Raw genomic sequence first — 56,497 nt, 5'->3', positions numbered from 1 at the left:
CCTACGGTCCCTGGTTCTGGCCGCCCACCACCAACGTGGAGTACCCACCGATCGACAACCCGTACTACGACCCGCTGTGCGACGCCGAGGCCGGGTGGTGCGAGCCGCCGCTCATGCCGAGCACGCCGTACAACTCCATGGGCATGGAGGCGTTCATGGACACCCCGGTCGTCAACGGCAAGGCGTACCCGACGGTGACGCTCGACCCCAAGCCCTACCGGCTGCGGATCCTCAACGCCGCGAACGACCGCTTCATGAACCTCTCGCTCTACCAGGCCGTCGATGCGAACGGCACGGTCTGTGACCTCAACAACCCCACGCCGGTGGCCGAGTCCACGGGCGTCGCCTGCACCGAGGTGGCGCTGAACCCGACCGAGGTCGCGGCGGCGCTTGACGACCCGACGGTGTTCCCGACGCCGGCCGCCGGCACCGAGGGCCCAGACTGGATCGTCATGGGGAACGAGGGCGGCTTCCTGCCCGCTCCCGCCGTCGTTCCTGCCCACCCCACCACATGGGTCAACGACCCCACCGTGTTCAACGCCGGCAACGTCGACCAGCACTCGCTGCTCGTCGCCCCGGCCGAACGCTTCGACGTCGTCGTCGACCTGTCGCAGTACGCGGGCCAGACGCTCATCGTCTACAACGACGCCCCGGCCGCCTTCCCGGCACGCGACCCGCGCTACGACTACTACACCGGCAACGGCGACTACCGCGACTCCGGCGGCGCCCCGTCGACCCTGGCCGGGTACGGACCCAACACGCGCACCATGATGCAGATCAAGGTCGCCGACGCCCCGGCTGCCGAACCTTTCGACCTGGCGGCACTGGAGGCAGCCTTCGCGCACCAGAGCGACGGGTCCGGCGTGTTCGAGTCCGGGCAGAAGCCCATCGTCGTGGGCCAGGGTGAGTACAACACCGCCTACGGCACCTCGTTCCCCACCAACGGGGCCGGCAACGGCACCGTGCAGATCTACGACACCTCGCTGACCTTCGGCCGGCTGGTCGAGGACACCACCGTCAACGACACCCCGGGTGCACCCTTCCGCACGTCGGTCACGAGCACCGACGCGACCTTGGACGAACGGCTGACCGTCAACCTCAAGCCCAAGATGATCCAGGACGAGATGGGTGAGGCGTTCGAGAGCGAGTACGGCCGCATGAGCGGCTTCCTGGGCGTGGAAACACCGAACGCCCAGGCAGGTCTGCAGAACATGATCCTGTACGGGTTCTCGATGCCACCCACAGAGGTGCTCGACGGCATTGAGCTGCCACCGGGCATGGAGGCCACACCGATCGCGCAGGCGGACGACGGCACCCAGATCTGGAAGTTCACCCACAACGGGGTGGACACCCACCCCATGCACTTCCACCTGTACGACGTCCAGCTGCTCAACCGCGTCGGCTGGGACGGCATCGTCCGCAAGCCGGAGGCGACCGAGCTCGGCTGGAAGGACACGGTCCGCATCAGCCCGCTGGAGGACACGATCGTCGCGGTGCGGCCGATCATCCCGCCGATCCCCGAGGCGTGGGGCGGCCTGCCCAACAGCGTCCGCCTGCTCGACCCGTCGATGCCGGCGGGGGCCTACATCGCCAACACCACCCAGCAGGAGGCGATGGGGCTGCCCCTCATGGCCTTCAACCCCGACGGCGAGCCGATCGACGTCCGAAACCACTACGTCAACTACGGGTGGGAGTACGTGCTCCACTGCCACATCCTCAGCCATGAGGAGATGGACATGATGCGCACCCAGGCGGTGGCGGTGAACCCGTCGGCCCCGACGGACATCGTTGCCACGCGGTCCGGCTCCGGCCGGAACCAGCAGTACCTCGTGACGTGGAACGACACGTCGAAGAACGAGACTGCCTTCGTGATCGAGCGCCGACTTGCGGGCTCCACCGGTCCGTGGACCGAGGTCGCCATGGTCCAGACCGAGGACCGGGTCAACCTGACGACCCTGCCCACCGCGAAGACGGAGACAGGTGCGGCCACCGGACCCGCCTCTTACGTCGACGCCATCGGCAACACCAGGGACAACTACGAGTACCAGGTGTACGCGATCAACACGGTCGGGGACACGTGGGACTACTCCGACCCGGCGTTCAACGAGATCCCGCCGGGTGGCGGCTTCCCGACGATCACAGTCGACAGCAGGAACACCCCACAGACCGTGGGCGACCCCGTCTCGGCACCGACCAACCTGACCGGGACCCTCACCGTGAAGAACAAGAAGACCTCCACGGTGAACCTCAGCTGGACCGACAACGCGGACAACGAGACCGGGTTCCTCATCCAGCGCACCAACAGCGACGGCAGCAACGTCGTGAACGCCACGGTCGGGGCGAACATCAGCACCTTCACCCAGACCGTCACGTCGGGGGTGGCCTACCTCTACCGGGTCCACGCCTTCAGTGACACGACCCAGTCGGGCTGGTCCAACACCCTCGCGCTGCCCTAGCACCCATCCACCCGGCCCGGTGCCGCAGGGTTTACCGGGCCGGGTGCACCCCGGCAGGACGGCGAGACGTTCGCCGCAGACCCCTTCACCAGCCGCGCCGCACCTGCCGGCGGCGTGAAGCGACCGGCGGTGGCCTCATGGCCGCCGCCGGTCGTCCGTGTCCGCCCGCGGGGGTCCCGTCGTCCATCGCGACCGAGCGGCCGGACGCGGCGGGACGTGTGGTCCACCGCTCCCCTGTGAGACGGTGTCCGCACCGAGCCCAGGAGGCCCCGATGGCGACGACGGACACCACCACCGCTGACCCGCGCCCGCTCCCGGCCGAGCCGCCCTTCGTCGGCTCCGAGGTCGGGCGCCTGCGGGAGGTCATCGTCCACCGGCCCGGGCTCGAGCTGCTGCGCCTGACCCCGGAGAACATGGCCGAGCTGCTCTTCGACGACCTCCTGTGGGTCCGCCGCGCCCAGGAGGAGCACGACGTCTTCAGCGAGGTCCTCGCCGGCGCCGGCGTGAAGGTCCTCGAGCTCACCGACCTCCTGCGCGAGACCCTGGCTGTCCCGCAGGCCCGCACGTGGATCGTCGAGCAGACCTTCGACGACCGTGTCCAGGGCCCGGTCGCCGCCCCGGTCCTGCGCGACCTCGCCGCCGCGATGGGCGACGAGGAGCTCGCCGAGCTCCTCGTCGGTGGCCTGACCCGGCGCGAGCTGGGCGAGCGCACCGACGAGCCGTCCTCCCTCGTCCTGCACGGCTCGGGCGCGGACTCCCTCGTGCTGGCGCCCCTGCCGAACCACCTCTTCACCCGTGACACCTCGTGCTGGGTGTACGACGGCGTCGCCGTCAACGCCATGCGGATGGCTGCCCGGGCGCGCGAGACGGTCAACTACGAGGCGATCTACCGCTGGCACCCCCGTTTCGCGCCGACGACGTTCCACCACTGGTCCGCCGGCATCGCCGGCGAGGCCTCGGTCGAGGGTGGGGACGTCCTCGTCCTCGGCGACGGCGCCGTCCTGGTCGGGATGAGCGAGCGCACCACGGCCCAGGGCGTCGAGCGGCTCGCGACCCGCCTGTTCGACGCCGGCGTCGCGGACCGGATCGTCGCCGTCGAGCTGCCCAGGGCGCGCTCGTTCATGCACCTGGACACCGTGATGACCATGGTCGACGAGCGCAGCTTCATCAAGTACGCCGGCCTGGGGATGCTGCCGTCCTACACCGTCACCCCGGGCCCCGGGCCCGGCGGCCTGAACATCACCGACCACGAGCCCGAGCGGATGCACGACGCGCTCGCCGACGCCATGGGCGTGACCGGGCTGCGCATCCTCGCCGCGGAGCAGGACGTGCACGCCGCGGCCCGCGAGCAGTGGGACGACGGGTGCAACTCCCTCGCGCTCGCCCCCGGCGTCGTCGTCACCTACGACCGGAACGTCACGTCCAACTCCTACCTGCGCGAGAGCGGCATCGAGGTCCTCGAGGTCCCCGGCTCCGAGCTCGGCCGCGGACGCGGCGGCCCGCGCTGCATGAGCTGTCCTACGATCCGCGAGGGCCTGTGACGCGTGCCGGCCGGGCACGCGCAGGCAGGGCGCACGCGCGGTCGTGACGCCGACGACGAGAAGGGACCGGGCGTGAACCTGCGCGGACGCAGCTTCCTCAAGGAGCTGGACCTCACCACGGAGGAGTGGCGCTCGCTGCTCGACCTCGCCGCCGACCTCAAGGCGGCCAAGCGCGCGGGCACCGAGGAGCGCCGCCTCATCGGGAGGAACATCGCGCTGATCTTCGAGAAGACCTCCACCCGCACGCGGGCCGCGTTCGAGGTCGCCGCCCACGACCAGGGCGCCCACGTCACCTACCTCGACCCCAGCGGGTCGCAGGTCGGGCACAAGGAGTCCGTCAAGGACACCGCTCGCGTCCTGGGCCGGATGTTCGACGCCATCGAGTACCGCGGCGCCCGCCAGGCCGACGTCGAGACCCTCGCCGCGTTCGCCGGGGTGCCCGTCTACAACGGGCTCACCGACGAGTGGCACCCCACCCAGATGCTCGCCGACCATCTCACCATGCGCGAGCACGCGCCGGTCGTCGACGGGCGGCGCAAGGCCGACGGCGAGCTCGTGCTGGCCTACACCGGCGACGCGCGCAACAACACCGCCCACTCGCTCCTCGTCTCGGGTGCGCTGCTCGGCATGGACGTGCGGCTCGTCGCCCCGGCGGCGCTGCAGCCCGCGCCCGAGGTGGTCGCCCTTGCGGAGGAGCTCGCCGGGCGCACCGGGGCGCGCCTCCTCGTCACCGACGACGTCCGGTCGGGCGTGGCGGGGGCGGACTTCGTCTACACCGACGTCTGGGTCTCGATGGGCGAGCCCAAGGAGGTCTGGGACGAGCGCATCGCGCTGCTGAGCCCCTACCGGGTCGACGCCGAGCTCATGGCCGCGACGGGCAACCCGGACGTCAAGCTCCTGCACTGCCTGCCGGCGTTCCACGACCTCGGCACCGCCGTGGGCCGGGAGGTGCACGCCCGCACCGGGCTCGAGTCCCTGGAGGTGACGGACGAGGTGTTCGAGTCGCCCGCGTCGGTGGTGTTCGACCAGGCGGAGAACCGCATGCACACGATCAAGGCGGTCCTCGTCGCGACACTGGGCTGAGGGCGGTGCGCCCTCGCCCGACGGACGAGCACCGCGCGGCAGGTCGCCCCACCGCGCGGTGCGCCCAGCCGCTCAGGCCTTGATCGTCGGCACGGTGGACAGGTCGACACCGTTGCCGAAGGAGACGTCGCGGGCGGCGGAGAGCTTCGACGTCATGCCGTAGATCTCGATGAAGCCCTTGGCGTGGGACTGGTCGAAGGCGTCGCCGGTGTCGTAGGTGGCGAGGTTGAAGTCGTACAGGGACGACTCCGAGCGCCGCCCGGTGACCGTGGCCCGCCCACCGTGCATGACCATCCGGATGTCACCCGAGACGTAGCGCTGGGTGTCGTCGATGAAGACGTCGAGGGAGTTCTTCAGCGGCGAGAACCACTGGCCGTCGTAGACCAGCTCGGTCCACCGCTGGCCCACGCCCTTCTTGAACCGGGCCTGCTCGCGCTCGACCGTGACGTTCTCCAGCTCGCGGTGCGCGGCGATGAGCGCCATGGCACCGGGGGCCTCGTACACCTCGCGGGACTTGATGCCCACGAGCCGGTCCTCGACGATGTCGATCCGGCCCACGCCCTGGGCGCCGGCGCGGCGGTTCATCTCCTGGATGGCCTGGAGCGGGGTCACGGCCTGGCCGTCGATCGCCACCGGGACGCCCTCGCGGAAGGTGATGGTCACCTCGTCGGGCAGGGGCGGGTACGTGGGGTCGTCGGTGTAGCTGTAGACGTCCTTGGTGGGCTCGTTCCAGATGTCCTCGAGGAAGCCCGTCTCGATGGCCCGGCCCCACACGTTCTGGTCGATCGAGAACGGGTTGTTCTTGGTCGTGGCGATGGGCAGGTCGTGCTTGTTCGCGTAGTCGATGGCGACGTCGCGGGTCAGCGCGAGGTCGCGCACCGGGGCGATGCACCGCAGGTCAGGAGCGATGGAGGTGATGCCGACCTCGAAGCGGACCTGGTCGTTGCCCTTGCCCGTGGAGCCGTGCGAGACGGTGGTGGCGCCGAACTGGCGAGCGGCCCGCACGAGGTGCTTGACGATGACCGGCCGGGACAGGGCGGAGACCAGCGGGTAGGCGTCCATGTACATCGCGTTGGCCTTGAGGGCCGGCATGCAGTACTCGGTCGCGAACTCCTCGCGAGCGTCGGCGACGTAGGCCTCGACCGCGCCGCAGTCCAGCGCGCGCTGGCGGATGACCTCGAGGTCCTCCCCGCCCTGACCGACGTCGACCGCCATCGCGATGACCTCGGCGCCGGTGCGCTCGGCGATCCAGCCGATCGCGACGGAGGTGTCCAGGCCGCCGGAGTAGGCCAGGACGACCCGCTCCTTCTTGCTCGTGCTCTCACTCATCGGGGGTCTCTCCTGGGTCGTTCGTGCCCGCTCGGCCGGCGCCGGCGGGGTCGGTCTGATCGGTGGTCGGGCGGGGTCTGCCTCCGACCGGGTCGGTCTGATCGGTGGACGGGCGGGGTCTGCCCCCGGCGAGCTCGAGGAGCCGCCGGGTCAGCGCCTCGGCGCCGGCGCGGTCCCGCGCGACGACGAGGACGGTGTCGTCCCCGGCGATGCAGCCGAGGACCTGCGGGAAGACGGAGTGGTCGATCGCCGAGGCGAGCAGCTGCGCCGCCCCGGGCGGGGTGCGCAGCACCACCTGGTTGGCGGTGCTGTCCGCGGTGAGGAGGACCTCGGCGCACCAGCGCTGGAGCCTCGCGGCGATCTGGTCCTCGCCGCCCTGACCCGACCGGGCGACGCCGCCGGCCCCCTCGCCCGGCAGGGCGTAGACGGCCTGCCCGTCCGGTCCGCGGACCTTGATCGCACGCAGCTCGTCGAGGTCCCGGGACAAGGTGGCCTGGGTCACGCGGATGCCCCGGGCGGTCAGCGCCTCACCGAGCTCGGTCTGCGAGCGCACCGGCGCCGAGGTGAGGATGTGCTCGATGACGGCGTGCCGCCCCGCCTTGGTGGCGGCGACGCCGACGTCGCTCACGCCGCCACCTCCCGCGTGTTCACGACGCCGCCCCGGCCGTCGCGGCGTCCAACGCGGCGGGCAGGGCGTCGACGAACGACGCCGCCTCCTCGCCCGTGAGGATCAGCGGGGGCGCGAGGCGCAGGGCGTCCTCGCGGACGGGGTTGACGATGAACCCCGCCTCGAGCAGGTGCTCGGTCGCCGCCGCGGCCACCGGCGCGGTGAGACCGACGGCGAGGAGCAGGCCCTCGCCGCGCACCTCGGCGACACCGTGGTTGCCCAGGCCCGCCAGCTTCGCGCGCAGGAGGTCCCCCACCTCCACGACGTGCTCGAGGAGGCCGTCGGAGAGCGCGTCGAGGACGGTCAGGGCGGCCGCGGCGGAGACGGGGTTACCGCCGAAGGTGGTGCCGTGCTGACCGGGACCGAGGAGGCCCGCGGCGTGCTCGCCGAGGGCGACCGTCGCACCGATCGGCAGGCCGCCGCCGAGACCCTTGGCGAGGGTGACGACGTCGGGGACGGCCCCGCCGCCCACGTGGGGCAGGTGGTGGGCCATCCACGTCCCGGTCCGGCCCGTGCCGGACTGGACCTCGTCGAGCACGAGCAGCGCGCCGGCGGCCGTGGTCAGCTCACGCGCGGCGGGCAGGTAGCCCGGCGGGAGGGGCCGCACGCCGGCCTCGCCCTGGACGGGCTCGACGAACAGCGCGGCGACGTCGTCGCCGAGCGCCCGCTCCAGCGCGGCGAGGTCGCCGAACGGCAGGAACTCCACGCCGCCGGGCAGGGGCTCGAACGGTTCCCGGTAGGCGGCCTTGTGCGTGAGGGACAGCGCACCCATCGTGCGGCCGTGGAAGGCGCCCTCGAGGGCGAGCACCCGCCCGCCGGGACGGTGGCGGCGCGTCATCTTCAGGGCCGCCTCGTTGGCCTCGGCGCCGGAGTTGGCGAGGAAGACCCGCGAGCCCGCCGGCGCCCCGCCCGGGGTGACGACCTCGAGGAGCCGCTCGGCGAGCGTGACCTGGGCCGGGGTGGCGAAGAAGTTCGAGACGTGACCGAGCGTGGCCAGCTGCTCCGTGACGGCGGCGACGAGGCCGGGGTGGGCGTGGCCGAGCGCGTTGACGGCGATGCCGCCGAGGAGGTCGAGGTAGCGGCGCCCCTCGGCGTCCCACACGTACGAGCCCTCCCCGCGCACGAGCACCCGCTTGGGGGTGCCGAAGGTGTTCATCACGGCGCCGGTGTAGCGCTCGGTCCAGCTCGCGGCGGACGCCGGGGCGCCGACGGTCCGTGCGGGCGCAGGTGCGGCGGGGTCGTGGGCGGTCATGGCTGCTCCAGGTCGGTGGGCTCGCTGGTGTGGGCCGGCGCCGGGTGCTCGGGCGCCAGGCCGTCGGCGGCCGCGGGGCCGTCGGCGGCCGCGCCGTCGGGCTCGACGAGGGTGCCCACACCGGCGTCGGTGAAGATCTCCAGGAGCATCGAGTGCTCCTGCCGGCCGTCGATGACGTGGGCCTGCGGCACCCCGCCGTGCACGGCGCGCAGGCAGGCCTCCATCTTCGGCACCATCCCGGACTGCAGCGACGGCAGCATCTCCTCCAGCTCGGCAGCGGCGAGGCGGCTGATGAGGGAGGCGGTGTCCGGCCACCGGGCGTAGAGACCCTCGACGTCGGTGAGGATGACGAGCTTGGTGGCGCCGAGGGCGACGGCGAGCGCCGCGGCGGCGGTGTCGGCGTTGACGTTGAGGACCTGGCCGGGCTCGTCGACGTCGAGCGCGACGGTGGAGACCACGGGGATCCGCCCGGCGGCGAGGAGGTCCTCGACCGCCTGGGGGTCGACCTCGACGACGTCGCCGACCAGGCCGACGTCGACGCTCTCGCCACCGACGGTGGCCGGCCGGCGGCGGGCGCGCAGGAGTCGCCCGTCCTCCCCCGAGAGCCCGACGGCGTGGGCGACGTCGGCGTTGAGCAGGCCGACCAGCTCACGCTGGACCTGACCGGTCAGGACCATCCGCACGACGTCCATGACCTCCGGCGTCGTCACGCGCAGGCCGCCGCGGAACTCGCTCTCGAGGCCCACCCGCTCGAGCATGGTCGAGATCTGGGGTCCACCGCCGTGGACGACGACGGGCCGCAGGCCGACCTGGTGGAGGAAGAGGATGTCCTGGGCGAAGGTGCGCTTGAGGTTCTCGGCCACCATGGCGTTGCCGCCGTACTTGATGACCACCCGTGCACCGGAGAACCGCTGGAGCCACGGCAGCGCCTGGACGAGGACCTCGGCCTTCTGGTGCGGGAAGAGGTCGCGCTCGGTGTCGAAGTAGAACTCCTCGGTCGTCGAGCTCACGTCTGCCTCGCTCATGTGGAGTACGCGCTGTTCTCGTGGACGTAGTCGTGCGTGAGGTCGTTGGTCCAGACCGTCGCCTCGGCGGCCCCGGCGTGAAGGTCGACCTCCACCCGGACCTCACGGGCGGCCGCGAGGTCGACCCGGGAGCGGTCCTCCCCCACGCCGCCCCCGCGGCACACGGTCACGCCGTTGATCGCCACGTCCACCGCGTCGGCCTCGAAGGGGGCGACGTCGGCCGGCACCGTGCCGACGGCGGCGAGCACCCGGCCCCAGTTGGGGTCGTTGCCGAAGACCGCGGCCTTGAACAGGTTCGACCGGGTCACGGCCCGGGCCACGGCCACGGCGGCGTCCTCGTTCGTCGCACCGCGCACGGTGACGGCGATGTCGTGGGTCGCGCCCTCGGCGTCGGCGACGAGCTGGCGGGCCAGCGAGGCGCACGCCGCGGTGACCGCCTCGGTGAGCTCCTCCGCGCCCACCGGCACCCCGGACGCACCCGAGGCGAGCAGGACGACGGTGTCGTTGGTGGACATGCACCCGTCGGAGTCGACCCGGTCCAGGGTGACGGCGGTGGCGGCGCGCAGGGCGGCGTCGGCGTCCTCGGCGGTGACCACGGCGTCGGTGGTGAGCACGCAGAGCATGGTGGCCAGCCCCGGGGCCAGCATGCCCGCGCCCTTGGCCATGCCCCCGACGATCCAGCTGATCCCGTCGTCGGTGCTCGTGGCGCCGGCGGGGCCGAGCGGGCGCTGGACGAGCACCTGCTTGGTCACGGTGTCGGTGGTCATGATCGCGGTCGCGGCCGCCTCGCCGCCGTCGGCACCCAGCGCCGCGGCAGCGGCGTCGACCCCGCCGAGCAGGGCGGGCATGTCGAGACGCTCGCCGATGAGGCCGGTGGAGCACACGACGACGTCGCCGGCGGAGACCCCCAGCACCTCGCCGACGTGCTCGGCGGTGCGGTGGGTGTCGCCGAACCCCTCCGGGCCGGTGCAGGCGTTGGCCCCGCCGGAGTTGAGGACGACGGCGCGGGCGACGCCGTCGCCGACGACGGTGCGCGACCACACCACCGGGGCGGCGACGACGCGGTTGGAGGTGAAGACCCCGGCGACGACGTGGTCAGGGCCGTCGTTGACGACCAGGGCCAGGTCGGGCCGGCCGGAGGACTTCAGGCCGGCGGTGACGCCCGCAGCGCGGAAGCCCAGGGGTGCGGTGACGCTCACGGGGCGACTCCCACGGTGCTCAGGCCCGCCGTCTCGGGCAGGCCGAGGGCGAGGTTCATGGACTGCACCGCGGCGCCCGCGGTGCCCTTGACGAGGTTGTCGATCGCGCAGACGGCGACCACGCGCCCGGCCCGCTCGTCCACGGCGACCTGGACGAGGGCGGTGTTCGCCCCGGTGACCATCGCGGTGGTGGGCCAGGAGCCCTCGGGCAGGAGGTGGACGAACGGTTCGCCGTCGTAGGCCTGCGCCCAGGCGGCGCGGACCGATCCGGCGTCGGCGCCCGGCGCGAGCGGCGCGGTGACCGTGGCGAGGATGCCGCGCGCGACGGGGGCGAGCACGGGGGTGAAGGACAGCCGCACCTGCCCCGCTCCCGCGGCGCGGAGGTTCTGCTCGATCTCGGGGATGTGGCGGTGGGTGCCGCCGACGGCGTAGGGCGCCAGGGAGCCGAGGCCCTCGGCGGCGAGCAGGTGCGGCTTGGCGGCCTTGCCCGCCCCGGAGTACCCGACGGCCAGGACGGCGACGACGTCACCCGGGTCGACGACGCCCGCGGCCACACCCGGCTGGAGCGCCAGGGTCACGGCGGTGACGTTGCAGCCCGGCACGGCGATCTGCCGGGCGCCGCGCAGCACGTCGCGCTGACGGGTGGTGCCGCCGGTCAGGATCAGTTCGGGCATCCCGTAGGGCCAGGCACCGGCGTGCGCGGAGCCGTAGAAGGCCTCCCACGCGGCGGCGTCGGTGAGCCGGTGGTCGGCGCCGAGGTCGAGGACGAGGGCCTCGCTGCCGGCGGCCTCCAGGGCGGCGGTGAGCTCACCGGACGCGCCGTGCGGCAGCGCGAGGACGACGACGTCGTGCCCGGCGAGGCTCTCCACGCTCGTGGGCTCGAGGACCCGGTCCGCGAGCGGCACGAGGTGCGCGTGCTGGGTTCCCAGGCGCTGGCCGGCGTTGCCGTGCGCGGTGACGGCGCCGACGACGGCGTCGGGATGGGCCAGGAGGAGGCGGAGCATCTCGCCGCCGGCGTAGCCGGAGGCGCCCGCCACCGCTGCAGAGAAAGTCACCTGCATAACCATACAGGATGCTGTATGGACTGCCTTCCCTAGCCGAGTTGCTCACCTGGTTGCCGACGACGACCAGATGAGCGAACTGGTTGTCGCGCCGCGCGGTCGGACCAGGGCGGGCATGCTGGAGCCATGCGCGCGATCCACGCCACCGAGCCCGGTGGACCCGAGGTCCTGACCGTCGTCGACCTGCCGGACCCCGAGCCAGGTCCCGGGCAGCTCGTCGTCGAGGTGGCCGCCGCCGGCGTGAACTTCATCGACACCTACCAGCGCGGCGGCGTCTACCCCATGCCGTTCCCACACGTCCCGGGCGCCGAGGGAGCCGGAACCGTGGTCGCGGTCGGTGACGGGGTCACCGGTGTCTCCGCCGGCGACGCCGTCGCCTGGGCCGACGCGCCCGGCTCCTACGCCGAGAGGGTCGTCGTCGAGGCCGGCAGGGCGGTCCCGGTGCCCGACGGCGTGAGCATGGACGTCGCGGCCGCCCTCCCCCTGCAGGGCATGACCGCGCACTACCTCGTGGCGTCGACGTTCCCGGTCCAGGCCGGCCAGACGGTCCTCGTGACCGCGGCCGCCGGCGGGGTCGGGCTCCTGCTCACCCAGCTCGCGGTGGCGCGCGGCGCCCGGGTCATCGGCCTGGTGGGGTCGGCGGAGAAGGAGTCGCTGGCCCGCGCGGCGGACGCGGCCGACGTCGTGCGGTACACCGAGATGACGGACCTGGCGACCGAGCTGCCGGCCCTGGTGCGTGGGCTCACCGGGGGCGTCGGTGTCGACGTGGCCTACGACGGCGTCGGCAAGGACACGTTCGACGCCACCCTGGCCTGCGTCCGTCGCCGCGGCTCGCTCGTCCTCTTCGGCGGCGCCAGCGGCCAGGTGCCGCCGTTCGACCTCCAGCGGCTCAACCGGGCGGGCTCGCTGTTCGTGACCCGGCCCAAGCTGGCCGACCACGTCGTCACCCGCGACGAGCTGACCTGGCGCGCGGGCGAGCTCTTCGAGGCCGTGCGCACCGGCGGGCTGGACGTGCGGATCGGCGAGCGGTTCCCCCTCACCGAGGCGCGCGCCGCCCACGAGGCGCTCGAGGGGCGGGCCACCACGGGGAAGGTGCTGCTGGTGCCCTGACAGACGGAGCCCGCAGTGCCGTCGCGAGGTCACGGCAGGGCGCGGGTCGACGGGGACGGAGGGCCCTTCCCGTGAGCTCAGCCGGTGTGGGCGAGCCCCTCGGTACGGGTGACGTGCTCGTCGAGCTCGGCCGCGACGCCGCGCGCCCACGCCCGGATCGTGTCCCACTCGCGGTAGTCGCCCTCGGGGGCGCTGCCCAGCCGGGTGACCGAGCGCTCCCGCAGGCCCAGGACCGCGGGGTCGAGCCGGCCCTTGAACGTCACGTGCCCCAGCGGGTCCACCTGGCGCACGACGGCGGCGGCGCGGGCCGGCTCCTGGACCTCACCGCCGGGCACGCCGGCCAGGCCGACGGAGAACGCCCACACCGGCAGGTGCCGCAGCTCCTCGGCCCGGCGGGCGACGAGGTCGCGCATCGGCTCCATCCACTGCGTCATGTACACGGCCGAGCCGAGGACGACCGCGCCGACCCCCTCGAACGAGCGGACCTCGGCGGGGGCGACCCGCCGCGCGCCGTGTCCGGCGGCGCGGAGCTCCTCGACGATGACGTCACCGATCTCTTCGGTGGCGTGGTGCTTCGAGGCGACGACGACGAGGATCTTCATGACCCCAGCGTGGCCCACGACTGCTGCGGCCTTGCTGGGACTTATGTCCCCAACGTCCGGTTACGGCGCGGCGAGAAGCTCCGCGCGACCCGGGACTCAGGTGCGTAGCACGGCGCCCACCCGCTCACCCGCCACGGCGACGATCCGCTCGCGCACGGCAGCGGTCTCCTCCGCGGTGAGCGTGCGGTCCGGGGCCCGCAGGCGCAGCGCGAACGCCAGGGACCTGCGGCCCGCACCCAGCTGGTCGCCGGTGTAGACGTCGAAGAGGCGCACCTCCTCGGCGAGCTCGCCGGCGCCCGCCACGACGGCGGCGCGGACCTCCTCGGCCGGGACCGCCGCGTCGACGACGAGGGCCACGTCCTCCTTCGCCAGGGGGAAGGTGGAGACCGGGGTGACCTGCACCGGCTCGCCGGGGACGGCGGCGAGCAGCGCGTCGAGGTCGAGCTCAACGGCGACCGTCCGGGCGGGCAGCTCGAGCGCGGCGGTGACGTGGGGGTGCAGCTCGCCGGCATGGCCGAGCACCTCGCCGCCGACGACGAGCTCGGCGCAGCGGCCGGGGTGCCAGGGCGCGGTCTCGCCCTGGCGCACGGCCAGCTCCACGCCGACCGTGCGCGCGGCGACCCGGGCCGTCTCGACGGCGTCGGCCCAGTCCACGGGGCGGTTGCCGCCCCAGACGCCGTCGGGCAGGAGCGGGCCGGCCAGGACCGCGGCGAGGTGGCGTGGCTGGTGCGGCACCGCTGCGTCGAGGGCGGCCAGGGCGTCGGCATCCGGTCGGCGGTCCACCCCGGGGACCGGGCCCGAGCGGACCCCGGCCGGGCGGGTGACGAGGCCGATCTCGAACACGCCGAGCTCGCCGGCGCCGCGCCCGACGTTGCGCCGGGCGACGTCGAGGAGGCTGTCGAGCAGGGACGTCCGCAGCGCCGGGGCGTCCTCGGCGAGGGGGTTGACCAGACGCAGGACCCGGCGCCGCTCGTCGTCGGCGGGCAGGCCGAGGCGGTCGTGGACGTCGCCGACGAACGGGTAGGACAGGACCTGGACGAGGCCGTGCTCGGCCAGCGCCCGGGCGACGTCGCGGCGGCGGCGCTGGTCCGGGGTGAGGCCGCGGCCGGCGGGCGCGGGCGGCAGCACCGAGGGGATGGCGTCGTAGCCCGACAGGCGCGCAACCTCCTCGACGAGGTCCGCCGGGACGGTGAGGTCCGGGCGCCAGGTGGGCGGGGTGACGACGACGGTGCCCACCGCGTCGTCGGCCCCGTCGTCCTCGGCCGTGGTGGGCCCGGCGGCGGTCGGCCGGACGGTGCAGCCGATCCGCTCGAGGATCCCCAGCACCTGCTCGCGGGGGTAGTCCACCCCGACGAGCCGGGCGGGCAGGGTCGGGTCGAGGACGATCGGCGCCGGCGGCGTGGTGGTGTCGAGGTCGCTCACGGCCGGGTCGGCGGTGCCGCCGCCGTGCTCGACGAGCAGGTCGACGACCCGCTGGGCGGCCACGGCCTGCAGGGCGGTGTCCACCCCGCGCTCGAACCGCTTGGCCGCCTCCGAGGGCAGCTTGTGCCGGCGGGCGCTCCGGGCCACCGAGACGGGGTCGAAGTGGGCGGCCTCGACGAGCACGTCGGTCGTGGTGGGCGAGACCTCGGTCTCCGCGCCACCCATGACCCCGGCGAGGCCGAGCACGCGGGAGGCGCGCCCGCGGGGGGAGTCCGTGATGAGGAGGTCCTCGGGGTCGAGGCGCCGCTCGACGTCGTCGAGGGTGGTCAGCCGCTCGCCGGCCGTCGCCCGGCGGACGACGATCGGGGCGTGCACGGTGGCGAGGTCGTAGGCGTGCAGGGGCTGGCCGAGGTCGAGCATGACGTAGTTGGTCACGTCGACGGCGAGGGAGATGGGCCGCATGCCGGCCTGGGTCAGCCGCTCGGTCATCCACGCGGGACTGGGGGCGGCCGGGTCGATGCCGCGGACGATCCGGGTGACGAACCGGTCGCAGCCGGCGGCGCCGTCGAGCCCGGCGTCATCGACCTCGACGGCGAAGCCGTCATCGGTCGGGGCGGGGACCGCCCCGCCGGGGAGGTTCTCGGCCAGGCCGTGGTCGGTGAAGGCGGCGCCGGTGGAGTGGGAGTACTCCCGGGCCACCCCGCGCATGGCGAAGCAGTAGCCGCGGTCCGGGGTGACGTTGATCTCGAGGACCTCCTCACCCAGCCCCAGCAGGGCGACGGCGTCCGCGCCCGGTGCGGGGACGGCGTCGGCACCGAGGAGCTGACCGAGGACGATGATGCCGCTGTGGTCCTGCCCGAGGCCGAGCTCGCGGGCGGAGCAGATCATCCCGTCGGAGACGTGCCCGTAGGTCTTGCGGGCGGCGATGGGGAACGGCCCGGGCAGCACGGCGCCGGGCAGCGCGACGACGACGTCGTCGCCGGCGTCGAAGTTGTGCGCGCCGCAGATGATGCCGCGGGACGCGACGTCGGCCGGCTCCGCGCCCTCGCCGGGGGCGTCGTTGTGCGCCGGGCCGACGTCGACCCGGCAGTAGCTGATCGTCTTGCCGTTCTTCTGCTCCTCCCTGACCACCGAGAGGACCCGGCCGACGACGAGCGGGCCGGTGACGGCGGGGGGCTTGATGGCCTCCTCCTCGAGACCGACGCGCACGAGGGCGGCGGCCAGGGCCGCGGCGGTGGTGCCGGCGGGAACCTCGGTGTGGTCGGCGAGCCAGGTCAGCGGGACGTACGGCATCTCAGTTACCCCTTCCGGTGGTGCCGAACTGGAGCGAGAAGCGCACGTCGCCCTCGACCATGTCGCGCATGTCGGCGATGCCGTGCCGGAGCATGAGCGTGCGCTCGATGCCCATGCCGAACGCGAAGCCGGAGTAGACCTCCGGGTCGATCCCGTTGGCGACGAGGACGGCCGGGTTGACCATCCCGCAGCCGCCCCACTCGATCCAGCCGGGGCCGCCCTTCTTCTGCGGGAACCACAGGTCCATCTCGGCGCTGGGCTCGGTGAAGGGGAAGTAGCTCGGGCGCAGGCGGGTGCGCGCCTCGGGCCCGAACATCGCTCGGGCGAAGTGGTCGAGGGTCCCCTTGAGGTGGGCCATCGTCAGGCCCTTGTCGACGGCGAGCCCCTCCACCTGGTGGAAGACCGGGGTGTGGGTGGCGTCGAGGGCGTCGGTGCGGAAGACCTTGCCCGGCACGGCGATGTAGATGGGCAGGTCACGGGAGAGCATCGTGCGCGACTGCACCGGGGAGGTGTGGGTGCGCAGGACGAGGTGCGGGTCTCCGCCGGCGTCCGCGGGGGGCTCGACGTAGAACGTGTCCTGCATCTGCCGGGCCGGGTGGTCCGGGCCGAAGTTCAGCGCGTCGAAGTTGAACCACTCGTGCTCGACCTCGGGGCCCTCGGCGATCTCCCAGCCCATCGCGACGAAGAAGTCCGAGACGTCCTCCATGAGGGTCTCCAGCGGGTGCCGCGCCCCGGTGCGCGCCCGGGTGGTGGGCAGGGTGACGTCGACCCGCTCGGTGCGCAGCACCTCGGCGTCGTGGGCGGCCTCGAGCTCGCTCTGCCGGGCGGCGACGGCGTTGACGACACGGCCGCGGGCCTGTCCGAGGAGCTTGCCGGCGGCGGCCTTGTCCTTGTTCTCCAGGCCGCCGATGGCCCGGTTGGCCAACGCGAGGGCGCTGCGGTCGCCGGTGTGCGCGAGGCGGGCGGCCTTGAGCTCCTCCAGGTTCGAGGCGGCGGCGACGGCCGCGAGGGCGGCGTCGACCGCGCCGCCGACCGCGCCGGCGTCGAGCGGGGAGATGGGCGCGGGGTCAGAGGAGGACATGCGTACCTTCCGGGCGGGACGGGGCCGGCAGGGCAGGCGCCGTGGAGGCGAGGCCGCTGCCAGCAGTGGAGTCTAGTGGTCCGGAAAGCCGGCGGCAGGGGCGGGTCCGCCGAGCGGGAGCCGGGCGAGGACCTCGTGCACCGGCGCCCCGCCCTTGCCGGCGCCCAGCTCGGAGGCGAGCAGCTCCACGTCCTCGGCGAGCCAGGTCGGCCCGGAGTAGACGGACAGGACCTGCGCGCGCCGGTCCAGCCCGGCCGCGTCGGGGCGGCGCGCCCGGGCGAGGGTGACGTGCGCGCGGTGGCGCTCGCGTCGGGCGGCGTCGGGGTGGAGCAGGTCCTCGCAGTCGGTCATGAGCCGCACCAGGGCCCCCCCGGGGGGGTCCACCTCCCGCACGCCCGCCCACAGCGTCCGTCCGGCGAAGACGCCGGCGCCGCGCACCTGGAGCCGCAGGGGCCCGTGGGCGGCCGCGACGGCGGCGAGGTCGGCGGTGAGGTCGGGAACGGCGCCGCCGGGCACCTCGCCGTAGAAGGCCAGGGTGATGTGCCGCAGGCCCGGCGCCACCCAGCGCAGGGTGGGCGCGCCCCGGCCGGCCGGCTCGTCGTCGCCGACCGCGGCGACGGCGAGGTCCAGGTGCTCCTGCACCTGCGGCGGCAGCGCGAGGGCGACGAAGAGCCTCATCCGCCGGCGGCGCGGTCGGTCGTCACCTCCGCCGCGCCGGTCCCGGCGAGGTCCGCCAAGCCGGCGCCGAGGGCGCCGACGAGACCGGCGGCCTCCGCGGGGGTGAGCCGCACGGTGGCGACGCACTCGTCCGCCCGCCACAGGCTGAGCACGACCATCCCGGTCTCGGGGTGCGCGGTGACCCGCAGCCCGCGCCCGTGGCCGCGCGGGTCGGCGAACCAGCGCGAGCGGGGCGGCATCGGCACCACGGTCACCTCCTGAGCATGTGCCCGGCCCGGCGCCCGGTCAAGAGCCCGCACACCCGCGGGCGGGAACCTGGCCCGGGGGCCGCTGCCGGCAGTACGGTCGAGCATGCGCATCTCCGACGTGCTCAGGCGCAAGGGCGACGACGTCGTCACCATCCGCAGCGACGCCTCCGTGGCGGAGCTGCTCGACCTGCTCGCCGACCGCGGCATCGGGGCGGTGGTCGTCTCCGACGCCGACGGGACGGTCGACGGCATCGTCTCCGAGCGGGACGTCGTGCGGCACCTGCGCGGGTCGACCGAGCCCCTCCCGGCCGTGCCGGTCGGGACGATCATGACCACCGAGGTCGCCACCTGTCGCCTCGACGACGACCTCGAGACGCTGGCGCGGACGATGACCGAGCGGCGGGTGCGCCACCTGCCGGTGGTCGCGGACGGCCGCCTGGTGGGGATCGTGAGCATCGGCGACGTCGTCAAGCAGCGGCTGGGCGAGCTCCAGGACGAGCGTGACAGCCTCGTCGACTACGTCCAGGGTGGCGGCTGAGCACCACCCCACCGCTGAGGTCAGGCGGGCGGGGCGCTCTCCCACAGCCCGACCACGGTGCCCTCGGTGTCGCGGAAGTACCCGGTGAAGCCCATGTCCCCCACCGGGGTGCGCTCCTGGACCACCGACCCGCCGAGCTCCACCACCCGCTCGAGCGCGGCGGTGACGTCGTCGGTGTCGATGGTGATGACGGGGCCGGTGACGGGATCCTCGCGGGGGGTCATCCCCCCGCCGATGTACCCCGGCTCGGACGCGGCGCCGTCGCTCCCGGCCGGTCCGGTGGTGACGAAGCTGTAGTCGAAGCCCGGCATCTCCTCGACCCGCCAGCCGAAGGCCCCACGGTAGAAGGCCGTGGCCCGGTCCTTGTCGTCGTAGGGCATCTCGAAGTGCACGACGCGGCCGCTCATGATTCCTCCCGTTCGCCGGAGAACCCCTCCGGCGGGTCACGCTAGTCCCGCGCTCCCGGCGGCGGAAGGCTGGTCGGGCCGTCGGTGCGCACACCTCGGCCGGGCAGGCGTGGGGCACTCAGGCGCGGCGCTGCGCGCGGGCCGAGGCGTACAGGCACACCGTCGCGGCGGTGGCGACGTTGAGGGACTCCGCACGGCCGTGGATGGGCACGCGCACGCCGGCGTCGCACAGCTCGCGCTCGGCAGCCGTGAGGCCGTGGGCCTCGTTGCCCAGCAGCCAGACGGTCGGGGCGGCCAGGTCGGGGGCGACGAGCCCGGTCGCGCTCAGCTCGTCGGCCTCCCACGGGGAGCAGCCGTAGGCCTCGGCGGCGGCCCGGTCGGCCAGCTCGTCGAGGTCCCACTCCCCCGCGCCGTCGGCGGCGAGCACCTGCAGCCCGGCACCGCGGAGGGCGGCCACGGCCGCCTCGACGTCCGAGCCGGGGACGACCGGCAGGTGGAAGAGCGAGCCGGCCGTGGCGCGGACGACCTTGGGGTTGTGCACCTCGACGCTGCCGGTGCCGAGCAGGACGGCGTCGGCGCCGGCGGCGTCCGCGGCCCGGACGACGGTGCCGGCGTTGCCGGGGTCCGCGGCCCGGACGAGGAGCGCGACGAGGCGGGGCGGCGCGCCGGTCAGCAGGTCGTCGACGGTGGGCGCGGGGTCGAGGGCGCGGGCGACAGCGAGGACGCCCTGGGCGTCCGGGCTCATCGCGGTGAGCACCTCGGCCGTGGCCAGGTGCAGGTGGAGGCCGGCGGCGTCGTCGACGATCTCGGGGTGGCGCCCTGCGGCGTCCTCGGTGAGGTAGAGGTCGCGCACCTGGTCGCGACGGTGCCGGACGAGCTCGCGCACGCCCTGGGGGCCCTCGACGAGGAACTGGCCGTACCGCAGACGCGCCGGACGCCCGGACAGTGCCCTGACCGTTCGCACGCGCTCAGCGCGTGGGTTGGTCAGGGTGTCCGGGCGTCCGGTCATGTCGCTCCCGCGGTGCGGGGTGCGCTCGGCTCAGGCGGCCGGGGCGTTGACGTCCGCGGGCAGGGCGGCGCGGGCGGTGGCGACGAGCGCGTTGAACGCGGCGATGTCGGTCACGGCCAGCTCGGCCAGCATGCGGCGGTCGACCTCGACGCCCGCGGCCTTGAGGCCCTGGACGAAGCGGTTGTAGGTCATGCCCTCGGCGCGCACCGCGGCGTTGATGCGCTGGATCCACAGCCGGCGGAAGTCACCCTTGCGGGCGCGCCGGTCGCGGTAGGCGTAGGTCATCGAGTGGGTGACCTGCTCCTTGGCCTTGCGGTACAGCCGCGAGCGCTGGCCGCGGTAACCGGCGGCGCGCTCGAGGGTCGTGCGGCGCTTCTTCTGGGCGTTGACCGCCCGCTTGACGCGTGCCACGTCAGTCTCCTTCGTTCGGGGCGGCTTACTTGCCGAGCAGCTTCTTGATCTTCTTCACGTCGGCGCTGGAGACCACCTGGTCCTGGGCGAGACGTCGGGTGCGCTTGGAGGACTTGTGCTCGAGCAGGTGGCGCTTGTTGGCCTGCTCGCGCATGAGCTTCCCGCTGCCGGTGACCCGGAAGCGCTTCTTGGCACCGGAGTGCGTCTTGTTCTTCGGCATGTTCGTCCCTCGGTCGACTGCGCCGGTGGCACAGATCTGTCCTGCCCTGGGCCCGGGTGGTGGGCCAGGACGTCTTTGCAGGTATGTGGGCTAGCTGGCGTCCGCGGCGCTGTCGGCGGGCGCGTCCGCCGCGGGGGCGGTCGGGGCTGCCGGCTCGGCGGCCGCTTCGGGGGCGGCCGGCGCAGCGGTCGCAGGGGCGGCGTCCTTGGCCGCCTGCTCCTGCTCGCGCTTGCGGCGCTGCTCGCTCTTGGCCTCGGCCTTCTTCTTGTGCGGGCCGATCACCATGGTCATGTTGCGCCCGTCCAGCCGCGGGGAGGACTCGACCGAGCCGAGCTCGGCGACGTCCTCGGCCAGCCGCTGGAGCAGCCGCATGCCCATCTCGGGGCGGGACTGCTCACGGCCGCGGAACATGATCATGACCTTGACCTTGTCGCCGCCCGTGAGGAAGCGCTCGACGTGACCCTTCTTGGTCGCGTAGTCGTGCGCGTCGATCTTGAGGCGGAACCGGATCTCCTTGAGGACCGTGTTCGCCTGGTTGCGGCGGGCGTCACGGGCCTTCATGGCGGACTCGTACTTGAACTTCCCGTAGTCCATGAGCTTGGCCACGGGCGGGCGCGCGTCGGGCGCGACCTCGACCAGGTCGAGGTCGGCCTCCTGGGCCAGCCGCAGGGCGTCCTCGACGCGGACGACACCGACCTGCTCGCCGCCGGGGCCGACCAGCCGGACCTCGGGCACGCGGATCCGCTCGTTGATGCGGGGCTCGCTGATGCTGTGCTCCTCTACCTCGTTCGCGGTGACCGTCGCGAGACGAAGAAGGCCTCCGTCGTGCTCGCGCACGCGGAGGCCCACAGAGGTCGTCACCCCCGCAGCGCTGGGCCGCACGGGTACACGGGGACCAGCCCCGTCGACCTGAACCCGGTCACTGCGGCCGCCTCTCGGCGGCCGACGTCACCCAGGTGGGAGGATCTCCACTTGCGCACCAGGGACAGGCCCTGGTCGGTCAGTGGACAAGACTAGCACGCACGCCCCGTCGGGCACCGCCGCCCGGTGGTGGCCCGGGCCACACGGCAGGACCATGGTCGCCATGCTCCTCGCCGACCTGGTCGCAGCCTCCCAGGCCGTGGCCGCCACACGTTCCCGCCTGGCCAAGCGCCACGCCCTCGCCGACGCGCTGCGCCAGGCCGGCCCCGAGGCGGCGCTCGTCGCAGGCTACCTCTCCGGGACGGTGCGCCAGCGTCGCACGGGGCTGGGGTGGCACTCGCTCGAGACGCTGCCGGCACCGGCGGACGCCCCCACCCTGACGGTCGCGGAGGTCGACGCCGCCCTGGAGTCCCTCGCGGCGCTGTCCGGCAGCGGGTCCCAGGCCCGGCGGACCGCGGCCGTCGCCGACCTCTTCGGCCGGGCGACCCCCGCCGAGCAGCGGTTCCTGCGGCTGCTCGTCCTCGGTGAGCTGCGCCAGGGCGCGCTGGACTCGCTCATGCTCGACGCCGTCGCCGAGGCGGCCTCGGTCCCGCTCGCGGCGGTGCGCCGGGCGGCGATGTTCTCCGGCGAGACGGGACCGGTCGCCGTCGCCGCCCTCACCGGCGCGGAGGCCGCCCTCGCGGCGTTCACCCTCGCGGTGGGCACCCCGGTGCGGCCCATGCTCGCCTCGGCCGCGCCCGACCTGGCCGGGGCGCTCGAGCGTCTCGGCGGGGAGGTCGCGGTGGACGCCAAGCTCGACGGCATCCGCATCCAGGTGCACAGACGCGGGCGGGAGGTCGTCGTGTTCACCAGGTCCCTGGACGACATCACCGCGCGGCTGCCCGAGGTGGTCGAGGCCACCCGGGGGCTGGGCGGCGGTGACCTCGTCCTCGACGGCGAGGCGATCGCCCTGCTCGCCGACGGTCGGCCTCGCCCCTTCCAGGAGACGGCGGCGCGGACGATGAGCAGCGCCGACGTCACGGCCCTGCGTGAGCAGGTGCCGGTCACGACGGTCTTCTTCGACGTCCTGCACGTCGCGGGCCAGGACCTGCTCGACACGCCCGCCGGGACCCGGTTCGCCGCGCTCGGGGAGGTGGCGCCCGGTGACCTGGTCGTGCCCAGGCTCCTCACGGAGGACCCCGGCGCTGCCGCGGACTTCTACGCCCGGACCCTCGCGGGCGGGCACGAGGGCGTCGTCGTCAAGAGCCTCGACGCGCCCTACGAGGCCGGGCGGCGCGGTGCCGCCTGGGTCAAGGTCAAGCCGCGGCACACCCTGGACCTCGTCGTGCTGGCCGTCGAGTGGGGCTCGGGCCGCCGGAGCGGCACGCTGTCGAACATCCACCTCGGTGCCGCGGACGGTGCGGGCGGGTTCGTCATGCTCGGGAAGACGTTCAAGGGCATGACGGACGAGATGCTCGCCTGGCAGACCGAACGGTTCCTCGCGCTGGAGACCCACCGCGAGGGCCACGTGGTGCACGTGCGGCCCGAGCAGGTGGTCGAGATCGCCTTCGACGGCGTCCAGCGCTCTCCCCGCTACCCCGGCGGGGTCGCGCTGCGGTTCGCGCGGGTGCTGCGCTACCGCGAGGACAAGCCGGCGGCGGAGGCCGACACCCTCGAGGCGGTGCGGGTGCTCGCCGGGCTCTGACCGCCCGCGCCGAGCCGTCGCGGGGGCGTCAGCCGCGGGTGGTGTCAGGCGACGACGGTGGGGGCGAGCTCGAGGGAGTCCACCCGCTCGCGCAGCGCGTGCTCGGCGCCGAGGGCCTCGCTCGCCCGGGTCACGGCCGCGCGGACCGTCTCGGCGTCGAGACCGGCCCGCACGGCCAGGACCACCCGCAGCTCGGCGCGCTCACCGCGTTCGAGCCGCACGCCGACGAGCTCGGTGATGCCGCGCAGGGCCGCCGCGACGAGTCCCGGCAGCTCGGGGTCGGCCCAGGAGGGCACCCAGGGGCGCTGCTGGGCGACGGCCCAGACCGCCGGCCGGGGCACGAGGACGGTCGTCGGCGCACCGGGGTCGAGGACGAGCAGGGAGTCCGACTCCCCCACCGCCGACAGGGCCGCCCGGGCGGCCTCGACCGGGACGGGCCGGGCGGCCGGGTCCCAGCGCAGGAGCGCCTCGACCGAGGAGAAGACGGGCAGGGCGGAGCGCCCGTCAGCGGTCCGGACCGAGACCATCGCCGCCGAGGCCATGGCGTCGCCGCCGCGGTCACCGGTGCGGAACCGGTCGGCGTCGTGGGCGCGGACGTGCCCGTCGTCGTCGGTGCCGGGGTGCTCGTGCGCGACCACGGGGACCACGACACGTCCGGTGCGCAGCTCCGCCACGACCGCGACGACCCGCTCGCCCGGGTCGGTCAGCGCCAGGGCCGCGGCCATGCCGGGCTGGACCTTGCCGTCGTCGCCGGCGAAGGGGTTGGGCCGGAGCGTGCGCCCGGCCCACGCCTGCCCGGCGGAGTCGGCCAGGGCGGCGTCGGTGAGCCCCTCGGCGATGCGCAGCGGCGCACGCCCGCCGGGGCCGGGGCGTCCGGAGTGGTGGGGGTGGACCACGGCGGGACGGGCGTCCTCGTCGTGCCGCGGGCCGGTCGGCGTGCCGGTCACGGGCGGCCCGCGACGTCGAGCGCCTGGCCGAGCGTGAAGGCCCCGGAGTACAGGGCCTTGCCGACGATGGCGCCCTCGACGCCGATGCCGGTCAGCTCCCGCAGGGCCTCGATGTCGTGGAGGTTCGCGACCCCGCCGGAGGCGACCACGGGGGCGGAGGTGCGCTCGCACACCTCCTGGAGCAGCTCGACGTTGGGCCCGCGCAGGGTGCCGTCCTTGGTGACGTCCGTGAGGACGTAGCGGGCGCAGCCGTCGGCGTCGAGGCGCTCGAGGACCTCCCACAGGTCGCCGCCCTCCCGGGTCCACCCGCGCGCGGCCAGCGTGGTGCCGCGCACGTCGAGCCCGACGGCGATCTGCTCGCCGTGACGGGCGATGACCCGCGCGGTCCACTCGGGGTCCTCCAGGGCGGCGGTGCCGAGGTTGACCCGGGTGGCGCCCGAGCCGAGCGCCCGGGCGAGGGACTCGTCGTCGCGGATGCCGCCGGAGAGCTCGACCTTGACGTCGAGCTCTCCGACGATCCGGGCGAGGAGCTCGTGGTTGGAGCCGCGGCCGAAGGCCGCGTCGAGGTCGACGAGGTGGATCCACTCCGCCCCCTCGGCGACGAAGGCGGCGGCCGCCTCGCCCGGGTCGCCGTAGGTGGTCTCGGAGCCCGCGGCGCCCTGGAAGAGGCGCACGGCCTGGCCCGCGACGACGTCGACGGCCGGCAGCAGCTCGAGGCGGGGGGTGGAGGTCATCGGGTCTCCTACAGGCTGGTGACCCAGTTGCGGAGCAGCTGGGCGCCGGCGTCGCCGGACTTCTCGGGGTGGAACTGGGTGGCGGACAGCGCTCCGTTCTCGACCGCGGCGACGAACCGTCCGCCGTGCTCGGACCAGGTGACGAGCGGGCGCGGGAACGGGCTGTCCTCGCCGCCGTCGAGGGCCGCGGCGGGGTCGGACTGGGCGGCGTAGGAGTGGACGAAGTAGAACCGCTCGTCGCCGACGCCCTCGAACAGGACGCTGCCCTGGGGGGCCTCGACGGTCGACCAGCCCATGTGGGGGACGACGGGGGCGTGGAGCCGGTCCACGGTGCCGGGCCACTGGTCGAGGCCGGGGGTGGTGACCCCGTGCTCCTCCCCCGCGGTGAACATCACCTGCATCCCCACGCAGATGCCCAGCACGGGGCGGCCGCCGGCGAGGCGGCGCTCGATGATGCGGGCGCCGTCGACCGAGCGCAGCTGGTCCATCACGGCGGCGAAGGCCCCCACGCCGGGGACGACCAGGCCGTGCGCGGCGGCCGCGGCGTCAGGGTCCGCGGTGAGCTCGACGTCCGCGCCGACGCGCTCGAGGGCGCGCACCGCGGAGCGGACGTTGCCCGAGCCGTAGTCCAGGACGACGACCCGCCGGCCGGCGCTCACGGCTTCTTCCTGCGCAGTCCGCGGGTGAACATGCGGGTGGCCTTCCACCGCGGCAGGTTGCCCGAGCGCTGGTGGCCGGGGACCTCCCCGGCCCGGACCCGGCCCAGGACGAGGTCCTCGACCACCTGGTCCGCGCCGGCCAGGACGAGCCCGGCGGGCATGTCGCCCTCGGCGGTGCCGCCGACGTAGCGGCGGGCGCTGACGTGCCCGGACAGCCCCGGCTCGATGCCGACGTCGGTCGCGAGGTCGGCGGTGAGCAGGACCACCCCGGTGCGGGCGAGCCGGGAGAGGGCGCCGGCGACCTCCTCCGCCTCGGGCGGGAAGGCGCCGGGCATCTCGCCGCCGCCGAGCAGCTCAGTGATGTCCCAGTCGGCCGGAGCCTCCTTGGCGGGCACCTCGAGCACCGCGACGGCGCCCGAGGCCGACGGCACGACGTCGACGTCGATCCCGGCCATCGCGCACAGGCCCGCGAGGGCCGGCGCGGACGCCACGGGGGTCAGGACCAGGGCCAGCCGGGCGGGCGTCTGTTGCGTGGTCGCGCCGGGCCTGGCCGGGCCGTCGCCGGAGGCCGGACCCGGGCCGGCGGCCCGGTCGGGCTCCGGCTCGCCGGTGCCGTCGCTCGCAGGGCCGCCGGTCCCGTCAGGGCCGCCGGTCCCGTCGGGGCCGTCGCTCGCGTCCGGGCCGAGCGCACGGAGCATGCGCTCGATGTCGGCCTCGGTGAGGGGCTCGTCGTCGCCGTGCTCCGGCCCGGTGGTGCTCACAGCGCTCCCTTGGTGGACGGCACGCCCTCGACGCGCGGGTCGGGCTCGACGGCCGCGCGCAGGGCGCGGGCGAGGGCCTTGAACTGGGCCTCGACGATGTGGTGGGGGTCGCGGCCGGCCAGGACCCGCACGTGCAGGCAGATCCCGGCGTGGTGGGCGATCGACTCGAGCACGTGCCGGGTGAGCGAGCCGGTGAAGTGCCCGCCGATGAGGTGGTACTCCTGCCCGGCGGGCTCACCCTCGTGGACGAGGTAGGGGCGCCCGGAGACGTCGACGACGGCCTGGGCGAGGGCCTCGTCCAGCGGGACGAGCGCGTCGCCGAAGCGGGAGATGCCGCGCTTGTCGCCCAGCGCCTGCCGCAGCGCCTGGCCGAGGCAGATCGCGACGTCCTCCACGGTGTGGTGGACGTCGATGTCGGTGTCACCCGTGGCCCGCACGGTGAGGTCGACGAGGGAGTGCTTGCCCAGGGCGGTGAGCATGTGGTCGTAGAACGGCACGGAGGTGGAGATGTCCGTCCGGCCGCTCCCGTCGAGGTCGAGCTCGACGAGGACGTCGGACTCCGAGGTCTTCCGCTCGATCCGCGCCGTCCGGCCCGTCAGCTCGCTCATCGACCCAGCACCTCCACCAGGGCCGCCCGGAAGGCGGCCGTCTCCTCCGGGGTGCCGACCGACACCCGGAGCCAACCGTCGGGTCCGACCTCACGGATGAGGACGCCCCGCTCCAGCAGACCCTGCCACACGGCGCTGCGGTCGTCGAAGCGCCCGAACAGGACGAAGTTCGCGTCGGAGTCGGCGACCTCCAGCCCCTGGCCGCGCAGCCACACCACGAGGGCGTCGCGCTCGGCGCGCAGGGACGCGACCTGGCCCATGAGCTCCTCGCGGTGGCGCAGCGCCGCCAGGGCCGCGGCCTGGGTGAGCGCGGAGAGGTGGTACGGCAGGCGGACGACCCGCAGGTGTTCCACCAGCTCCGGCGCCGCGGCGAGGTAGCCCAGCCGCAGGCCGGCCATCCCGAACGCCTTGGACATCGTCCGCGAGACAGCCAGGTGGCGGTACCGGGCGAGGAGGGTCAGCGCGGACGGGGTCCCCGCGCGGCGGAACTCCCCGTAGGCCTCGTCGACGACGACGACGCTCGCCGTCGGTGCGCCGTCGGGACCGGCCGGTCCGGAGGCGAGGGTGGCCTCGCACACGGCCTCGACGGTGGCCAGGTCCAGCGCGGTGCCGGTCGGGTTGTTCGGGCTGGCGAGGAGCACCACGGCGGGACGGACCTCGTCGATGAGCGCACGGACGTGGCCGACGTCGAGCGAGAAGTCCTCCTCCCGGCGGCCCGCGACCCAGCCCGTGAGGGTGTCCCGGGCGTACTCGGGGTACATCGAGTAGGTGGGCGCGAAGGACAGGACCGTGCGCCCCGGCCCGCCGAAGGCCTGGAGGAGGTGGAGCATGACCTCGTTGGACCCGTTGGCCGCCCACACCTGCCCGGGGTCGAGCTCGACGCCGGACTCCGCCGCGAGGTAGGCGGCGAGCTCCTCGCGCAGCCGGGGGAAGTCCCGGTCGGGGTAGCGGTTGAGCCCGCCGGCCGCCTCGGCGACGGCCGCGGCGATGTCCGCGACGACGCCGGCCGACGGCGGGTAGGGGTTCTCGTTGACGTTGAGGAGGACCGGCACGGCGAGCTGGGGGGCGCCGTACGGGGTCAGCCCCTCCAGGCCGGGGCGCAGGGGCAGGCGCACGGCGTTGTCGGGCGGTGTGGTCACCCCAGGATTCTAGGCCGCGCGGTCCACCGGGGGCGTCCGGCGTCCGGACGGCCGCGGACGGGACGGACCACCGACGTGCGCGGAGGTGGGCGCCGGTGGCTCACTCGCGCACGTGCCGCACCACCGCGACGACCGGGGCGCGGTGCAGCAGGGCACGACTGACGGACCCGAGCAGGAGCCCGGCCAGTCCGCCGTGCCCGCGGCTGCCCACCACCACGACGGCGCACTCGGCGGCCGCCTCGGCGAGCGCGTCGACCGGGTGCTCGCGCACCTGGCGCAGCTCGACGGGCACGTCGGGGTACCGCTCCCGCCAGGCGTCGAGCCGGTCCCGGACGCGTCCCTCCCCCGCCTCGACGGCCTCGGTCAGCCGCCGGACGTAGACGTCGTCGGGGTGCTCGGCGCTGAGCTGCACCCCCTGGACGGCGAGGAGGCCCACATGGCGACGGCGGGCGTCGTCGAGGGCGTAGCGCAGGGTCTTGCCATCGTCGTCGTGGGGATCCAGGCCCACGGCCACGCGCCGGGTGTCGTCGGCGAACCCGTCGGCGCGGACGACGACGACCGGGGCGTACGCGTGCTCGGCCACCCGCAGGGACACCGAGCCGAGGACCTCGGCCACCGCGCCCAGCCCACGCGCGCCCACCACGACCACGGCGGCGTCGCACGATGCGAGGGTGATGGCCACCGACGGGTCGTCGACCACGACCTCGGTGGTCACCGCCAGGCCCGGGCGGGCGGACCGGGCGCGCGCGGCCGCGGCGGCGGCGACGTCGTCGCCGTGGGTGAGCTCGGCGAGGTCGGGGGCGAACTCCCAGGCCCGCGCCCGGGCGAGCCAGGGGTAGGCGTAGAGGACGTGCAGGCCGGTCCCGCGCCGGGTGGCCTCCGCGGCCGCCCAGTCGAGCGCGACCTCGGCGTGGGCGGAGCCGTCGGTCCCGACGACCACGCTGCCGACCGGTGCCGTGGTGGTGGACATGGGGTCCTCCTCCGTGCCGTGCGGTCGCGGGACCACGCCGCGCCCCCAGCGTGGCACGGCTCCCGGGGCCTCGCGGGTGACGAATGTCCCCGTCGTCCACACCCGGGCGCCGGCGCGTCGGTGGGGTGTGAGAGCGTGGGCGACGTGGAGACGACGAGGGCACCGAGCGACCTGCGGGACCGGGCCGAGGAGGCGCTGCGCGCCCTCGTGGGCCGTCCCGACGCGCGGCTGCGCGAGGACCAGTGGAGCGCTGTCGAGGCCCTCGTGGCGCACCGGCGCAGGGCGCTGGTGGTCGAGGCGACCGGCTGGGGGAAGTCGGCGGTGTACTTCGTCGCGACGGCGCTGCTCCGTGCCAGTACCGGGGACGGACCGCCGGCCGGCCCGACCGTCATCGTCTCGCCGCTGCTCGCCCTCATGCGCGACCAGATCGCGGCGGCGGCCCGGGCGGGCATCCGCGCGGTGACCATCAACTCGGCGAACGTCACCGAGTGGGAGGCCGTCCACGCGGCGATCGCCGCCGGCGAGGTGGACGTGCTGCTGTGCTCGCCGGAGCGGCTGAACAACCCCGGCTTCCGGGACGAGGTCCTCCCCCGGCTCGCCGCGAGCGCCGGTCTGGTGGTCGTCGACGAGGCGCACTGCATCTCCGACTGGGGGCACGACTTCCGGCCCGACTACCGGCGTATCCGCACCCTGCTCGAGGACCTGCCGACCGGCATCCCGGTGCTGGCCACCACTGCCACCGCCAACGCGCGGGTGAGCGCCGACGTCGCCGAGCAGCTGGGCGTGGGCCACGACGAGGACGGCGTCCTGGTCCTGCGCGGCGGTCTCGACCGGCCCTCCCTCCACCTCGGCGTGCTGGAGCTGGCCGACCAGGCGGCCCGGGTGGCGTGGCTCGCCGGCCAGCTGGGCCGGTGGTCCGGCTCGGGCATCGTCTACGCGATGACGGTCTCGTCGGCGCAGCAGGTGGCCGAGCAGCTGCGGCTGGCCGGCCACGAGGTGCGTGCCTACACCGGTCAGACCGACACCGCCGAGCGCGAGCAGCTCGAGGCCGATCTCAAGGAGAACCGCGTCAAGGCCCTCGTGGCGACCTCGGCGCTCGGGATGGGCTTCGACAAGCCCGACCTCGCCTTCGTCGTCCACCTCGGCGCCCCGTCCTCCCCGGTCGCCTACTACCAGCAGGTCGGTCGTGCCGGACGCGGCGTCGACCGGGCCGACGTCGTCCTGCTCCCCGGCCGTGAGGACCAGGACATCTGGGCGTACTTCGGCTCCCTCGCCTTCCCGCCGGAGCCTGCCGTGCGGGCCACCCTGGCGACCCTCGCCGACGGCGGGACGATGTCGACGGCGGCGCTCGAGCCGATGGTCGACCTGCGCCGCAACCGGCTCGAGACGATGCTCAAGGTCCTCGACGTGGACGGTGCGGTGCGCCGGGTGCGCGGTGGCTGGGAGACCACCGGGGCGCCGTGGACCTATGACACCGAGCGGTACGCGCGGGTGAGCGCGACCCGCCGGGCCGAGCAGGACGCCATGGTGGCCTACCAGCGCCTCGGCGCCGGTGAGTGCCGGATGGCCTACCTGCGCGACCAGCTCGACGACCCGGACCTCGAGCCCGGGTGGCGCTGCGGCCGGTGCGACCTGTGCGGCGGGCTGGACCTCGTCGCCGAGGTCGACGACGGCGCCCTGCGCGACGCCCGTGCGGCCATGGACCGTCCCGGGATCGGGGTGGCCCCCAGGCGGCAGTGGCCCTCGGGCATGGAGACGCTCGGCATCTCGGTGCGGGGCAGGATCTCCGTCGAGGAGCGGGCCGAGGACGGCAGGGCGCTCGCCCGTCTGGACGGGCTGGGCTGGTCGGGCCCGCTGCGCGACCTCTTCGAGCCCGCCCGGGGGGACACCTCGGGCGGGGCGGCTCCGCCGAGTCCGGCCGGGACGGCCGCGGACCACGAGACCTCCGGCGCCCCCGGCTCCGGCGCCCAGGAGGCCGCGCACGGAGCGGACGGGATGCTCCCCGCCGCCCTGCGCCGGCCGGTCGAGACGGTGCTGCGCGAGTGGGCCCCGGCGCTGACGCGCGGTGACGGCTCCCCCGGCGTGGACGGGGTGGTGGTGGTCGGCTCGGCCACCCGGCCGCGGCTGGTGGCGCACCTCGCGGCCGGCGTCGCCAAGATCCTCGGGGTCCCGGTGGTGGGCGCCGTCTCACCGGACCCGCAGCAGCCGCCGGGCCGCCACGACGTCAACTCGGCGCAGCGCCTGGCGGCCGTCGAGCGCCGGCTGCGCCTCGACCTCAGCGAGGCCGCCCTGGCCGGGCTGCCCGGCCGCACCGTCGTCCTGGTGGACGACCTCACCGACTCGGGGTGGACCCTCACCGTCGCGGCCCGGCTGCTGCGTCGCGCGGGCGCGGGCGCCGTCCACCCCTTCGTCCTCGGCGTGCGCTGAGGCTAGGGTCTGTCCATGGACGCCAGACGTGCCGTCCTGCTCGACGTCGACGGCGTGCTCACGGTCTCGTGGCAACCGCTGCCCGGCGCGGTGGAGGCTCTCGCCGCCCTGCGCGAGCGCGACCTGGACGTGCTCCTCGTCACCAACACCACCTCGCGCCCGCGCGCCGCCGTCGTCGCCGCGCTGCGGACCGCGGGCTTCGACGTCACCGCCCCGGAGGTGCTCACCGCCCCCGTCCTCACCGCCGCCTACCTCGCCGAGCACCACCCCGGCGCCCGGTGCCTCCTGCTGAGCAGCGGCGACATCACCGAGGACCTCCCCGGCATCGACCTCGTCACCGACCCCGACGCGCACGCCGACGTGGTGCTGCTCGGCGGCGCCGGGCCGGAGCTCTCCTACGAGGCCCTCGACCGGGCCTTCCGCGCACTCCGGGCCGGTGCCGTCCTCGTGGCGATGCACCGCAACCTGTTCTGGCGCACCGACGCCGGCCTCCAGCTCGACACCGGTGCCTTCCTCGCCGGGCTCGAGCGGGCCGCCGGCGTCGAGGCCGTGGTCGTGGGCAAACCCGCTCGGGCGTTCTTCACCACCGCCCTCGCCGTGCTCGGGGCGGCACCGGGCGACGCGGTCATGGTCGGCGACGACGTCGACGCCGACGTGCTCGCCGCCCAGGCGTGCGGACTGACCGGCGTCCTCGTGCGCACCGGCAAGTACCTGCCGGGCGCGGAGACCTCCGCCCACGGCGAGGCCGACGTCGTCCTCGACTCGATCGCCGACCTCCCGGCCTGGCTCGACCGCTGAGCGGCGGCTCAGCCGACCGGCCGCACCAGGGTGCCGCCCGGGAGCGAGCCGAGGCCGACGCGGAGAAGCGGCACCTGGGCGCGGGCGAGGGCCCGCGGGAGCCGGCGCACTAGACGAACCGCGCGTTGACCGCCTCGGCGTGCCCGGGCAGGTCCTCGGACCCGGCGAGGGCCGTCAGGGGCGCGGCGAGCCCCTTGAGGGCCCGCTCGTCGTACTCGATGACCTGCACGGACCGGATGAACGCCATGACGTTCAGGCCCGAGGCGAACCGGGCGGTCCCGCCCGTGGGCAGGACGTGGTTGGACCCTGCGATGTAGTCGCCGAGCGGCACCGGGGAGAACGGCCCGACGAAGATGGCGCCCGCGTTGCGGATCCGGGCCGCAACCCCCGCGGCGTCAGTGGTCTGGACCTCCAGGTGCTCGGCGCCGTAGGCGTCGGCCACCGCGACGGCCTGGTCGAGGTCGGCGACCAGGACGGTACCGGACTGCAGACCACCGAGCGCGGTGCGCATCCGCTCGGCGTGACGGGCCGCGGGGACCCGCGCGGCGATCTCGGCGTCGACGGCGTCGGCGAGGTCGACCGAGTCGGTGATGAGCACCGATGCCGCCGCGGGGTCGTGCTCCGCCTGGGACATGAGGTCCACCGCCACGTGGGCAGGGTTCGCGGTGGAGTCGGCCAGGACGGCGATCTCGGTGGTGCCGGCCTCCGCGTCGATGCCCACGGTGCCCATGACGGCCCGCTTGGCCGCCGCGACGTAGACGTTGCCCGGACCCGTCACGACGTCCACGGGCTCGCACAGCAGGTGGCCCTCGAGCCCGGCCGCCGCGAGGTCCGCCCGGTCCGTCTCGTCCTCGGCCGCGGCCCCGTACGCGAACATGGCCACCGCCTGGGCGCCTCCGGCCGCGTAGACCTCGTGCACGCCCAGGAGCTCGCACGCGGCCAGGATGACCGGGTGCGGCAGACCGCCGAACCCGCGCTGCGGGGGGCTCGCCACCGCGAGCTCGGCCACACCGGCCACCTGGGCCGCGACGGCGTTCATCACCACGCTCGAGGGGTACACGGCCAGCCCGCCGGGGACGTAGAGGCCCACCCGGCGCACCGGCACCCACCGCTGGCGGACGAACCCGCCCGGGGTGATCTCGGTGCTCGTCTCGCGCGGGAGCTGCGCGGCGTGGCCGGCGCGGTTGTTGGCGATGGAGATCTCCAGCGCCTCGCGGACCTCCGGGTCGAGCCCGGCCAGGGCGTCCGTCAGGGCCTGGCGAGGCACCCGCAGGTGCTCGGGCCGGACCCCGTCGAAGCGCTCGGCGAGCTCGCGCAGCGCCGCGGCCCCCCGCGCCCGGACGTCGTCGATCACCGGCCGGATCTGCTCCATGGCCCGCTCGACGTCCAGCGCCGCCCGCGGCAGGACCGCGGCGAGCTCCGCGGCGGTGAGTCTCTGGCCTCGCAGGTCGATGCGCTTGAGCATGACCTCGATCCTAGTGGTGCGGCCCCACCGGTCCCGGGCCTGCCCGCGGCCGGCCGGCCCCGCCGCCCCGTCGCCGTGCCCACCTGGCAGGATCGGGGCATGACCGAGCCCGTTCCCACCGTCCCCGCCAGCGGCACCATCCGCCTGGGCCAGTTCCTCAAGCTGGCCGGCCTCGCCGACTCCGGCGCCCAGGCCCGCGAGCTGATCGCGGAGGGGGAGGTCTGCGTCGACGGCGAGGTCGAGACCCGCCGCGGCCGCCAGCTCGCCACGGGTGACCTCGTCGAGGTCGCGGTGCCGACCGGGACCCGGGCCGCCCGCGTCGGCTGAGGACGGCCAGGTGGCGGGCGCCCCACCGGCCGGGTGCCCGGGCCGGGCGGCCTGGGCCGCCCGCGGCCGTCAGCCCGGCCCGGGGCCGGGCCGCCCGCGGCCGTCAGTGGGTGAGGCAGCTCGGCCCGAGGAGGGCCTTGAGGTCGCCGAAGAGCGCGGGGCTGGGGTCGACCCGGAACCGGTCGGCGAGCTGGACGACCTGCGCCTTGTTCCCACGCGTGAGGCGCAGGCGGACCTCGGCGGTGCCCGGGTGGTTGCCCAGGACCACCCGGAGCTGCTCCACCACCGGGCCCGTGCAGCGCGACTCGACCATCGTCAGGCTCACCGGCCCGTTCTGGGCGTCGGAGACGTCCGGGAGGGTGAGCTCCTGGGCGTAGACGGTGGGGATGTCGTCGCGGCGGTTGAGACGGCCCCGCACCGTGACGATGGTGTCCTCGGCCAGCGCGGTGGAGACGGTGGCGAACGTCTGCGGGAAGAACAGGACCTCGATCGACCCGGCCAGGTCCTCCACGGTGGCGATGGCCCAGGGGTTGCCGTTCTTGGTCATCTTGCGCTGCAGCGACGTCACCAGCCCCGCGATGTGGACGCTCGAGCCGTCGGGGCGCGCCTCGTCCTCGAGGAGGGCGGAGATCTGGGTGTCGGCCGCGCGCTGGAGCACGTGCTCGAGGCCGGCCAGCGGGTGGTCGGAGACGTAGAGCCCGAGCATCTGCCGCTCGAACGCGAGCTTCTGCTTCTTGTCCCACTCGGGCAGGTCCGGGATCTCGACGCTGAAGCCGGAGCCCGGTGCCGCCTCGCCGCCGAGACCGGCGAAGAGGTCGAACTGGCCGACGGCCTCGTTGCGCTTGACGTCGACGACCGCGTCGATGGCCTCCTCGTGCCTGGCCACCAGGGCCCGGCGGGTGTGCCCGAGGGAGTCGAACGCCCCGGCCTTGACGAGGGACTCCACCGTGCGCTTGTTGCACACCACCGCGGGGACCTTGTCGAGGAAGTCCTGGAAGGAGGTGAAGTCCCCCTTCTCGGTCCGGGCGTCGACGATCGCCTGGACCACGTTCGCGCCGACGTTGCGGATGGCCGCCAGCCCGAAGCGGATGTCGGACCCCACGGGCGTGAAGTCCGCCGCGGAGGTGTTGACGTCCGGCGGGAGCACGGTGATGCCCATGTGCCGGCACTCGCCGAGGTAGAGCCCCAGCCGGTCCTTGTTGTCCTGCGTGGAGGTGAGCAGGGCGGCCATGTACTCGGTGGGGTGGTTGGCCTTGAGGTAGGCCGTCCAGTACGACACCACCCCGTAGGCGGCCGAGTGCGCCTTGTTGAAGGCGTAGTCGGAGAACGGCAGGAGGATGTCCCACAGGGTCTTCACGGCCGCGGCGGAGTACCCGCGCTCGAGCATGCCGGCCTCGAACCCGGCGTACTGCTTGTCGAGCTCGGCCTTCTTCTTCTTGCCCATGGCCCGGCGCAGCAGGTCGGCCTGGCCGAGGGTGAACCCGGCGACCTTCTGCGCGATGGCCATGACCTGCTCCTGGTAGACGATCAGGCCGTAGGTGGTGCCGAGGATGTCCTTGAGGGGCTCCTCCAGCTCGGGGTGGATCGGGTCGATCCGCTGCTGGCCGTTCTTGCGCAGCGCGTAGTTGGTGTGGGAGTTCGCGCCCATCGGGCCGGGGCGGTACAGGGCGCCGACGGCGGAGATGTCCTCGAAGTTGTCCGGGCGCATGAGCCGCAGGAGGGTGCGCATGCCGCCGCCGTCGAGCTGGAAGACGCCGAGGGTGTCGCCGCGGGAGAGGAGCTCGTAGGCCGCGGGGTCGTCCAGGCCGAGCGTCTCCAGGTCCACCGGCTCCTTGCCGTTGCGGGCCATGTTGCGCAGGGCGTCGTCCAGGACGGTGAGGTTGCGCAGGCCCAGGAAGTCCATCTTGAGCAGGCCGAGGGTCTCGCACGTCGGGTAGTCGAACTGGGTGATGATCGCCCCGTCCTGGGGGCGCCGCATGATCGGGATGATGTCGATCAGCGGGTCCGAGGACATGATGACGGCGCAGGCGTGGACGCCCCACTGGCGCTTGATGCCCTCCAGGCCCTGGGCGGTGGCGACGATCTTCTGCGCCTCCGGGTCGGCGGCGTGGACCTGGCGGAACTCCTCGGCCTCGGCGTAGCGCTTGTCCGTGGGGTCGAAGATGCCCGAGAGCGTGATGTCCTTGCCCATGACCGACGGCGGCATGGCCTTGGTGAGCTTCTCCCCCATCGCGTAGGGGTAGCCGAGCACCCGTGAGGAGTCCTTGAGGGCCTGCTTGGCCTTGATCGTGCCGTAGGTGACGACCTGGGCGACCCGGTCGTCGCCGTACTTGCGCGTGACGTAGTCGATGACCTCCCCGCGCCGGCGCTCGTCGAAGTCGACGTCGAAGTCGGGCATCGAGACACGGTCGGGGTTGAGGAACCGCTCGAAGATCAGGCCGTGGTGCAGGGGGTTGAGGTCGGTGATGCGCATGGCGTAGGCGACCATCGACCCGGCGCCGGAGCCCCGCCCGGGGCCGACGCGGATGCCGCGCGACTTCGCCCAGTTGATGAAGTCGGCGACCACGAGGAAGTACCCGGGGAAGCCCATCTGGGTGATGATGCCGACCTCGTACTCGGCCTGGCGGCGTACGTCGTCGGGGATCCCGCCGGGGAAGCGGTAGCGCAGGCCGCGCTCGACCTCCTTGACGAACCAGGAGTGCTCGTCCTCCCCGGCCGGCACCTCGAAGCGGGGCATGTAGTTCGCGCCCTGGGCCGCGGTGCGGAAGTCGACGTCGCACTGCTCGGCGACGACGAGGGTGTTGTCGCAGGCCTTGGGCAGCTCGCTCCACTGCCGGCGCATCTCCGCCGCGGAACGGATGTAGTAGGTGTCACCGGTGAAGGCGAACCGGTCCGGGTCGGCCAGGGTCGAGCCGGAGTTGATGCACAGCAGCGCGTCGTGGGTGGGCTGGTCCTGGGCGGTGACGTAGTGGGAGTCGTTCGTGGCCAGGAGCGGGGCGCCGATGTCCCGGGCCAGGCGCAGCAGGTCGGCGATGACCCGCTTCTCCAGGTCGAGGCCGTGGTCCATCAGCTCGACGTAGTAGTTCTCCCTGCCGAAGATGTCCTGGAACTCGGCCGCGGCGCGGACCGCCTCGTCGTACTGGCCGAGCCGGATGCGCGTCTGGACCTCGCCGGAGGGGCACCCGGTCGTGGCGATCAGGCCCTTGCCGTAGGTGGTGAGCAGCTCGCGGTCCATCCGCGGCGCCTTGCCCATCTGGCCGTCGAGGGACGCCAGGGAGTCCATCCGGAAGAGGTTGTGCATCCCCTCCGTCGTCGCCGCCAGCAAGGTCATGTGGGTGTAGGAGCCGCGGGCGGAGACGTCGTCGTCGCTCTGGGAGTCGTCCCCCCAGCGCACGCGGGTCTTGTCCGCCCGGGCCGTGCCGGGGGTGAGGTAGGCCTCGACGCCGATGATCGGCTTGATCCCGGCGCCGCGCGCCTTGTTCCAGAAGTCGTACGCGCCGAACATGTAGCCGTGGTCCGTCATGGCGACGGCCTTCTGGCCGAGCCGGCCGACCTCGGCGAACAGCGGGTCGAGCTTGGCGGCGCCGTCGAGCATCGAGTACTCGGTGTGGACGTGGAGGTGGACGAAGTCTTCAGTTCCCCCGGCAGCCATGCGCACCAGTGTAATTCGGTGCGCCGACACCTCCGGCGAGGCCGGGCGGGTCGCCCCGGCGCGCCGCCCCGGACCGGCGTGTCGCCCGGCGCGTCACGCCGTGACGGTCCGGGCCATGTCCTGGTGCCAGATGCCGGCGTCGAGGTAGCGCTCGCCCGTGCGGACCTCGTACCCCAGCCGCCGGTAGAAGCCCATGGCGGACTCCTGGGCGGAGAGGACCACGGTGACGGCGAGCGGGCCGTCGTTGCCGACGGCGTGCTCGGCGAGCGCGATGGCCTCGATGGCGACGACCAGGCGGGCGCCCAGGCCCGTGCCGCGGGCGGCGGCGCGCACCGCCAGCCGGCCGAGGTGGACCTCGCCGGGGTGCGCGGGGTCGGCCAGCAGCCGGCCGGTGCCCAGGGGCGCGCCGCTCGCCCGGTCCACCGCCAGGACGTGGGTGGTGGTGGGCGCGGTGTCGAGGTCGTCGACCTCCTCCTCCGCGGGCACGCCCTGCTCGCCGACGAAGACCTCCATCCGTACCGTCCAGGCGTCCTCGAGCTGGTCGCGGCGGGTGACCCGGACGACGTCGACCCCGCTCACCGCACGCCCTCGCGCATCAGCTCGAGCGCGTGGCGCAGGTCCTGGGGGTACTCGCTGGTCACCTCGACCCGGCGCCGCGTCGCCGGGTGCTCGAAGCCGAGCCGCACGGCGTGGAGCCACTGACGTCCCAGGCCCAGGCGCTCGGCCAGCCGCGGGTCGGCGCCGTAGGTGACGTCACCCACGCACGGGTGACGCACGGCAGCGGTGTGGACGCGGATCTGGTGCGTCCGGCCGGTCTCGAGGTGGATCTCCAGCAGCGAGGCGCCCGGCATCGCCTCGATCGTCTCGTAGTGCGTGACGGACTCCTTGCCGCCGGCGACCACCGCCATCTTGTAGGACTGGCTCGGGTGCCGGCCGATCGGCGCCTCGATGGTCCCGGTCGAGGGGTCGGGGTGGCCCTGGACGAGGGCGTGGTAGACCTTCTCGACCGTGCGTTCCTTGAAGGCGCGCTTGAGGACCGAGTAGGCGAGCTCGGACTTCGCCACGACCATGAGCCCCGAGGTGCCGACGTCCAGGCGGTGCACGACCCCCTGGCGCTCGGCCGGGCCGGACGTCGCGACCCGGTGCCCGGCGGCGGCGAGGGCGCCGACGACGGTCGGGCCGTCCCACCCGGGGCTGGCGTGCGCGGCGACGCCCACCGGCTTGTCGACGACGACGACGTCGTCGTCCTCGAGGACGACCCGCATGCCGGCGACGACCACCGGGGCCACGGGCGCCGGCGCCGCGGGCAGGGTGACCTCGAGCCAGCCGTCCGCGGTGAGCCGGTCCGACTTGCCCACGGCCCGGCCGTCGAGGAGCACGTGGCCGCCCGCCGCGAGCTCGGCGGCGCGGGTGCGCGACAAGCCGAGGAGCCGGGCGAGGGCGGCGTCGACCCGCTCGCCGGCCAGCCCCTCCGGCACGGGCAGGGAGCGCGTCTCAGACATGGTCGGTCCCGCTCGTCCCGGGCGCGTTGCGCCCGCCGCCGGTGTCGCTCCGCCGGCTCGTGCGGGCGGCCGCGCCGGCGTCGTCGGCCCGCGAGCCGTCGACCTCGCGACCCAGCAGCGCCAGCACAGCGATGAGGACGGCGGCGGCAACGATGGCGATGTCCGCGACGTTGCCGACGAACCAGCCGTTGTAGCTGATGAAGTCCACGACGTGACCGCGCGCGAAGGCGGGCTCGCGGAAGAGCCGGTCGACCAGGTTGCCCAGCGAGCCACCGAGGAGCAGCCCCAGGGCGACCGCCCACCCGGTCGAGCCGAGCCGGCGCGAGGTCCGCGCGATGACCACCACGACGGCCACGGAGACGAGGGTGAAGACCCACGTCATCCCCGTGGCGAAGGAGAACGCGGCACCGGGGTTGTAGACGAGCTGCAGGCCCAGCACCGTGCCGAGCACGGGGACCAGCTCGCCCGGGGTCAGCCCGGCCTCGGCCAGGTACTTGGTGACCTGGTCGACGACGGCGACGACGGCGGTCAGCGCGAGCAGGAGGGTCAGCAGGCGCCGGCGTCGGGCGGGCGCGACGAGGGGCAGGGCGGCGCTCGGCGCGTCGGGCTGGGTGTCCATCGGGGAAGAGTCTCCCACGCACAAACGAGACGGACGGCGGCGAGTGCTCGCCGCCGTCCGTCGTGCGCGTGAGGTCCTAGAGGCCCTCGGCCTGGGGCCGACCGGCCTCGACGTTGCTCAGGAGCGACTCGAGGTAGCTCTTCAGGCGGGTGCGGTAGTCCCGCTCGAACGTGCGCAGCTCGTCGATCTTGCGCTCGAGGAGCGAGCGCTCCTGCTCGAGCTGGGTGAGGGTCCGGTTGTGCTGGTCCTCGGCCTCCTTGACGATGCGGGCGCCCTCGGCCTTGGCCTCGGAGACGATGCGGTCGCCCTCCTCCTTGCCGTTGCGCACGTACTCGTCGTGCAGGCGCTGGGCCAGGGCGAGCATCCCCGTGGCCGACTCCGGCTCGCCACCGCCGCTCGTGACGGCGGCCGCGGCCGGGACGGCGGCGACCGGCGCGGCGGGGGCCGCCTGAGCGACGGGGGCGGGCTGCGGCGCGGGCGCCGGCTGCTCCTCCTCGGGCTCCTCGACGGGGGCCTCCTCGGTGGGGCGCTCACCCTCCCCGCGGGAGAGCTCGCCGACGCGGCGCTCGCAGGCCGCGAGCTTGGCCTTGAGCTCCTCGTTCTCGCCCTGCACCACGCGGAGCGTGTTGACGACCTCGTCAAGGAAGTCGTCGACCTCGTCCTGGTCGTAGCCCTCCCGGAACTTGGTGGGCTGGAACTTCTTGTTGAGGACGTCGTCTGCCGTGAGCAGCGCCATGTGTCGTCACCTCGGTGTCGTGTCGTTCGGTCATGAGCTCTCGGTCCTGCTGCTCACGGAGCAACCGTAGCGGACCGGCCGCGGGATGTGCCTGCTGATGACCCTATTGGGCAACGGCGCGGCGGGCGTGCACGTGCCCGGCGCGGCGCCGGGGCCTCAGCCGATGCTGCGGGCCAGGGTCGCGACCACGGCCCGGAGGATCTGCACCCCGATGAACAGGATGATGAAGCCGAGGTCGAGCTGGACCTGCCCGAGCCGCAGCGGCGGGATGAGGCGCCGCAGGAACCGCAGGGGCGGGTCGGTGAGCGCGTACGCACCGTTGGCGACGACCAGGACGAGGCCGGTCGGGCGCCACGAGCGCGCGAACAGCTGGACCCAGTCGAGCACGAGGCGCACGAGCAGGACGAGGATGTACAGGACGAGCAGGAGATCGAGGATCCCGAAGAAAAGTGACAATGCTCAGCTCTGGTTGAAGAAGCGGCCCGGCCGGTCCACGCCGTCGTTGTCGGACTCTACCTCGACCGTGGCGGGGGAGAGCAGGAAGACCCGGTTCGTCACCCGCTCGATGGCGCCGCGCAGTCCGAACACCAGGCCCGCGGAGAAGTCGACCATGCGCTTGGCGTCGGCCTCGCTCATGCCGGTGAGGTTCATGATGACCGGGGTGCCCTCGCGGAAGGCCTCACCGATGACGCGGGCCTCGTTGTAGCTCGACGGGTGCACGGTGACGATCCGGCGCAGGTCCTCCACCACGGGAGCCTCCTCGACGTGCAGGGCCGCGGCCCGCGAGATGGGGGTGACCTCGGCGTGCCGCTCGGTCCGCTCGGTCCGCTCGGCGCGATCGTGCTGCTCCGGCTCCTCCTCGCGGCGGTGCTCACCCTCGGGGACCTCGTCGTAGAACTCGTCCTCCGGCTCCGCCAGGGACAGGTACTCCATCATCTTGCGCATCGTTCCGGCCATCGGTGCTCCTCGTTGCTCATCCCGCGGCGCGGCGCCGCGCCCTGCCCCGACGCTAGACCAGCGCCGTGGCGCGTCCCGGCACGTCACCGCGGCGTGTCGCCGCGGGTCAGCGGGTGCGGACCACTCCCGCGAACCGGCCGGTGACGGTCGTGCCGTCGCGGCCCGCCCGGCGGTAGGAGTAGAACCGCTCGTCCTCGAGCGTGCACGCGTCGACGTGGTCCACGGCACGCACCCCGGCGGCGACCAGCCGGCCCCGCACGCCCGCCGGGACGTCGAGCGCCGGGGTCCCCCACGAGGTGGTGGAGGCGGTGCCGGGGACGACGTCGGCCACCTCCTCGCGCATGGGCGCAGGCACCTCGTAGCAGCGCCCGCACACCGCGGGGCCGACGGCGGCGAACAGGTCCGCGGTGTCGACGCCTCGCGCCGCCACGGCCGTCAGGGTGGCCTCGAGGACGCCCGCCACGAGACCGCGGCGGCCCACGTGCACCGCGGCCACGACGTCGCCGGAGCGGGCCGCGAGCAGGACGGGCACGCAGTCGGCCACGAGGACGCCCACGGCCAGGGCGCGGTCGTGACGCACGGCCACGGCGCCGTCGCACCGGCCGAGGTCCGCGCCCCCGGGCGTCTCCACGACGGCGACGTCGGTGCCGTGGACCTGGTCCATCCACGACACCGCCACCCCCAGGCTCGCGGCGAGCCGCTCCCGGTTGCGGGCCACCCGGTGGGGGTCATCACCGACGTGCACGGCCAGGTCGAGACCGCCGGCCCCGCCGGCGGCGCCGAAGGGCCCGGTGGAGACGCCACCGGCGCGCGTGGTGAAAGCACCACGCGCGCCGGGGCCAAGACTCGCGGGCAGGAGCGGGAGCACTCCTGCCGGGCTCACTTGAGGAAGTCGGGGATGTCGAGGTCCTCGTCGCGGCGCGAGCGGGCCGGCTCCTCGTCGAAGACCCGGGGCACCTCCAGCCCGCGGGACTGCTGACCGCCCGCGGACTCGCCGATGAAGGCCGGGACCCGCTCGGGGGCGGGCTCGGGGGCCGGGGCGGCGGGCGCGCCGGGGGTGGGCAGCTCGGCCCGGTGCGCGGCGGCGTCGGCGGGTGCGGCCGCCGGGGCGGGCTCGGCCGCGGCGCGCGGCGCCACCTGGCCGACCTGGCGCCCGGTGATCTTCGCGGTGGACCCGCTGGGTCCGCTGCCCTCGTCGAACCCCGCGGCGATGACGGTCACGCGGACCTCGTCGCCCAGGGCGTCGTCGATGACGGCGCCGAAGATGATGTTCGCCTCGGGGTGCGCGGCCTCCTGCACGAGGCGAGCGGCCTCATGGATCTCGAACAGCCCCAGGTCGGAGCCGCCCTGGATGGACAGCAGGACCCCGTGCGCGCCGTCGATGCTCGCCTCGAGCAGCGGCGAGGAGATGGCGAGCTCCGAGGCCTGGACCGCACGGTCCTCCCCGCGCGCGGAGCCGATGCCCATGAGGGCGCTGCCGGCGCCCTGCATGACCGACTTGACGTCGGCGAAGTCGAGGTTGATCAGGCCCGGCGTCGTGATGAGGTCGGTGATCCCCTGGACACCGGAGAGCAGCACCTGGTCGGCGGACTTGAACGCGTCCAGGACGGAGACGCCGCGGTCGCTGATCGAGAGCAGCCGGTCGTTGGGGATGACGATGAGGGTGTCGACCTCGGCGCGCAGCGCCTCGATGCCCGACTCCGCCTGCACGCCGCGGCGGCGGCCCTCGAACGTGAAGGGGCGGGTGACGACACCGATCGTCAGGGCGCCGAGCGAACGTGCGATCCGGGCGACGACGGGCGCGCCCCCGGTACCGGTCCCGCCCCCCTCGCCGGCGGTGACGAAGACCATGTCGGCCCCGCGCAGGACCTCCTCGATCTCCTCCGCGTGGTCCTCGGCCGCCTTCTTGCCGACCTCGGGGTCCGCCCCGGCGCCCAGGCCGCGGGTGAGCTCGCGGCCGACGTCCAGCTTGACGTCGGCGTCGCTCATGAGGAGGGCCTGAGCGTCGGTGTTGACGGCGATGAACTCCACGCCCTTCAACCCGACCTCGATCATGCGGTTCACGGCGTTCACGCCGCCGCCGCCGATGCCCACCACCTTGATCACTGCCAGGTAGTTCTGCGGTGCCGCCACGTCGGTCCCTCTCGTCGTCCTGCCGAGCCAACCCTGAACCTCTACTTCAGAGTTAGACTTATGTCATCTTCTGCCACCCGTGACGCTAGGTCCACGACCCCCTCCGGGCAACGACCGCCGCGGGTGTGTCGCGCGCGTCGGACCCGCCGGTGCGGCGCAGACGTCAGGACGTGGTCGGGGCGCGCGGGACGGAGACGTCGTAGACCCCCGCGGGCTGCTGGCGCAGCACCGCCAGGACAGCCGCCTTGAGCTCGCTCTCGTCCGCGCTCCCCCAGCGCACCTGCGCGCCGTCGACCAGGGTGAGCGTCACCTGCTCGCGGGAGGCGGCGCCGGCCTCGGCCACCTGCGTCAGCAGGTCCGGCGGGAGCGTGCCCAGCACCGCCAGGACCGCCTCGACCGCCGGCGCCGTCTCGTCGCTCTCGCCGAGCGGGACGGTGACCCGCGGGATGCCCGGAGGAACCTCGTCGGCGGACCCGACCTGCACGCCGTCGGCGTCGACGAGGACCCATCCGTCCGGCGTCGACGCGGCGGCGACGGGGACGCGGGGGACGACGGTGACGACGAGGCCGTCCGGCCAGGACCGGGCGACCAGGGCCTCCTTGACGGTGGTCAGGGCCCCGACCCGGTCCGCGACCGCGCCGGTGTCCACCCGCAGCAGCGGTGTGCCGACCTCCGGCTCGACGAGGTCGGTGACGGCCGCCGGGTCGACGGTGCCGCTCGCACCGACGACCTCGATCCTCTCCCCGTCGAGGGCGAGCACCGGGGAGACGAGCAGCAGCCAGCCCAGGGCCAGCAGCGCGACCAGCGCCCCCGCGGCGACGAGCACGCGACGCCGCAGGAGGTGGCGCGAGGCCCGGGCGCGCTCGGCCATCCGGGCGGCGAGACCGGTGCTCACGACCGGTGTATGCGGGCCGCTCCCCCGCGGGATGATCACGCGCGGCAGCGCCGCGGACGGGGCCGGCGCGGGATCCGCCGTGACCTCGCGTCCCCGTGCGGGCGCGGTCCCTCGGGTGGCCACGGCCGTGGACGGTCCCGCCGGCGTCCTCGGGCCGGCCCCGCCCGACCGGGCGGGCCGGGCGGCGGGCTCGCGCGTCGGGGCCGCCCCGGGCGGCTCACGGCGCGGCTGGCGGGGCGGCTCACGGCGCGGCTGCCGGGGCGGCGCGGGCGGCCTCATGCGCCGGCCCCGAGCCGCTCGAGGATCACCGGGCCGAGCTCGGTGACGTCCCCCGCCCCGACCGTCAGGACGAGGTCGCCGGGCCGGGCGAGCCGCGCGACGGCGGACGCGGCCTCGAGCCGGTCGGCGACGAACCGGGCGGGGTGGCCGGCGCGCCCCATGGCGTCGGCGATGACCGAGCCCTCGACGCCGGGGTGGTCGGCACGGTCCTCGCGGGCCGCGTACACCCCGGTGACGACGACCTCGTCCGCCGCCGCGAGGGCCGCGGCGAACTCCGCGGCGAAGGTGCGGGTGCGGGAGAACAGGTGGGGCTGGAACAGCACGAGGACCCGGCCGGTCCCGGCGGCCAGCCGGGCCGTGCGCAGGGTGGCGGCCACCTCGGTGGGGTGGTGGGCGTAGTCGTCGACGACACGCACGCCGCCGGCGGTGCCGCGGTCCTCGAACCGGCGCCCGGTCCCGGTGAACGCGCCCAGCGCCGTGGCCATCGCCGGGCCGTCGACGCCGAGCTCGACCCCGGCGCACCAGGCGCCGGCGGCGTTGAGGAGCATGTGGGCGCCCCCCACCGCCAGGCGCAGCGGCACCGCGGCGTGCTCGGCCAGCAGGGTCGCGGTGGACCCGGTGGCCGTGAGCTCGACGTCGGTGAGCCGCACGTGCGCGGCGAGCGGCGCGGGCCCGGTGCCGTAGGTCAGGACCCGGACGCCCCGCCCGGCGGCCGCGCGGGCCAGGGCGAGCGCGCCGTCGTCGTCGGCGCAGGCCACGAGCACGCCACCCGGCACGATCCGCCCGGCGAACTCCTCGAAGGCGCGGCGGAAGGCGGCCTCGGAGCCGTGGTGGTCGAGGTGGTCGGGCTCGATGTTGGTCACCAGGGCCAGGCGGGGGGTGTAGTTGAGGAAGGAGCCGTCGGACTCGTCGGCCTCGGCGACGAAGGCCCGCCCCCCGCCCAGGTGGGCACCGGTGCCGAGCGCCAGGACGGTGCCGCCGATGGCGTAGGAGGGGTCCTGCCCGGCCGCGCGCAGCGCCACGGCGAGCATGGCCGAGGTGGAGGTCTTGCCGTGCGCACCGGCGACGGCGACGAAGTCGCGTCCCTCGGCCGCCCGGGCCAGGGCCTGGGAGCGGTGCAGGACGGGCAGCCCCAGCTCGCGGGCTCGGCGGAGCTCGGGGTTGGTCTCGCGCACCGCGGTGGAGACCACGAGCGACCCGGCGGCCGGGACGTGGGCGGCGTCGTGGCCGAGGTAGGTGCGAACCCCGAGGCGGCGCAGCCGCTCCAGGGTCGCCGAGTCGTGCTGGTCCGAGCCGGAGACGTCGTGGCCGGCGGCCAGGAGGAGCTCGGCGACCGCGGACATGCCGGCGCCGCCGACCCCGACGAGGTGGAACCGCTCAGCCATGCCCGCCCCCGCGGGCGACGGCCAGGACGAGATCGGCCAGGCGGGCGGCACCGTCGCGCGGGCCCGCCTCGGCCGCGGCGCGGCCCATGGCGGCGAGCCGGTCGCGGTCGGCCAGGAGGGCCGGGACGTGTGCTCGCACCCACGCCCGGTCGAGGTCGCCGTCCTCGACCACCGTCCCGCCACCGGCGGCGACGACGTCGACGGCGTTGAGCCGCTGCTCGCCGTTGCCCACGGGCAGGGGCACGTAGACGGCCGGCAGGCCCAGGGCGGCGAGCTCACTGACGCTGCCGGCGCCGGAACGGCACACGACGAGGTCGGCGACGGCGTAGGCGAGCTCCATGCGGCCCAGGTAGTCCCGGACCTGGTAGTGGGCGGCCACGCCCGGTCCCTGCGCGGTCACGGCACCGCGGACGTCGGCGTCCTTGCCGCGGCCGGTCAGGTGCAGCACCTGCGCACCGGCCGCGACGAGCGCGGACGCCTCGGGGGCGAAGGCCTCGTTGAGCCGCTGCGCGCCGAGCGAGCCGCCGGTGACGACGAGGGTCGGGCGGTCCGGGTCGAGGCCGAGCTCCGCCGCGGCGAGGCGGCGCCGGTCGGCGGCGCCGTCGTCGGTGGCGCGGTCCTCGACGAGCGCGGCGACGGCGGGGCGCAGCGGGAGCCCGGTGACCTCCGTGCGGCCCTGGGCCGCGCGCAGCGGCGTCGAGGCGAAGGTCAGTGCGACGGCCGCGGCCCACCGGGCGCCGAGGCGGTTGGCCAGACCGGGCCGGGCGTTCTGCTCGTGGACGACGACCGGGACCCCCGCCCGCCGCGCGGCGATGTAGGCGGGAGTGGCGACGTACCCGCCGAAGCCGACCACCACCTCGGCGTCGGTCTCGGCGATGGCCGCGGCCGCGGCCCGCACGGCGGCCGTCAGGCGGGCCGGCAGGCGCAGGAGGTCGGTGGAGGGGCGCCGCGGCAGCGGGACGCGCGGGACGATCCGCAACGGCAGCCCGGCGTCGGGGACGAGGGTGTGCTCCAGGCCGGAAGCGGTGCCGAGCACGGTGATGCGGGCACCGCCGGGGCGCTCGGCCAGCTCGGCGGCCGTGGCCAGGAGGGGGTTGACGTGCCCGGCGGTCCCGCCGCCGGCCAGGAGGGCGCGCAGGGGCTCAGCCACGTCGGCCCCTCCCCACCACCGCGAGGGATCGGCGCACCACGCCGCCACGGGTGGCCAGGGCCTGCGCGGCACCCGGCTCCGACCGTGCGAAGGCCAGCACGACGCCGATGGCCAGCAGCGTGGAGATCATCGCGGAGCCGCCCGCGGAGACCAGGGGCAGCGGGATCCCGATGACGGGCAGGAGCCCGATGACCACGCCGATGTTGATGAGCGACTGGGCGAGGATCCACGTGGCGACGGCACCGGTGGTGATCTGGACGAAGGGGTCGCGGTGGCGCCGGACGACCCGGAACATCCCCACGGCCAGCGCGCCGAGGAGCCCGAGGACGAGGAGGGTGCCGAGCAGGCCCAGCTCCTCGCCGACGATCGCGAAGATGAAGTCGTTCTGCGCCTCGGGCAGGTAGGACCACTTCTCGCGCGACGCGCCCAGGCCGACGCCGGAGATGCCGCCGGTGCCCAGCCCCCACAGCCCGTGCTGGGTCTGGAAGCCCACCCCGGACGGGTCGGCCTCGGAGAGCCCGAGGAAGCTCATGACGCGGTTCATGCGGGAGGGCTTGAGGGCGACGAGGAAGGCCGCGGCCCCCGCCCCGGCGACGGCGGCGCCGGCGAACCAGCGCAGCGGCAGGCCCGCGACGAAGAACGCCCCGCCGATGAGCGCGACGATGACGAGGCCGGTGCCCATGTCGTGCCCGGCGAGGACGAGGCCCAGGCCGGCGCCGGCCCCCAGTCCCCCGGGGACCAGGACGTGGCGCCACTGCTCGAGGAGGCGGCCCTTGCGGGACAGGACCAGCCCGAGCCACAGCGCGAGCCCGAGCTTGACGAACTCCGAGGGCTGGACGCTCTGACCGGTGCCGGGGATCTCGATCCAGTTGGTGTTGCCGTTCACCTCCACCCCGAGGGGGGTGAAGATGAGCATCTGCATCCCCAGGGCGCCGAGGAGCGCCGGCCAGGCCAGGCGGCGGTACCAGCGCACGGGGATGCGGGAGGCGACGACCGCCAGGGGCAGGCCGAGCAGGACGAACGTCATCTGGCCGAGGAACCCGTCGTAGGGGCTGCCGGTGGTCCGGATGGAGTCGATGGTCGAGGCGGAGAGGACCATGACCACCCCGATGGCCAGCAGGAGCAGGGACGCCCCGCCGACGAGGTAGTAGCTCAGCGCCGCGATCTCGGTGCGCCCTCCCTCCCGGGCGGTCGCCCGGGCGGTGGTGGTCCGGCCGGTGCGGACGCGGCGCGTGCCGTCGAGGGTCGTCATCGGCCGATCCTCCCCTCGAGCTCCCGCGCCGCGCGGGTGAACGCCTCACCCCGCGCGGCGTAGCCGGCGAACTGGTCCATCGACGCGCACGCCGGGGCCAGCAGCACCGTGTCACCGGGCCGGGCGAGCCGGGCCGCCTCGGTGACGGCGCACGGCATCACGCTGCCATCCTCGCCGGGGACCACCTCGATCACCGGGACGTCGGCCGCGTGTCGTGCCAGGGCCGAGCGCAGCGGCTCGCGGTCGGTGCCGATGAGGACGACGGCGCGCAGCCGGTCGGCGTGGGCGCGGACGAGGTCGTCGAACCGGGCGCCCTTCGCGAGCCCGCCGGCCACCCACACCACCGTGCCGGCGGGCTGGGCGCCGAGGGAGGCGGCGGCGGCGTGGGCGTTGGTCGCCTTGGAGTCGTCGACGAAGCTGACCCCGCCGGCCCGGGCGACGAGCTCGATGCGGTGCCCGCCGCCGGCGTAGGCGCGCAGACCGTCGCGCACGTGCTCCGGGGCGACCCCGTGGGCCCGGGCGAGGGCGGCCGCCGCCAGGGCGTTGGCGACGACGTGGGCCGGGACCTCCGTGCCCTGCGGGGCGAGGTGGGCCAGGTCCGCCAGGGTGGCGAGCTCGGCGGCGCTGTGCCGGCGCTCGGCGCCGAAGGCCCGGTCGACGAGGTAGTCCTCGACGAGGCCGAGCTGCCCGAGACCGGGGGTGCCGCGGGTGAAGCCGACGGCCCGGGCGCCCTCGACGACGTCGGCCTCCTCGACCATGGCGCGGGTGGCGGGGTCGGCCTCGTTGTAGACGCACGCGACCTGGGTGCGCTCGTACACCTTCGCCTTGTCTGCGGCGTAGGCCTCGTACGAGCCGTGCCAGTCGATGTGGTCGGGGGCGATGTTCAGGCACGCGGCGGCCTGGGGGCTGACGCTGAGGGTGGAGTGCAGCTGGAAGCTGGACAGCTCCACCGCCAGGACGTCCGGGGCGTCGGGCCCCCGCCGGGTCGCGACCCGCACGATGGGGGTGCCGACGTTGCCCACGGCCTCGGCCCGCTCACCCGCGGCGGTGAGGATCGACTCGAGCATCCCCACCGTCGTCGTCTTGCCGTTGGTGCCGGTGAGGGTGAGCCAGGGGGCGAAGGTGCCGTCCGGCCGCGGGGCGCGCAGCCGCCACGCCAGCTCCACCTCGCTCCACACCGTCAGGCCGGCGGCGGCCGCCCCGGTGTGCAGCGGGGAGACGGCCGGGACGCCCGGGGAGACGACGACGACGTCGGGGCGGGAGTCGATCACCGCCGCCGCCAGGGCGTCCGGTCCGGCCGCGTGGTGCAGCGCCGTCCCGGCGGGCACCTCCGCGCCGGTCCGGGCGGCCTCGAGCGCGGCCTCGCTGACGTCGTGGCCGGCCGGCGTCGCACCCGCCGCGGCGAGCGCCTCGATCGCGGCCCTGCCCGAGGTGCCCAGACCGACGACGGCGACCCGCGCCCCGCTGAGCCCGCTCACGCGACCGACACCCACTCGGCGTAGAAGAGGCCGAGCCCTGCGGAGGCGAACAGCGCGGCGATGATCCAGAACCGCACGACGATCGTCACCTCGCCCCAGCCCTTGAGCTCGAAGTGGTGGTGCAGGGGCGCCATGCGGAACACCCGCTTCCCGGTCGCCTTGAAGAAGCCGATCTGGATGACGTCGGACATGACGATGATGACGAAGAGCCCGCCGATGACGGCACCGAGGATCTCGGTGCGCGTGAGGATCGACAGGCCCGCCAGCGCCCCGCCGAGCGCGAGGGACCCGGTGTCACCCATGAAGATCTGCGCGGGCGAGGTGTTCCACCACAGGAACCCGAAGCTGGCACCGACGATGGCGGCGGTGACGATGGCGAGGTCGCGGGGGTCGCGGACCTCGTAGCAGCCCTGGCCCGGCTCGGTGAGGAACTGGCAGGACTGGTTGGACTGCCAGATCGTGATGACGGTGTACGCCCCGAAGACCAGCATCGAGGTGCCCGTCGCGAGGCCGTCGAGGCCGTCGGTGAGGTTGACGGCGTTGGACCAGGCGGTGATGAGGAAGTTCGCCCACAGGACGAACAGGACGAGCCCGAGCCCGGCCCCGGCCCACGCCAGGTCGATGCCGGTGTCCCGGATGAGCGAGATCTCCGTGGAGGCCGGGGTGCGGAAGTTCTCGTTGGGGAACTGCAGCGCCAGCACGGCCCAGCCGACGCCGATGACGGCCTGCCCGATGATCTTGCCGCGCTCGTCCAGGCCCAGGGAGCGCTGCCGGGAGATCTTGATGTAGTCGTCGAGGAAGCCGATGAAGCCCATGCCGACCATGAGCAGCAGCAGGAGCAGGCCGGAGGCGTTGGGCAGGCGGCCGGTGGCGAGGTTCGCCGCGGCGTAGCCCAGCACGGTGGCCGCGATGATGACGACCCCGCCCATGGTCGGCGTGCCGCGCTTGGTGAAGTGGGCCGTCGGGCCGTCCTGGCGGATGAACTGGCCGTAGTTCTTGGCCACGAGGAGGCGGATGAACAGCGGTGTGCCGCCCATCGAGAGCACGAGCGCGACCGCGCCGGCGATGAGCACGGCCATCATGAGGGCATCCTCCCGCGGGTGTCGGTGCCGGTGAGCAGGGCGTCCGCGAGCCGCCAGATCCCCGAGCCGTTGGAGCCCTTGAGGAGCACGACGTCGCCCGGGCGGAGCCGGTCGCGCAGGTCCGCCTCGGCGGCGTCGACGTCGGGCACCTCGACGACCTCCACGGCGGGCCTGTCGGACCCGGCCGAGCCGGTGGTCCCGGCGCCCGCGGCACGGCGTGCCCCGGCGGCGAGCGGCGCGGTCCCCGCGCCGACGGCGAGGACGACGTCGGCCCCGAGGGCGACGGCGTCCGCCCCGGCGGCGTCGTGCTCGGCGGCGGAGTCCGCGCCGAGCTCGAGCATCTCCCCCAGCACCGCGACCCTGCGCCGGCCCGCACCGAGGGTGGCCAGCGCCCGCAGGCCCGCGCGCACCGAGTCGGGGTTGGCGTTGTAGGAGTCGTCGACCACCCGCACGCCGTCGGCCCGGTCGGTCACGGCCATGCGGTGCGGGCTGGCCGCCGGCGCGGCGGCGAGCAGGTCGGCCACCTGCGCCGGGGTCAGGCCGAGCTCGAGGGCGACCGCGGCGGCGGCGAGGGCGTTGTGGACGTGGTGCTCCCCCACCAGCGCCAGGCGCACGCGCGCCGCGCCGGCCGGCGAGGTGAGCGTGAAGGAGGCGCGGCCGGCGTCGTCCAGGACGACGTCGGTGGCCACGACGTCGGCGTCGCCGCGGCCGAAGGTGCGCACCGGCCCGGGAGCCAGGGGCGCCATGGCCGCCACGCGACGGTCGTCGGCGTTGAGCACGGCCGTGCCGGTGGGCCGCAGGCCGGCGACGAGCTCGGACTTGGCCCTGGCGACGTTCTCGATGCCGCCGAACTCCCCGAGGTGGGCCCGGCCGACCGCCAGGACGACCGCGACGTCCGGCGGCGCGACCGAGGTGAGGTACTCGAGGTTGCCCACGTGGTCCGCGCCCATCTCCAGGACGAGGGTGGCGGTGGAGGGCCGCGCGCGCAGCACGGTCAGCGGCAGGCCGATCTCGTTGTTGAACGAGCCCGGCGGGGCGATGAGGTCCCCGAGCGGGGCGAGGAGGTGGGCGAGGAGGTCCTTGGTCGTGGTCTTGCCGACCGAGCCGGTCACCGCCACGACCCGCGGTCCGTCGCCGTCGCCGCGCAGGCTCGCCAGGACGTGCCGGGCGAGCCGGCCCAGGGCGGCGGCGACGTCGTCGACGACGACCAGGCGGGCGGGGTCCGCGCCGGCGGCCTCGGCCACGTCCGGACGGCTGACCAGGGCGCCGGCCGCACCGGCGGCCAGGGCCCCGGGGACGTGCTCGTGGCCGTCGGCCGTGGAGCCGACGAACGCCGCGACGAGCGTGCCGGGGCCGGCCTGGCGCGAGTCGATGACGACCTCGCCGTCGACGACCACCTCCGGCCCGTCCGCCGCGAGCCGGCCGCCGGTGACGGCGGCGACCTCGCGCAGGGTCATCGTGATCATGCGTGCTGTCCTCCCGCGCGCAGCGCCAGGGCGGCGCGCACCTCCTCGCGGTCGTCGAGGTGGTGGTCCACCCCGGCGACCTCCTGGACCGTCTCGTGGCCGCGGCCGGCCACGAGCACGGTGTCGTCGTCGGCGGCCTCGAGGACCGCCGTGCGGATGGCCTCGGCCCGGTCGGCGATCTCGCGCACCGCTGCGCCCGTGGTGCCGGCGAGGACCTCGGCGCGGATCTGTGCCGCGGGCTCGTCGTGGGGGTCGTCGTCGGTGACGATGACCGTGTCGGCGCCGTCGACGGCGGCCCGGCCCATCTCGGGCCGCTTCGCACGGTCGCGGTCGCCGGCCGCGCCGATCACGACGTGGAGGCGGCCGGTGGTCGTCGGGCGCAGGGCCGCGAGGGCCTGGACGAGGGCGTCGGTGTTGTGCGCGAAGTCGACGACCACGCGGGGGCGGTCGCCGAGCTGCTCCATGCGTCCGGGCACCTGCGGGCTCAGCCCGCCGGCGCCCGCGAGGGCGTCCTCGAGCTCGGCCGGGGCCACCCCGGAGGTGAGGACCATGGCGGCGGCGAGAGCGGCGTTCGCCACGTTGAACGCCCCCGGCAGGTCCGTCCGGGTGCGCAGGCTCCGTCCGTCGCGGTGGGCGAGGGTGAACGCCGAGCCGGTGGCGTCGGCCTCGACGCCGGTGACGGTCCAGTCCCCGCCGGGCCCGGTCGTCAGGGCCGCGACGGCGTCGCCGGTCTCGGCCGCGAGGCGTCGCCCCCACCGGTCGTCCGCGACCACCACGCCCGTGCGTGAGATGTCGAACAGGGAGGCCTTGGCGGCGTAGTAGCCCTCGAGGTCGCCGTGGAAGTCGAGGTGGTCGGCGGTGAGGTTGGTGAACCCGGCGACGTCGTAGACGAGCGGGTCGACCCGGCCGAGCGCCAGGGCGTGGGAGGAGACCTCCATGACGAGGTCGTCGACGCCGTCGGCGACCATCGCCGCGAGCAGGGCCTGGAGGTCGGCGGGCTGCGGGGTGGTGAGGGTGGCGGGGACCGCGCGGTCACCGACACGGACCTCCACGGTGCCGATGAGCCCCGTCCGGCGCCCCAGCGACCGCAGGGCGTGGTCGACCATGAACGCCGTCGTCGTCTTGCCGTTCGTGCCGGTGACGGCAAAGGTCCCCAGCGCCCGGCCCGGGTGGCCGTAGAGGTCGGCGGCGAGCCGTCCGAGCAGGGCCGGGACGTCGGGGGTCACCAGGACCGGGACGCCGGGGTCCGCCGCCGCGAGCAGCTCCGCGCCCGCGGGGTCGGTCAGGACGGCCCGGGCGCCGGCGGCGACCGCCGCGGGGACGAAGCGGGCGCCGTGGACGTGGGCGCCGGCGTGGGCGGCGAACAGCTCACCGCCGCGCACGAGGCGGTTGTCCGCGCTCACGCCGGTGACCTCGACGCACGCCCACCCCTCGCCGGGACCGGCGGGTGACAGGGCGAACGCCCCGGCGAGGTCGCCGAGGCGCCGGGGTGCGGGCGCGGCCGGGCGCAGGGGGTCATCGGGGCTGGCGGTCACCGCCCCATTGTTCCCCCCCGCGCGGCGACGGCCATCCGGGAGGGCCCGGCTCACCCCTGCTCCGGGGTCAGGGCCAGCGTGGGCGGGGGCTCGGTGCTGGGCGCGACGCCCATCTCGCGCAGGGCGAACGCCGTCACCTCACGGAACGTGGGAGCGGCGACGGTGCCGCCGTAGGAGGTGCCCGCGCCTCGGTAGACGACCACGCCGACCGCGACGCGCGGGTCCTCCGCCGGCGCGACGCCGACGAAGGACCCGAGCCGGTTGCTCAGTCCGCCCGCGGCGTCGAGGATCTCGGCGGTGCCGGTCTTGGCGGCCACCCGGTAGCCGGGCACCGCCCCCTGCGGGCCGGTGCCGCCGTCGGCGACCACCGTCTCCATCATCGCCAGCATGGTCTCGGCGGTGGCAGGGCTGAGGACCTCCTCGCCGTCGGCGACCTCGGTGGGGGTGAAGACGCCGTCACCGTCGGTGGTGCCGTCCACGACGTGCGGGGCCATCCGGACGCCGTCGTTGCCGAGGGTGGCCACCATGGAGGTGTTCTGCAGCAGGGTCACCGACATGCCCTGGCCGAACATCGTCGTGTAGCGGGTGCGCCGGTCCCACGTGTCCGGGTCGCGCACGATGCCGGCGCTCTCGCCGGGCAGCTCGATCCCGGTCCGCTCCCCGAAGCCGAAGGCGCGCAGGAGCTCGAAGCGCTCGCGGTCGTCGACCAGGTCGCCGATCTGGACCGTCCCGGTGTTCGACGACATCTGGAGCACGCCGGTGGTGGTGAGGGTCTCGGTGGCGTGGGGGCTGTTGTCGCGGAAGGTCTGGCCGTTGGGCATGGTGAGCGTGTCCGGGACGGTGAAGACGGTGTCCGGGGTGACGAGGCCCTGCTCGAGCGCGATGGCGAACGTGGGCAGCTTGCCCGTCGAGCCCGGCTCGTAGGGGCTCTGGACCGCCCGGGAGCCGCGGTCCTGCGCATCCCAGGACTGGAAGTCGTTGGGGTCGACGGTGCCGGAGTCGGCCAGCGCGAGGATGCGCCCGGTGCCGACCTCCTCCACGACGACGGCGCCCCACGCACCACCGTGGGTGGCCACGGCCTCGTCGATGCTGCGCTGGGCGAAGTACTGCAGGTCCCGGTCGATGGTGGTGTGCACCGTCTGTCCGGGGGCCGCGGGCACCTCCTCGCGGTGGCCGGTGGGGATGACCTGGCCCGTGCCGCCGATCTCCACCGTGAGCGAGCCGTCGGTGCCCGTGAGGGCGTCGTCGTAGGTGAGCTCGAGCCCCGCGAGGCCCTGGCCGTCCGCGCCGACGAAGCCCAGGACGTTCCCGGCGGTGGTGCCGTTGGGGTAGATGCGCTCCGTCGTCTCCTCCGGCTCGATGCCCGGGATCCGCAGCGCGTCGATCTCGCGCCACTGCTCCGGGGTCAGGCCCTTGGCGAGGTAGACGAACGTGGAGTCGCCCACGAGCTGGGCGCCGAGCTCGGCCTTGTCCCGGCCCAGCAGCGGCGCGAGGGCCTCGGCCGCCGCGGCCGCGCCGCCGCCGACGACCTCGCCGTCCTCGTCCTTGACCACGTAGTTCCTGATGAGCCGCTGGTTGACGCCGACGTTGAAACGCTCGACGGAGGTGGCCAGCACCTCGCCGTCAGCGTCGAGGATGTCACCGCGCGGGGCCCGGATCGCCGAGGTCCGGGTGCGGTCGTCCTTGGCCTGCTCGGCCAGCTCGGGCCCCTGGAAGGCCTGGACGTAGACGAGGCGGCCGGAGAAGACGAGCAGCACCGTCAGCACCGCGACGAGCGCGGCCTGCCGCCGCACGTGGGTGCGGGTGCGCACGGCGCCGGCGCTCACGGCGCACCCTCCTCCGGGAGACCGAGGAGCCGGCCGTCGGCGAGCTGGACGAAGCGCATCCCCTCCGCCGGGACCATGCCGAGGCCGTCCGCGCGGCGCTGCAGCTCGGCGGGCGAGCCGGCCTGCTCGACCTGGGCCCGGAGCGAGGCCTCCGCCTCGTCGAGGCGGTTCAGCGCCACCTGCTGGTCGTGGATCTCGTAGGCCGTGGCGGCCATCTGGGTGTTGAGCAGGAGGGCGCCGAGCAGCGCCGCCCCGAGGACCGCCGCGCACAGGAGGAGGAAGGGCACGACGCTGCGCGCCGGGACGGGGCTGGCCACGACCTCCAGCCGCGGGCGCCAGCTGTGCTGCGGGCGGGGCGCGGTCTGCGCGCGGACCGGGACGGCGCTCATGCGTCGTTCCTCCTTCGGGTGGCCGGGAGCAGGTGGTCGGGGGTGGGGCGGAGGCGTTCCGCGGCGCGCAGGCGGACCGAGGTGGCGCG

The 56,497-nt window shown here is 74.8% G+C and carries 54 protein-coding genes (2 of these 54 only partly in view); 10 read left to right on the top strand and 44 right to left on the bottom strand.

The genetic code is table 11. The features are described 5' to 3' along the window. From EDD32_RS19535 to argF, 4 genes are all read left to right on the top strand, one after another. A protein-coding gene (locus EDD32_RS19535; protein ID WP_246006115.1) for a cupredoxin domain-containing protein crosses the window boundary here: on the top strand, nt 1-198 show its final stretch. 1,590 nt of this gene lie to the left of the window's left edge; the window shows 198 of its 1,788 coding nt (coding positions 1,591-1,788); the start codon falls outside the window, past its left edge; its stop codon occupies nt 196-198. Then, nucleotides 114-2,456, top strand: a complete 2,343-nt coding sequence (locus tag EDD32_RS19910) for a multicopper oxidase domain-containing protein (RefSeq protein ID WP_342771433.1) — start codon at nt 114-116, stop codon at nt 2,454-2,456. The genes EDD32_RS19535 and EDD32_RS19910 overlap by 85 nt, the downstream gene beginning before the upstream one ends. A 272-nt stretch (nt 2,457-2,728) precedes the next feature. Further along, entirely contained in the window at nt 2,729-3,997 is a 1,269-nt protein-coding gene (locus tag EDD32_RS12285; RefSeq protein WP_123917889.1) for an arginine deiminase, read from the top strand. 72 nt (nt 3,998-4,069) lie between these two features. After that, complete coding sequence (gene argF / locus EDD32_RS12280) at nt 4,070-5,080, top strand: ornithine carbamoyltransferase (protein WP_123917887.1); 1,011 nt, start codon at nt 4,070-4,072, stop codon at nt 5,078-5,080. Nucleotides 5,081-5,152: 72 nt separating this feature from the next. On the opposite strand, the gene EDD32_RS12275 is transcribed toward argF, so the two are convergent. From EDD32_RS12275 to argC, 6 genes are read right to left on the bottom strand one after another with little or no spacing between them, the layout of a single operon-like run. Then, entirely contained in the window at nt 5,153-6,409 is a 1,257-nt protein-coding gene (locus EDD32_RS12275; protein WP_123917885.1) for an argininosuccinate synthase, read from the bottom strand. After that, complete coding sequence (gene argR / locus EDD32_RS12270) at nt 6,402-7,037, bottom strand: arginine repressor (RefSeq protein WP_123917883.1); 636 nt, start codon at nt 7,035-7,037, stop codon at nt 6,402-6,404. Before argR ends, EDD32_RS12275 begins: the two co-directional genes overlap by 8 nt. Before the next feature lie 19 nt (nt 7,038-7,056). Continuing rightward, nucleotides 7,057-8,328, bottom strand: a complete 1,272-nt coding sequence (locus EDD32_RS12265; protein ID WP_123917881.1) for an acetylornithine transaminase — start codon at nt 8,326-8,328, stop codon at nt 7,057-7,059. Then, a complete protein-coding gene (gene argB / locus EDD32_RS12260; RefSeq protein WP_484103607.1) occupies nt 8,325-9,338 on the bottom strand; it encodes an acetylglutamate kinase in 1,014 nt (337 codons plus the stop codon). Before argB ends, EDD32_RS12265 begins: the two co-directional genes overlap by 4 nt. Nucleotides 9,339-9,349: 11 nt before the next feature. Continuing rightward, a complete protein-coding gene (gene argJ, locus EDD32_RS12255; RefSeq protein ID WP_123917877.1) occupies nt 9,350-10,552 on the bottom strand; it encodes a bifunctional glutamate N-acetyltransferase/amino-acid acetyltransferase ArgJ in 1,203 nt (400 codons plus the stop codon). Beyond that, complete coding sequence (gene argC, locus EDD32_RS12250) at nt 10,549-11,613, bottom strand: N-acetyl-gamma-glutamyl-phosphate reductase (RefSeq protein WP_246006283.1); 1,065 nt, start codon at nt 11,611-11,613, stop codon at nt 10,549-10,551. Before argC ends, argJ begins: the two co-directional genes overlap by 4 nt. Before the next feature lie 126 nt (nt 11,614-11,739). On the opposite strand from argC, the gene EDD32_RS12245 reads away from it, so the two are divergent. Next, a complete protein-coding gene (locus tag EDD32_RS12245) occupies nt 11,740-12,723 on the top strand; it encodes a quinone oxidoreductase family protein (RefSeq protein WP_123917873.1) in 984 nt (327 codons plus the stop codon). Between the two features lie 77 nt (nt 12,724-12,800). On the opposite strand, the gene EDD32_RS12240 is transcribed toward EDD32_RS12245, so the two are convergent. From EDD32_RS12240 to EDD32_RS12220, 5 genes are all read right to left on the bottom strand, one after another. Next, the gene (locus tag EDD32_RS12240; protein WP_123917871.1) at nt 12,801-13,325 is read right to left on the bottom strand and encodes a flavodoxin domain-containing protein; all 525 of its coding nucleotides are present in this window, start codon (nt 13,323-13,325) and stop codon (nt 12,801-12,803) included. A gap of 96 nt (nt 13,326-13,421) precedes the next feature. Then, nucleotides 13,422-16,040 (bottom strand): phenylalanine--tRNA ligase subunit beta, encoded by a 2,619-nt coding sequence (gene pheT, locus EDD32_RS12235; protein ID WP_123917869.1) that lies wholly within the window; start codon nt 16,038-16,040, stop codon nt 13,422-13,424. A 1-nt stretch (nt 16,041) separates the two neighbouring features. Continuing rightward, entirely contained in the window at nt 16,042-17,121 is a 1,080-nt protein-coding gene (gene pheS, locus EDD32_RS12230) for a phenylalanine--tRNA ligase subunit alpha (RefSeq protein ID WP_123917867.1), read from the bottom strand. 72 nt (nt 17,122-17,193) lie between these two features. Further along, a complete protein-coding gene (gene thpR, locus EDD32_RS12225) occupies nt 17,194-17,799 on the bottom strand; it encodes an RNA 2',3'-cyclic phosphodiesterase (RefSeq protein ID WP_123917865.1) in 606 nt (201 codons plus the stop codon). Then, nucleotides 17,796-18,044 carry a hypothetical protein gene (locus EDD32_RS12220; protein WP_123917863.1) on the bottom strand — a complete coding sequence of 83 codons (249 nt, stop codon included), beginning with the start codon at nt 18,042-18,044 and terminating at the stop codon, nt 17,796-17,798. The genes thpR and EDD32_RS12220 overlap by 4 nt, the downstream gene beginning before the upstream one ends. A gap of 106 nt (nt 18,045-18,150) precedes the next feature. On the opposite strand from EDD32_RS12220, the gene EDD32_RS12215 reads away from it, so the two are divergent. Then, the gene (locus EDD32_RS12215) at nt 18,151-18,585 is read left to right on the top strand and encodes a CBS domain-containing protein (protein ID WP_123917861.1); all 435 of its coding nucleotides are present in this window, start codon (nt 18,151-18,153) and stop codon (nt 18,583-18,585) included. 20 nt (nt 18,586-18,605) lie between these two features. Here EDD32_RS12215 and EDD32_RS12210 read toward each other — a convergent pair whose 3' ends face one another. The 5 genes from EDD32_RS12210 to infC all read right to left on the bottom strand — a co-directional run bounded on the left by EDD32_RS12210 (nt 18,606) and on the right by infC (nt 21,400). Further along, the gene (locus tag EDD32_RS12210; RefSeq protein ID WP_123917859.1) at nt 18,606-18,992 is read right to left on the bottom strand and encodes a VOC family protein; all 387 of its coding nucleotides are present in this window, start codon (nt 18,990-18,992) and stop codon (nt 18,606-18,608) included. A gap of 118 nt (nt 18,993-19,110) precedes the next feature. Beyond that, nucleotides 19,111-20,001 (bottom strand): TrmH family RNA methyltransferase, encoded by an 891-nt coding sequence (locus tag EDD32_RS12205; protein ID WP_123917857.1) that lies wholly within the window; start codon nt 19,999-20,001, stop codon nt 19,111-19,113. 30 nt (nt 20,002-20,031) lie between these two features. Further along, nucleotides 20,032-20,412: a 50S ribosomal protein L20 gene (rplT, locus tag EDD32_RS12200; RefSeq protein WP_123917855.1), complete on the bottom strand. Its 381-nt coding sequence runs from the start codon at nt 20,410-20,412 to the stop codon at nt 20,032-20,034. A 25-nt stretch (nt 20,413-20,437) separates the two neighbouring features. Next, on the bottom strand, nt 20,438-20,632 hold the full coding sequence (rpmI, locus tag EDD32_RS12195; RefSeq protein ID WP_123917853.1) for a 50S ribosomal protein L35: 195 nt from the start codon (nt 20,630-20,632) through the stop codon (nt 20,438-20,440). Nucleotides 20,633-20,722: 90 nt separating this feature from the next. Further along, a complete protein-coding gene (infC, locus tag EDD32_RS12190) occupies nt 20,723-21,400 on the bottom strand; it encodes a translation initiation factor IF-3 (RefSeq protein ID WP_123920510.1) in 678 nt (225 codons plus the stop codon). Between the two features lie 316 nt (nt 21,401-21,716). On the opposite strand from infC, the gene EDD32_RS12185 reads away from it, so the two are divergent. Then, a complete protein-coding gene (locus EDD32_RS12185; protein WP_123917851.1) occupies nt 21,717-23,237 on the top strand; it encodes an ATP-dependent DNA ligase in 1,521 nt (506 codons plus the stop codon). Nucleotides 23,238-23,281: 44 nt separating this feature from the next. Here EDD32_RS12185 and EDD32_RS12180 read toward each other — a convergent pair whose 3' ends face one another. From EDD32_RS12180 to EDD32_RS12150, 7 genes are all read right to left on the bottom strand, one after another. Continuing rightward, nucleotides 23,282-24,184, bottom strand: a complete 903-nt coding sequence (locus EDD32_RS12180) for an SseB family protein (RefSeq protein ID WP_123917850.1) — start codon at nt 24,182-24,184, stop codon at nt 23,282-23,284. After that, complete coding sequence (gene priA, locus EDD32_RS12175) at nt 24,181-24,918, bottom strand: bifunctional 1-(5-phosphoribosyl)-5-((5-phosphoribosylamino)methylideneamino)imidazole-4-carboxamide isomerase/phosphoribosylanthranilate isomerase PriA (RefSeq protein WP_123917848.1); 738 nt, start codon at nt 24,916-24,918, stop codon at nt 24,181-24,183. The genes EDD32_RS12180 and priA overlap by 4 nt, the downstream gene beginning before the upstream one ends. Before the next feature lie 8 nt (nt 24,919-24,926). Next, complete coding sequence (gene hisH / locus EDD32_RS12170) at nt 24,927-25,577, bottom strand: imidazole glycerol phosphate synthase subunit HisH (protein ID WP_123917846.1); 651 nt, start codon at nt 25,575-25,577, stop codon at nt 24,927-24,929. Next, nucleotides 25,574-26,338, bottom strand: a complete 765-nt coding sequence (locus EDD32_RS12165) for a hypothetical protein (protein WP_123917844.1) — start codon at nt 26,336-26,338, stop codon at nt 25,574-25,576. Before EDD32_RS12165 ends, hisH begins: the two co-directional genes overlap by 4 nt. Continuing rightward, nucleotides 26,335-26,946: an imidazoleglycerol-phosphate dehydratase HisB gene (hisB, locus tag EDD32_RS12160; protein ID WP_123917842.1), complete on the bottom strand. Its 612-nt coding sequence runs from the start codon at nt 26,944-26,946 to the stop codon at nt 26,335-26,337. Before hisB ends, EDD32_RS12165 begins: the two co-directional genes overlap by 4 nt. Next, entirely contained in the window at nt 26,943-28,085 is a 1,143-nt protein-coding gene (locus tag EDD32_RS12155; protein ID WP_123917840.1) for a histidinol-phosphate transaminase, read from the bottom strand. The genes hisB and EDD32_RS12155 overlap by 4 nt, the downstream gene beginning before the upstream one ends. Nucleotides 28,086-28,185: 100 nt before the next feature. Continuing rightward, entirely contained in the window at nt 28,186-29,055 is an 870-nt protein-coding gene (locus tag EDD32_RS12150; RefSeq protein WP_123917838.1) for a universal stress protein, read from the bottom strand. A 135-nt stretch (nt 29,056-29,190) separates the two neighbouring features. Between EDD32_RS12150 and EDD32_RS12145 the strand changes: the two genes are divergently transcribed. Together EDD32_RS12145 and EDD32_RS12140 are read left to right on the top strand one after the other, a co-directional pair. Continuing rightward, complete coding sequence (locus tag EDD32_RS12145; RefSeq protein ID WP_246006114.1) at nt 29,191-31,482, top strand: RecQ family ATP-dependent DNA helicase; 2,292 nt, start codon at nt 29,191-29,193, stop codon at nt 31,480-31,482. A gap of 15 nt (nt 31,483-31,497) precedes the next feature. Beyond that, nucleotides 31,498-32,280 (top strand): TIGR01458 family HAD-type hydrolase, encoded by a 783-nt coding sequence (locus tag EDD32_RS12140; protein ID WP_123917834.1) that lies wholly within the window; start codon nt 31,498-31,500, stop codon nt 32,278-32,280. Nucleotides 32,281-32,389: 109 nt separating this feature from the next. Here EDD32_RS12140 and hisD read toward each other — a convergent pair whose 3' ends face one another. Next, nucleotides 32,390-33,745, bottom strand: a complete 1,356-nt coding sequence (gene hisD, locus EDD32_RS12135) for a histidinol dehydrogenase (RefSeq protein WP_123917832.1) — start codon at nt 33,743-33,745, stop codon at nt 32,390-32,392. A 99-nt stretch (nt 33,746-33,844) separates the two neighbouring features. Here hisD and EDD32_RS12130 point away from each other — a divergent pair, with 99 nt between their 5' ends. Next, nucleotides 33,845-34,072: an RNA-binding S4 domain-containing protein gene (locus EDD32_RS12130; RefSeq protein ID WP_123917830.1), complete on the top strand. Its 228-nt coding sequence runs from the start codon at nt 33,845-33,847 to the stop codon at nt 34,070-34,072. Nucleotides 34,073-34,175: 103 nt separating this feature from the next. On the opposite strand, the gene dnaE is transcribed toward EDD32_RS12130, so the two are convergent. The 20 genes from dnaE to rsmH form a co-directional block, all read right to left on the bottom strand. Beyond that, nucleotides 34,176-37,724, bottom strand: a complete 3,549-nt coding sequence (gene dnaE, locus EDD32_RS12125) for a DNA polymerase III subunit alpha (protein ID WP_123917828.1) — start codon at nt 37,722-37,724, stop codon at nt 34,176-34,178. A gap of 93 nt (nt 37,725-37,817) precedes the next feature. Then, nucleotides 37,818-38,303 carry a GNAT family N-acetyltransferase gene (locus tag EDD32_RS12120; protein WP_246006113.1) on the bottom strand — a complete coding sequence of 162 codons (486 nt, stop codon included), beginning with the start codon at nt 38,301-38,303 and terminating at the stop codon, nt 37,818-37,820. Continuing rightward, nucleotides 38,300-39,226, bottom strand: coding sequence for an RluA family pseudouridine synthase (locus EDD32_RS12115; protein WP_123917827.1), 927 nt, complete (start codon nt 39,224-39,226; stop codon nt 38,300-38,302). Before EDD32_RS12115 ends, EDD32_RS12120 begins: the two co-directional genes overlap by 4 nt. Further along, nucleotides 39,219-39,845, bottom strand: a complete 627-nt coding sequence (gene lspA / locus EDD32_RS12110) for a signal peptidase II (protein WP_123917825.1) — start codon at nt 39,843-39,845, stop codon at nt 39,219-39,221. The genes EDD32_RS12115 and lspA overlap by 8 nt, the downstream gene beginning before the upstream one ends. Before the next feature lie 76 nt (nt 39,846-39,921). Continuing rightward, entirely contained in the window at nt 39,922-40,581 is a 660-nt protein-coding gene (locus tag EDD32_RS12105; RefSeq protein ID WP_123917823.1) for a DivIVA domain-containing protein, read from the bottom strand. Between the two features lie 156 nt (nt 40,582-40,737). Then, nucleotides 40,738-41,037 (bottom strand): YggT family protein, encoded by a 300-nt coding sequence (locus EDD32_RS12100; protein ID WP_123917821.1) that lies wholly within the window; start codon nt 41,035-41,037, stop codon nt 40,738-40,740. A gap of 3 nt (nt 41,038-41,040) precedes the next feature. Beyond that, nucleotides 41,041-41,538, bottom strand: a complete 498-nt coding sequence (locus EDD32_RS12095) for a cell division protein SepF (protein ID WP_123917819.1) — start codon at nt 41,536-41,538, stop codon at nt 41,041-41,043. A gap of 106 nt (nt 41,539-41,644) precedes the next feature. Then, nucleotides 41,645-42,421 (bottom strand): purine nucleoside phosphorylase YfiH/LACC1 family protein, encoded by a 777-nt coding sequence (locus EDD32_RS12090; RefSeq protein WP_246006112.1) that lies wholly within the window; start codon nt 42,419-42,421, stop codon nt 41,645-41,647. Further along, complete coding sequence (ftsZ, locus tag EDD32_RS12085; RefSeq protein WP_123917817.1) at nt 42,418-43,671, bottom strand: cell division protein FtsZ; 1,254 nt, start codon at nt 43,669-43,671, stop codon at nt 42,418-42,420. The genes EDD32_RS12090 and ftsZ overlap by 4 nt, the downstream gene beginning before the upstream one ends. 163 nt (nt 43,672-43,834) lie before the next feature. Continuing rightward, entirely contained in the window at nt 43,835-44,566 is a 732-nt protein-coding gene (locus EDD32_RS12080) for a cell division protein FtsQ/DivIB (protein ID WP_170175276.1), read from the bottom strand. Nucleotides 44,567-44,841: 275 nt separating this feature from the next. After that, nucleotides 44,842-46,230, bottom strand: a complete 1,389-nt coding sequence (murC, locus tag EDD32_RS12075) for a UDP-N-acetylmuramate--L-alanine ligase (protein WP_123917813.1) — start codon at nt 46,228-46,230, stop codon at nt 44,842-44,844. Next, entirely contained in the window at nt 46,223-47,380 is a 1,158-nt protein-coding gene (locus EDD32_RS12070) for a UDP-N-acetylglucosamine--N-acetylmuramyl-(pentapeptide) pyrophosphoryl-undecaprenol N-acetylglucosamine transferase (protein ID WP_246006111.1), read from the bottom strand. The genes murC and EDD32_RS12070 overlap by 8 nt, the downstream gene beginning before the upstream one ends. Continuing rightward, nucleotides 47,373-48,632, bottom strand: coding sequence for a peptidoglycan glycosyltransferase FtsW (locus EDD32_RS12065; RefSeq protein ID WP_123917811.1), 1,260 nt, complete (start codon nt 48,630-48,632; stop codon nt 47,373-47,375). The genes EDD32_RS12070 and EDD32_RS12065 overlap by 8 nt, the downstream gene beginning before the upstream one ends. Further along, nucleotides 48,629-50,110: a UDP-N-acetylmuramoyl-L-alanine--D-glutamate ligase gene (gene murD / locus EDD32_RS12060; protein ID WP_246006110.1), complete on the bottom strand. Its 1,482-nt coding sequence runs from the start codon at nt 50,108-50,110 to the stop codon at nt 48,629-48,631. Before murD ends, EDD32_RS12065 begins: the two co-directional genes overlap by 4 nt. Then, nucleotides 50,107-51,192, bottom strand: coding sequence for a phospho-N-acetylmuramoyl-pentapeptide-transferase (gene mraY, locus EDD32_RS12055; RefSeq protein WP_123917807.1), 1,086 nt, complete (start codon nt 51,190-51,192; stop codon nt 50,107-50,109). The genes murD and mraY overlap by 4 nt, the downstream gene beginning before the upstream one ends. Then, nucleotides 51,189-52,658, bottom strand: coding sequence for a UDP-N-acetylmuramoyl-tripeptide--D-alanyl-D-alanine ligase (locus tag EDD32_RS12050; RefSeq protein WP_123917805.1), 1,470 nt, complete (start codon nt 52,656-52,658; stop codon nt 51,189-51,191). The genes mraY and EDD32_RS12050 overlap by 4 nt, the downstream gene beginning before the upstream one ends. Beyond that, entirely contained in the window at nt 52,655-54,193 is a 1,539-nt protein-coding gene (locus EDD32_RS12045; protein ID WP_123917803.1) for a UDP-N-acetylmuramoyl-L-alanyl-D-glutamate--2,6-diaminopimelate ligase, read from the bottom strand. The genes EDD32_RS12050 and EDD32_RS12045 overlap by 4 nt, the downstream gene beginning before the upstream one ends. A 50-nt stretch (nt 54,194-54,243) precedes the next feature. Further along, on the bottom strand, nt 54,244-56,019 hold the full coding sequence (locus EDD32_RS12040; protein ID WP_123917801.1) for a peptidoglycan D,D-transpeptidase FtsI family protein: 1,776 nt from the start codon (nt 56,017-56,019) through the stop codon (nt 54,244-54,246). Then, nucleotides 56,016-56,408: a cell division protein FtsL gene (gene ftsL / locus EDD32_RS12035; protein ID WP_123917799.1), complete on the bottom strand. Its 393-nt coding sequence runs from the start codon at nt 56,406-56,408 to the stop codon at nt 56,016-56,018. The genes EDD32_RS12040 and ftsL overlap by 4 nt, the downstream gene beginning before the upstream one ends. Continuing rightward, nucleotides 56,405-56,497, bottom strand: partial view of a 16S rRNA (cytosine(1402)-N(4))-methyltransferase RsmH gene (rsmH, locus tag EDD32_RS12030; RefSeq protein WP_123917797.1) — the 3' portion only. It continues 915 nt past the right edge of the window; 93 of the gene's 1,008 nt are visible here — the last part of the coding sequence; the start codon falls outside the window, past its right edge; its stop codon occupies nt 56,405-56,407. The genes ftsL and rsmH overlap by 4 nt, the downstream gene beginning before the upstream one ends.

Source organism: Georgenia muralis, assembly GCF_003814705.1.
In the GTDB taxonomy this organism is placed as follows: Bacteria; Actinomycetota; Actinomycetes; order Actinomycetales; family Actinomycetaceae; genus Georgenia; species Georgenia muralis.
Note: the sequence above shows the minus strand (reverse complement) of the source record. Positions and strands in the feature narration are given on the sequence as shown.

What these genes read in the sequence shown, in the direction of transcription:
- EDD32_RS19910 (WP_342771433.1), top strand. Translation starts at nt 114, where the DNA reads ATGCCGAGCACGCCGTACAACTCCATGGGCATGGAGGCGTTCATGGAC.
- EDD32_RS12285 (WP_123917889.1), top strand. Translation starts at nt 2,729, where the DNA reads ATGGCGACGACGGACACCACCACCGCTGACCCGCGCCCGCTCCCGGCC.
- EDD32_RS12275 (WP_123917885.1), bottom strand. Translation starts at nt 6,409, where the DNA reads ATGAGTGAGAGCACGAGCAAGAAGGAGCGGGTCGTCCTGGCCTACTCC.
- EDD32_RS12265 (WP_123917881.1), bottom strand. Translation starts at nt 8,328, where the DNA reads ATGACCGCCCACGACCCCGCCGCACCTGCGCCCGCACGGACCGTCGGC.
- argC (WP_246006283.1), bottom strand. Translation starts at nt 11,613, where the DNA reads ATGCAGGTGACTTTCTCTGCAGCGGTGGCGGGCGCCTCCGGCTACGCC.
- EDD32_RS12245 (WP_123917873.1), top strand. Translation starts at nt 11,740, where the DNA reads ATGCGCGCGATCCACGCCACCGAGCCCGGTGGACCCGAGGTCCTGACC.
- EDD32_RS12240 (WP_123917871.1), bottom strand. Translation starts at nt 13,325, where the DNA reads ATGAAGATCCTCGTCGTCGTCGCCTCGAAGCACCACGCCACCGAAGAG.
- pheT (WP_123917869.1), bottom strand. Translation starts at nt 16,040, where the DNA reads ATGCCGTACGTCCCGCTGACCTGGCTCGCCGACCACACCGAGGTTCCC.
- pheS (WP_123917867.1), bottom strand. Translation starts at nt 17,121, where the DNA reads ATGTCCTCCTCTGACCCCGCGCCCATCTCCCCGCTCGACGCCGGCGCG.
- thpR (WP_123917865.1), bottom strand. Translation starts at nt 17,799, where the DNA reads ATGAGGCTCTTCGTCGCCCTCGCGCTGCCGCCGCAGGTGCAGGAGCAC.
- EDD32_RS12215 (WP_123917861.1), top strand. Translation starts at nt 18,151, where the DNA reads ATGCGCATCTCCGACGTGCTCAGGCGCAAGGGCGACGACGTCGTCACC.
- EDD32_RS12210 (WP_123917859.1), bottom strand. Translation starts at nt 18,992, where the DNA reads ATGAGCGGCCGCGTCGTGCACTTCGAGATGCCCTACGACGACAAGGAC.
- EDD32_RS12205 (WP_123917857.1), bottom strand. Translation starts at nt 20,001, where the DNA reads ATGACCGGACGCCCGGACACCCTGACCAACCCACGCGCTGAGCGCGTG.
- rpmI (WP_123917853.1), bottom strand. Translation starts at nt 20,632, where the DNA reads ATGCCGAAGAACAAGACGCACTCCGGTGCCAAGAAGCGCTTCCGGGTC.
- EDD32_RS12185 (WP_123917851.1), top strand. Translation starts at nt 21,717, where the DNA reads ATGCTCCTCGCCGACCTGGTCGCAGCCTCCCAGGCCGTGGCCGCCACA.
- priA (WP_123917848.1), bottom strand. Translation starts at nt 24,918, where the DNA reads ATGACCTCCACCCCCCGCCTCGAGCTGCTGCCGGCCGTCGACGTCGTC.
- hisB (WP_123917842.1), bottom strand. Translation starts at nt 26,946, where the DNA reads ATGAGCGAGCTGACGGGCCGGACGGCGCGGATCGAGCGGAAGACCTCG.
- EDD32_RS12150 (WP_123917838.1), bottom strand. Translation starts at nt 29,055, where the DNA reads ATGTCCACCACCACGGCACCGGTCGGCAGCGTGGTCGTCGGGACCGAC.
- EDD32_RS12140 (WP_123917834.1), top strand. Translation starts at nt 31,498, where the DNA reads ATGGACGCCAGACGTGCCGTCCTGCTCGACGTCGACGGCGTGCTCACG.
- hisD (WP_123917832.1), bottom strand. Translation starts at nt 33,745, where the DNA reads ATGCTCAAGCGCATCGACCTGCGAGGCCAGAGACTCACCGCCGCGGAG.
- EDD32_RS12130 (WP_123917830.1), top strand. Translation starts at nt 33,845, where the DNA reads ATGACCGAGCCCGTTCCCACCGTCCCCGCCAGCGGCACCATCCGCCTG.
- dnaE (WP_123917828.1), bottom strand. Translation starts at nt 37,724, where the DNA reads ATGGCTGCCGGGGGAACTGAAGACTTCGTCCACCTCCACGTCCACACC.
- EDD32_RS12115 (WP_123917827.1), bottom strand. Translation starts at nt 39,226, where the DNA reads ATGTCTGAGACGCGCTCCCTGCCCGTGCCGGAGGGGCTGGCCGGCGAG.
- lspA (WP_123917825.1), bottom strand. Translation starts at nt 39,845, where the DNA reads ATGGACACCCAGCCCGACGCGCCGAGCGCCGCCCTGCCCCTCGTCGCG.
- EDD32_RS12105 (WP_123917823.1), bottom strand. Translation starts at nt 40,581, where the DNA reads ATGGCGCTGCTCACGGCAGACGACGTCCTCAACAAGAAGTTCCAGCCC.
- EDD32_RS12095 (WP_123917819.1), bottom strand. Translation starts at nt 41,538, where the DNA reads ATGGCCGGAACGATGCGCAAGATGATGGAGTACCTGTCCCTGGCGGAG.
- murC (WP_123917813.1), bottom strand. Translation starts at nt 46,230, where the DNA reads ATGGCTGAGCGGTTCCACCTCGTCGGGGTCGGCGGCGCCGGCATGTCC.
- EDD32_RS12065 (WP_123917811.1), bottom strand. Translation starts at nt 48,632, where the DNA reads ATGACGACCCTCGACGGCACGCGCCGCGTCCGCACCGGCCGGACCACC.
- mraY (WP_123917807.1), bottom strand. Translation starts at nt 51,192, where the DNA reads ATGATGGCCGTGCTCATCGCCGGCGCGGTCGCGCTCGTGCTCTCGATG.
- EDD32_RS12050 (WP_123917805.1), bottom strand. Translation starts at nt 52,658, where the DNA reads ATGATCACGATGACCCTGCGCGAGGTCGCCGCCGTCACCGGCGGCCGG.
- ftsL (WP_123917799.1), bottom strand. Translation starts at nt 56,408, where the DNA reads ATGAGCGCCGTCCCGGTCCGCGCGCAGACCGCGCCCCGCCCGCAGCAC.